This is a genomic window from Brevundimonas sp., assembly GCF_041911375.1.
Lineage (GTDB): Bacteria > Pseudomonadota > Alphaproteobacteria > Caulobacterales > Caulobacteraceae > Brevundimonas.
Genome location: NZ_JAYRPA010000088.1, coordinates 1 through 55361, shown reverse-complemented (window position 1 = coordinate 55361; position 55361 = coordinate 1). Strand labels below are relative to the sequence as shown.

The following is a 55361-nucleotide window of genomic DNA, read 5'->3' as shown; positions in this document are numbered from 1 at the left end:
CGAAGGCCTGCTGGTCGACGTCCACGTCCTTGCGCGCCTTGGGCGCCTTGACGGCGGCGACGCGCGGCTCTTCCGGGCGGACGGCGGCGCGGGCCGCGGGCGGAGGGGCGACGGGTTCGTCCTCCCAGGGCGGCAGGTCGTCATAGGCGGTCTGCGGGCCCTCGTCCGAGGGGGGCGCGTTCTCGACCGGCGCGGCGACCCGCGCCTCGGGCTTGGGCCGGGCGGGTTTCGCGCGGGGGGCCTTCGCCGGCGGCGGCGCGGCCGGCGCGCGCAGCGAACGACCCCAGTGCAGGGCGTCGATGAAATCCGCGGCCCTCAGGCCGATGGCGAACCCGGTCATCCACAGGCCGGCGACCAGAAAGACGACGCCGGCGATGATGCGGCCGCCCGGAATCCTCAGCGCGCCTAGCCCTTGGGCGGCAAGGCCGGTCACGGCGTCGCCCCACAGGCCGCCGAGGCCCGCGGCCAGGGGCCATGCGGCGGGCGCCGCCAGGGCGGCCAGGGCCGCCGACAACAGAAGCGTCCCCCCCGTCGCGGCCAGGGCCTTCATCGGCGTGGGCTTCAGCCGCTGCTGGATGGCGTCCCCGACCGCTCGCGCCAGGCCGAAGGCGATCAGCAGCAGGGCCGCAGGCCAGGCCGCCAGGCCCAACGACTGCATGAACAGGTCGGCGAACAGGGCGCCGTTCGCCCCCAGCCAGTTGGTCGTCGGCAGGCTGGAGGCTGAGTTCAGGCTGGCGTCGGCCGGGTTCCACGACATCAGGGCGACCAGCAGCAGCGTCGCCAGCAGGGCCTGCAGCACCCCCCTGAACCGCACCACGAAGGGCGCGTCCCACAGGATGCGGGCGCTGATCCAGGCCTGGCGGCCGACGGCGAGGGCGGTGGACATGAGAAGGGCGGACCCTGCGGCGAAGAACGTTCCCGTCCTTGTCGCATCGACAGGGTTAAGGGGCTGTTTACCAGCGGAGCCGTGGACTGGAGCCGCGCTTCATGCGAGGTTGCAGACCATGAAACCTACGGTGTCAATTCTCCTGCTCGCTGTTCTGGCCGGCTGCAATTCACAGACGAACCGCGCACCGCCCCGCCCGCTTTTCGATCTGGGCGGCGTTCCTCATGAATGGGCGCTGGCGCACGGAAAGGCCGGCGGACTTATTCTTTCTCGACTGGATGGCGCGGGACGGGGCGCGCCCGTCGTGGTCATGACCTGCGACGACACGACCCAAGGGCGCCTCCAGGTCCGTTTCCCTGACGCGACCCAAGGCCCCATGAGCGTTCGAGCCGGCGAAAAGATCTTTGGAGTCCAGGCCAGGCGAAGGGACGACTTCTGGGCCGTTGAAGGCGAGGGTCGCTTTCCTGCCGGATGGTTCGAGGCGTTGGCGGCCGCCGACACCCTGAGCTTTTCCTATGGAACGCAGACGCTGGCCGTGCCCGCGCCGGGCGCGCCATCCGTGGAGCACTACGCGCGCTATTGCGAACAATTGACCGCCGGCCAGCCCGCCTGAGTTGATCCGTCCTCTGGACGCGCGCGCTTCGCGGCGCGACAAGCCTCCCATGGCCGACACCGAACGCTACGACATTGTCATCGCCGGCGCGGGGCTGACCGGGGCGGCGTTCGCCCTGGCGGCGGCGCAGTCCGGCCTCAAGGTCGTGATGGTCGATCCCCAGCCGTTCGACGCCCAGCTGGCGCCGACCTTCGACGGCCGATCGACGGCCATCGCCTTCTCCACCTTTCGCATGCTGGACGCGCTGGGACTGGGCGAGGCCCTGCGCCCGCACGCCTGCCGCATGGACCACATCCTGGTCACCGACGGACGGCGGCCGGGGGCGGCCAGCCGGTCCGCCTCGCCCGCCTTCCTGCGCTTCGACGCCGAGGAGATCGGCGGCCGCACCGGCGGCGAGCCGCTGGGCTACATGGTCGAAAACCGGCGCATCCGCGTGGCCCTGGTGGAAGCCGTCGCGCGGGCGGGACTGGAGGTCAGGGCGCCCGCCTCGGTCGCGGCGGTCGAGACCGATCCGGGCAAGGCGACGGTGATCCTGGCGGACGGCGCGCGCCTGATCGCGCCGCTGGCGGTCGGTGCGGAAGGGCGCGGCTCGGCCGTGCGCAGGGCCGCCGGCATCGACACCGTCGGCTGGGGTTACGGCCAGAGCGGCGTGGTGGCCACGGTGCGGCTGGGTCGCGACCACGGGAATGTGGCCCATGAGTATTTCCTGCCCGGCGGCCCGTTCGCCATCCTGCCGCTGACGGAACAGCGCGCCAGCCTGGTCTGGACCGAGACCACCCGCCGGGCCGAGGCGCTGAAGACCGCCTCCGACCCCGCCTTCCACGCCCACCTGATGCGCCGGTTCGGCGAATTCCTGGATGGGGCGACGGTGGAGGGGCCGCGCTTCGTCTATCCGCTGTCGCTGAGCCTGGCCGAGAAGCTGGTCGCGCCGCGCATCGCCCTGATCGGCGACGCGGCGCACGGGGTGCATCCCGTGGCGGGCCAGGGGCTGAACATGGGGCTGAAGGACGCCGCCGCCCTGGCCGAGGTGCTGGCCGAGGCCGCGCGCCTGGGCGAGGACATCGGCGCCGAGACGGTGCTGGAGCGCTACGCCCGCTGGCGCCGCTTCGACAATGCGGCGCTGGCCGCCGGCTTCGACGGCTTCGTGCGGCTGTTCTCCAACGACATCGCGCCGGTGCGGCTTGCGCGCGACATCGGCCTGGCGGCGGTCAACCGCATCGGCCCGCTTCGCAGGGCCTTCATGCAGGAGGCCGGCGGCGCGACGGGCGACCTGCCCCGACTGCTGCGGGGCGAGGCGGTCTGATCAGGGCTGCAGCCGGTAGCCGCCCGCGTCGGTCAGCAGCAGCCGCGCCTGGCCCGGCTCGGGCTCGATCTTCTGGCGCAGGCGATAGATGTGGGTTTCCAGCGTGTGGGTGGTGACCCCGGCGTTATAGCCCCAGACCTCCGTCAGCAGCTCTTCGCGCGACACCGGCTTGGCGCCGGCGCGATAGAGGTACTTCAGGATGTTGGTCTCCTTCTCCGTCAGCCGGATCTTCTTGCCCTTGGCGTCCATCAGCACCTTGGCGGCGGGCCGGAACTCATAGGGGCCGATGGAGAAGACGGCGTCCTCGGACTGTTCGTGGCTGCGCAGGTGGGCGCGGATGCGGGCCAGCAGGACGGCGAAACGGAAGGGTTTGGTCACATAGTCGTTGGCCCCGGCGTCCAGGCCCAGGATGGCGTCGGCGTCGGCCGACTGGGCCGTCAGCATGATGACCGGCGTCGAGACGCCGTCCTTCCTCAGCAGGCGGCAGGCCTCGCGGCCGTCCATGTCGGGCAGGTCCACGTCCAGCAGGATCAGGTCGGCGCGGATCTCGCGGCCCATGCGCACCCCGTCGGTGGCGGTGGCGGCCTGCTGGGTCTTGAACTCCTCATGCAGGTTCAGCTGCTCGGCCAGCGCTTCGCGCAGGTCGTCGTCGTCGTCGATGATCAGAATGGTCTTGGGCGTGGGCATGGTGAGACAATGGCGAGGCTTGGCCCCCGCGCCAAGGCTTGGGGGCGTGAATTCACGTCAGGTTACGGCCTAGAGGCCTGTTCGGGGCGAATTCGTTCCCCGAACAGCGCAGTTCCGACCCGGACATGGGTCGCGCCATGCCGGATCGCGGTCTCGTAGTCGCCGCTCATTCCCATCGACAGGACCGAAAGGCCGTTGCGGTCCGCGATGTCTCTCAACAGGGCGAAATGCGGCCCGGTCGCCTCCTCGGCCGGCGGAATGCACATCAGGCCCTCCACCGTCAGGCCGTAGGTTTCGCGCGCGGCGCGGATCAGGGCGTGGGCCTCGCTCGGCAGGACGCCGGCCTTCTGTGGCTCCGCGCCGGTGTTGACCTGGACCAGCATCCGCGGCGCACGCCCCTGCTTCTGAGCCGCCTCGGCCAGGGCGCGGGCCAGCTTCTCGCGATCCAGGGTCTCGATCACGTCGAACAGGGTTACGGCGTCGGACGCCTTGTTCGTCTGCAGCGGGCCGATCAGCCGCAGTTCCAGGTCCGGCAGGCGCGGCCGCCGGTCGCGCCAGCGCCCCTGCGCCTCCTGCACCCGGTTCTCGCCGAACACGCGCTGGCCCGTCGCCAGGGCCGCGTCGATCGCCTCGGGCGGCTGGGTCTTGCACACGGCGGTCAGGGTCGCCGCGCCTGGGTCGCGCCCGGCCGCGCGACAGGCGGCGGCGATGCGTTCGCGCACGGCCGCGATCCGGTCGGCGATGGACGCGGGAGAAGAAGCGGGGGAAGAAGCGGTCATGACCCTGCCCGACGGCTACAGCGATGCGGCGCACGCGCTCTGGGACGCCGCCACGGCTCTAAACCGCCGCGCGGGCGCTGTCAGCCTGCCGCCGCTGCTCTTCTTCACCGATCCGGCGCGCACGCCCCGACCGTGGGAGACGGCCGCGCGCCTGCCGCCGGGGGCGGCCGTGGTGTTCCGCGCCTTCGGCCGGCCGGACGCCCTGGAGATCGGTCGTCGTCTGCGGGCGGCGACGCGGCGCGCCGGTGTTCGCCTGCTGGTCGGGCTGGACATGGATCTGGCCCAGGCCCTTGAGGCGGACGGCCTGCACCTGCCGGAGACGTCAGCGGACCGGGCGCCGGCCGTCCGCGTCGCCCGGCCGGGCTGGCTGCTGACGGCCGCCTGGCACGGCGCAACGCCCGCGCCCCAGCGTCTGGACGCCCTGGTGCTGTCGCCGGTGTTTCCGGCGGGCGGCGCCTCGGCGGCCCGGGCGGCGCTGGGACCGGACCGCTTTCGCGATCTGGCGGCCCGCACCGGCACGCCGGTCTATGCGCTGGGCGGGATCGATGGGGACAACGCCGAGGGGCTGATGAGGTCCGGCGCCTGCGGCCTGGCCGGAATAGCGGCGATCCAGTCGGCCTTCGCCGGCGACGCCTGAAGGCGCAGGATCAGAACTTGAAGATGGTTTCCAGACGCACGCGCGGCTGGGCGCGGCCATTGGTTTCCGGCGCGCGGGCCGGGTCCGCCTCGGGCGTCGCCACAGCGGCGGCGGCGCCGACGCGCAGGCGGTCGTTCAGGCGATAGTAGGCGCCGGCCTCGACGTCGCCCCAGTCCGTCTCGCGGCCCACAGGCTGGTTCAGGTTGAAGTCCAGGCCCCAGCGCCCGCTGTCGTTCAGGCGAAGACCGCGCCGCTGCTGGGCCGGCGCGTTGCGCTGGGCCTGCTGCGCCTCGCTCAGGGAAACCGACGGCTGGCGCGATTGCGCGGCAGCCGCACTGGCGCCGGCGACGACCGAGATCGCGGCAACGACAGCCATGGACACGCCCAAACGCATTTCCAACCCTTCAGGCCCGCCCACCGACGCACCGAGAAAATCCTGAACCGGCCTTATGCGACCGTGAACCTCGCGATTAGACATCGGAGGCCCGCCCGGTCAACGCAACGTCGGCGGCATAACCCGGTTCCCCGCCATTGTTGCGCTGCGATGTGTCTCAAGCGTCACGGGATTTAGGCGCGAGAGGGGCCGCCTGTCGCGGCTCTGTCACGCAACGACGGGGCCGCGCGCGCGGTTCGCCTTGTCATCGCCCCTTTTCACCGTGTTATAGAGCCCCGCTGCGGCGCTGATCCTGCGCAAAGCCGTGCGCGTGTGGGCGAAACCCTCACGGTCCTATGGTTACGGAGACTTCCTTGATGCGCCTCAACAAGGCCCTGGTTCGCGGCGTCGCCGTCGCCCTCCTGTCCGGCGTGGCCCTGTCCGCCTGCTCCAGCATTCCCTTCGTCGGCGGCGACGACCGCAAGACCCAGCGCGTCGACGTGCAGCAGGGGATCGGCGTCAACGGTTATCTGTGGCGCGCCTCGCTCGACACCCTGAGCTTCATGCCGCTGGCCACCGCCGATCCGTGGGGCGGGGTGATCAACTACGACTGGTACGTCAATCCCCAGACGCCGAACGAGCGGTTCAAGGCGACTGTCTTCATCCTGGACACCCGCCTGCGCGCCGACGCGCTGAACGTGACGGTGACCAAGGAGGTGAAGGGCGCCGACGGTCAGTGGACCACCGCGCCCGTCGCCGCCCAGACCGAGGCGGACCTGGAAAACGCCATCCTGACCAAGGCGCGCCAGCTCAACCTCGCCAACGCCGGCTAAAGCAATCCCGTCGGCGCAACCGCCCCTTGGGCGGCTTGAGCGCTTCGCGCCCGTCTCGACGTGACGCAAAATTTCTTGGGCGCTGTCGTCCTTCAGGCTAGTTGAGCCGGGGGGCGCCAGCGCCCTTCTGACTTCAGGACGCCCGTGGCCCGCTACGACCCCAAGACCGCCGAACCCCGCCAACAGGCCCGCTGGGCTGACGCCGACGCCTTCGTGACGAAGGACACCAGCCGGCCGAAATACTATGTGCTTGAAATGTTTCCCTATCCGTCGGGGAACATCCACATGGGCCACGCGCGCAACTACGTCATGGGCGACGTGGTGGCGCGGTCCAAGCGGGCCCAGGGCTTCGACGTGCTGCATCCGATGGGCTGGGACGCCTTCGGCATGCCGGCCGAGAACGCGGCCATGGAGCGCGGCATCCATCCCAAGGGCTGGACCTATTCCAACATCGCCAACATGCGCGAGCAGCTGAAGCTGCTGGGCCTGTCGCTGGACTGGTCGCGCGAGTTCGCCACCTGCGATCCCGAATACTACGGCAAGCAGCAGGCCTGGTTCCTGGCGCTGTACCGGCGTGGCCTGGTCTATCGCAAGGACGGCGTGGTCAACTGGGATCCGGTCGACAACACCGTCCTGGCCAATGAGCAGGTCATCGACGGGCGGGGCTGGCGCTCCGGCGCGGTGGTCGAGAAGCGCAAGCTGAACCAGTGGTTCCTGCGCATCACCGACTACGCCGACGACCTGATCGACGGCCTGAAAGAGCTGGAAGGCCGCTGGCCCGAAAAGGTTCGCCTGATGCAGGAAAACTGGATCGGCCGCTCCAAGGGCCTGCAGATGACGTGGCGCTTCGCCGGAACCGCGCCGGAAGGCTACGAGTCCGGCGTCGAAATCTATACGACCCGCCCGGACACCTTGTTCGGCGCCAGCTTCCTGGGCCTGGCGCCCGACCATCCGATCTCGAAACAATTGGCCGAGGCCGATCCCCGGGTCGCCGCCTTCGTCGCCGAATGCCGCAAGGGCGGCGCCTCCCAGGCCGAAATCGAACAGGCCGAGAAGATCGGCTGGAACACGGGCCTGAAAGTGATCCATCCCTTCACCGGCGCCGAGGTTCCCGTCTGGATCGCCAACTTCATCCTGTCGGAATACGGCACGGGCGCCATCTTCGCCTGCCCGGCCCATGACCAGCGCGACCTGGACTTCGCCCGCAAGTACGACCTGCCGGTCATCCCGGTCGTCCGTCCCGAAGGCGCCGACGACGAGTTCGCAGTGGCCGACGAGGCCTACACCGGCCCAGGTTCGATCTTCCATTCGGACTTTCTGGACGGCCTGGACATCGAGGCCGCCAAGGCCGAGGCCATTCGCCGGGTCGAGGCGGCCGGGGCCGGACAGGGCGCGACCATCTATCGCCTGCGTGACTGGGGCGTGTCACGCCAGCGCTACTGGGGCTGCCCCATCCCGATCATCCACTGCCCGTCCTGCGGCCCGGTCGAGGTTCCCGCCGACCAGCTGCCGGTCGAGCTGCCCGAGGACGTCACCTTCGACGTGCCCGGCAACCCGCTGGACCGGCATCCGACGTGGAAGCACGTCAAATGCCCGTCCTGCGGACAGGAGGCGACGCGCGAGACCGACACCCTGGACACCTTCGTGGACTCCAGCTGGTATTTCGCGCGCTTCACCGATCCCACCGCTACGGATCCGATCTCCAAGGCGGCCGCCGACCGCTGGCTGCCGGTGGACCAGTATATCGGCGGCGTGGAGCACGCGGTGCTGCATCTGCTCTACGCCCGCTTCATCACCCGCGCCCTGACCGACGCCGGGCTGATGAACGTGAAGGAGCCGTTCGCCGGCCTGTTCACCCAGGGGATGGTGGTTCACGAGACCTACCGTCGCGCCGACGGCGCCTGGGTCGAGCCCACCGACGTCGAGCTGGCCAACGACGGCGGCGTCCGCTCGGCCCGCCAGCTGTCGACCGGCGAGGCCCTGACGATCGGCGACATCGAAAAGATGTCCAAGTCCAAGAAGAACGTCGTCGCTCCGGCCGAGATTCTGGAATCGCATGGCGTCGACGCCGGCCGTCTGTTCGTCCTGAGCGACAGTCCGCCCGAACGCGACGTGCAATGGACCCCCGGCGGCGTCGAGGGCGCCAGCCGTTTCGTCCAGCGCGCGTGGACCCTGTTCGATGCGTTCAATCCCGCCGTCGCCGGCGAGGAGAAGGCCAACGCCGAACTGCTGCGCGAGACGCACAAGGCCATCAAGGCCGTGTCGGAGGGCGTGGAGGGCTTCCGCTTCAACTCGGCCATCGCCAAGCTCTACGCCTTCGTCGCCACGATCCGCGACCATGACAAGGCCGGCGGCGACGCCAAACGCCAGGCCCTGTCGGCCCTGGCTCGTCTGATCGCCCCCTTCACCCCGCACCTGGCCGAGGAGTGCTGGTCCCGGCTGGGAGAGGACGGGATGGTTCTGGACGCGCCGTGGCCCGTGTGGGACCCTGCTCTGGCGGCCGATGACGAGGTGGTCCTGCCCATCCAGATCAACGGCAAGCGCCGGGCGGAAATTCGCGTGCCGCGCGGCATGGAGCCGTCCGAGGTCGAGGCGGTCGTCCTGGCCGACGAGACGGTCAAGGCGCGTCTGGAGGGTCTGAGCGTGAAGAAGATCGTCGTGGTCAAGGACCGCATCGTCAATCTGGTGGCCGGCTGATGAAGCGCGCCCTGCTCGCGCTCATGCTGGCGACGCCGCTGGTCTCGGCCTGCGGCTTCACGCCGATCTACGCCGAGCCGGCCGTGGGCTCGTCGCTGCGCCGCATCGCCGTTTCGACCCAGGACGACCGGCTGGGCTATCGCCTGCGCGAACAGCTGGAGGACGCCCTGGCCTGGGATCGGTCGTCCGCGCCCCTCTACCGCCTGACGACGCAGGTCGAGCAGAACCGCCGCTCGCTGGGTCGACGCATCGACGACACCGCCACCCGCTATGAGCTGACGGTCAAGGCGGCCTGGACCCTGACCCCGACGTCGGGTGGAACGCCGCTGACCGGAACCGAGACGGTCACCACCACCTACGCCGCCGCCGACCAGCCCTACGCCGCCATCGCCGCGCAGCAGGACGGCGAGGAACGCGCCGCCTCCGAGCTGGCCCGCCTGATCCGTCTTGATCTGATGCAGGCGCTGGCCGGGCAGTGAGCCGCGCGCCATGATCCTCTCCAAACGGCCCGAGATCGATCGCTTCCTGAAGGCGCCCGATCCCGCGATCCGGGCGGCGGTGATCCACGGCAAGGACCGGTCCGGCGTGGCCGAGCGCGCCGAGGTCCTGTGCCGGACGGTCACGCCCGACCTGAACGACCCGTTCAACGTCACCGTCCTGACCGACAGCGACATCGACGGCGACGAGACGAAGCTCGAGGAAGCCCTGACGGCCATGTCCCTGATGGGCGGCCGTCGTCTGGTGCGGATCCGCCTGTCGACCTTCAAGGCCGGGGTGGACAAGGCCGTGGCCGCCGCCGTGAAGATCCACGCCGAGGGCGGCTACAATCCCGACGCCATGCTGGTGGTCGAGGCCGACCAGCTGGGTCGCGAATCCGCCCTGCGAAAGACCGCGGAGAAGGAGGCCGGCGCCGTCGGCATCGTCTGCTACGAGGACGAGACCGGGGACGTCGCCCGCATGACGCGCGAGGCCCTGGCCGCGGACAAGGTCGGGCTGACGTCAGACGCCCTGGACCGTTTCGTCGCCCGCCTGCCCCGCGAGCGCGGGCTCATGCGTCAGGAGATCGAGCGGCTGGCGCTGTTCATCGGCCCGGGCTCCGGTCGCACAATCGACATGGACGAGCTGGAGACCCATCTGGGCGTGGAGCCGGACGCCTCCCTGTCCGACGCTGCGCTGCAGGCCTTCGGGGCCCGGCCCGGCCCCGCCCAGTCCGGCCTGCGTCGCGCCTTCGCCGAGGGAGAATCCTCTGTGCTGGCCGTTCGATCCGCCGCGCTGCACCTCGGAAAGCTTCGTCGAATCAATATCTTGCAGGCCAATGGCGCGAACGCCAAGGAGGCCGCCAAGGCCGCCGGCGTCTTCTGGAAGCAGGAGGCCGAAATGCTGCGTCAGGCCCGCGCCTGGCGTCTGGAGATGTTGGACGAAGTGCTGGAAAGCATCAACACCGCCGATGTCGCCACCAAGACGACCGGAATGCCGGACCAGCTGATCGCCGAGCGCCTGCTGCTGGAAATCGCCGGCAAGGCGCGACGGCTGGGGCTCTAGCCCCGCTTCGACGCCCGGCGGAAGGCCGGCTTGGCCAGGGCCACGTTGCGCGCGGACACGCTCTTTTCCTCGGCCTTGGCGCCCGGCTGGGCGTTGAAGCCGTGCCCGCCCTTCCCGCTTCTTTGGGCTTTCTTGGCGGCGAGCGCCTGCTTCAGCTTGTCGACGGCGGTCGGCGTGTTCTCTTGGGTCATGCGCCCTTGTACCACGCCGACGGTCTCAGCCGCGCATCAAACGGCGGCAAAGTTCGTCCAGCTGCTCCAGCGAACCGTAGCGGATCGTCAGCTCGCCCTTTCCGCCCTTGTCGGCGAGTTGCACCTTCAGACCCAGCGCGTCCGCCAGATCCTGCTGCAGGGCGGCGACATCGGCCGCGCCCTCGCCGCTCGCGCCGGCCGACGACGTCCGCGCCTTGCCCGGCTTGGGCCCCTCGACCGCCTTGCGGGCCAGCGCCTCGGTCTCGCGCACGCTCAGGCCGTTGACGAAGGCGATGTCGGCCAGTTCGGCCGGATCGGGCGTATTGATAAGCGCCCGGGCGTGACCGGCCGACAGCTTGCCCTCACGGACGTAGAACAGCACCCGCTCGGGCAGTTGCAGCAGGCGCATGGTGTTGGCGACATGGCTGCGGCTCTTGCCGACCACGCCCGCGACGGTGTCCTGCGTCCGGCCGAACCGCTCCATCAGGACACGATACGCCTCGGCCTCTTCCAGCGGGTTCAGGTCGGCGCGCTGGACGTTCTCGACGATGGCGACCTCGAAGACCTCGACGTCGTCCATCTCGGTGACGATGACGGGCACCTCGGTCAGGCGCGCGGCCTGGGAGGCGCGCCAGCGTCGCTCGCCGGCGATGATCTGCCACACGCCCTCTTCGCCTGGCTGGCCGCGCACCAGGATCGGCTGCAGCACGCCCTTGTCGCGGATGGACGCGGTCAGCTCTTCCAAATCCTCCTGGCGGAAGGTCTTGCGCGGCTGGTCCGGGTTCGGCTTCAGGCTCTCGATCGGCACGCGCTGCACGCCGGCGGGGACCGGCGCGCCCGCCGCCACCGGCGTCTCTGCGTCCTGCCCCATCAGCGCCGACAGGCCGCGGCCCAGGCCTCTTTGTCGTTCAGCCAAGATACTGTTCCGTTTCTTCTTTTGAAAATCAGGCCGCCAGCTTTAGGCGCTGGCGCTCGCGCTTCACCACTTCCCGCGCCAGCCGCAGATAGGCCTGGCTGCCCGCGCATTTCAGATCATAGATCAGCGCCGGCTTGCCAAACGACGGCGCCTCGGCGACGCGGACATTTCGGGGGATGACGCTCTCATAGACCTTGTCGCCGAAATGGGCCCGAACGTCATTGGCCACCTGGCCCGACAAAGCGCTGCGTCGGTCGAACATGGTCAGGACCAGGCCCTGAATCTCCAGCGACGGGTTCAGGCTGTGCTTGACCATGTCCACGGTTCGCATCAGCTGGCTCAGGCCTTCCAGCGCAAAGAACTCGCACTGCAGCGGCACCAGCACCGCGTCCGCGGCGGCCATGGCGTTCAGCGTCAGCAGGTTCAGCGACGGCGGGCAGTCGATCAGGACATAGTCATACCCAGTAGGGCCCTCATCGTGGGCACGCAGGGCGTCGCGCAGTCGATAGGATCGTCGATCGGCCTGGCTCAGCTCGATCTCGACGCCGGACATGTCCGCGTCGGCCGGCACGATCCACAGCCCAGGCACGGTGGTTTGGACCGCCGCATCGTCGATCGACCGCTGGTCGACCACCACGTCGTAGATGGTCACCCGGCGTGTTTCACGTGGAACACCCAGGCCCGTCGAGGCATTACCCTGCGGGTCCATGTCAACGATCAGCACCCGCTCGCCGATGGCGGCCAGGGCGGTGCCCAGATTGATCGCCGTGGTCGTCTTGCCCACCCCGCCCTTCTGATTGGACACGGCAAGGACGCGGGCAGGCTGTTTTTTACGACCTTGAGCGGACACGTCGAACACTCCGGATTGTCACGATGCGGCCGCGCGGGTCGCTCTGCGACGGGGCCAGTTCAGCTTCGAGTTGCCAGGATTTGCGCGCCTCAATCAACTCGGATTCGGCCTTTTCCCCTTTCAGGAATAGGCCTTGTGCACCCCTTTGGAAGTAGGGCTGTGCATAACCGAGCAGCTTGTCCATGGGCGCCACGGCGCGCGCGGTGACGATGTCGCAAGTCACCGTCTGCTCTTCGGCGCGTCCGTTTATGACGGTGGCCGGCAGGTTCAGCGCATCGACGGCCTCTTGCAGGAAGCGACACCGTTTGCCCAGGCTGTCGATCAGCCAGACGTGCGCGCCCTCCCTCCCCTTCAGAAGGATGGTCAAGATAATGCCGGGGAAGCCTGCGCCGGCACCGAGATCGGCCCAGGTTCGCGCGCCTTGCGCGTGATCCAGCAGCTGAGCGCTGTCCCAGGCGTGGCGATTCCAGAAGTCGGGTAGGCTGTCGGGTCCCACCAAGTTCATGACCGCATTGGCCTCGACCAGGCGATTCCGGAAGCGCTCCAGATCCGCCATCTGTTCAGGCGTGGCGCGGGTCTTCGCCTGGAAGGCGGTCTGCTCGGCTTCGAACATCAGGCGGCGACCGACGTCCGGGGCGCCCGCTTCACATGGGCCAGCAATGCGGTCAGGGCGCCGGGAGTCATACCCTCAATGCGCCCGGCCTGTCCCAGAGTCCGCGGCTGGATGCGGGCGAGCTTCTCCTTCACCTCATTCGACAGGCCGCCGATGGCGGCATAGTCGAGCCCAGGCGGGAGAAGCAGATCCTCCTCCGTCCGCAGCGCCTCGGCGTCGATCGCCTGCCGATCCAGATAGGCGGCGTAGCCTGCGTCGACCTCGATCTGCTCCCTCACCTCAGGACCCCATGCGGCGATGGCGGGGCAGACCCCGATGAAATGGTCCAGCGTCACGCCTGGGAAGGCCAGCAGCTCTCGCATGGACCGGCGACGACCGTCCGCGTTTACGCTCATCCCCAGCGCGCTTGCCTCGGTGGGCGTGAACAGCGTTTCACGTGAAACAGCCGTCGCGCTCGCGAGCGCCTGCGCTTTCGCATTAAAGCGGATCTGCCGGGCAGGACTGACGATCCCCAGCGAAATGGCCAACGGGGTCAGCCGCTGATCGGCGTTGTCGGCGCGCAGGGCCAGTCGGTACTCCGCGCGGCTGGTGAACATCCGATAGGGCTCGGTCACGCCCCGCGTCACCAAGTCGTCGATCATCACACCGATATAGGCCTGATCCCGGCCCAGTATGACCGGATCCTGCCCCGCCGCTGCGCGGGCGGCGTTCAATCCAGCCATCAGCCCTTGGGCGGCCGCTTCTTCATAGCCGGTCGTGCCGTTGATCTGGCCGGCCAGATACAGGCCGGGCCGCTTCTTCACTTCCAGCGCCGGGCTCAGCTCGCGGGGATCGACATAGTCGTATTCGATCGCATAGCCGTAGCGGAACACCTCCACCGCCTCGAGGCCAGGAATGGTGCGCAGGAAGGCCAGCTGCGTCGGCTCCGACACCGAGGTCGAGATGCCATTCGGATAGACGGTGGGATCGTCCAGGCCTTCCGGCTCCAGGAAAATCTGATGGCTGGTCTTGTCCGCAAAGCGAACGACCTTGTCCTCGATCGACGGGCAGTAGCGCGGGCCCCGCCCGGAAAGACGACCGCCATACACGGCGCTCTCTCCCAGGTTCTCGGCGATGATGCGGTGGGTTTCTTCCGACGTGTGGGTCACGCCGCAGGCGATCTGGGGCACGGTGATCTGATCCGTCAGGAAGGAGAACGCCGACGGATTCGCGTCCGCCTGCTGCATTTCCAGGCGGTCCCAGGCGATGGTGCGCCCATCCAGGCGCGCGGGCGTGCCCGTCTTCAGCCGGCCCATCAGGAGTTCGGCCGCGTGCAGGTCCTCGGCCAGGCCTGTCGACGGGGCCTCCCCGTGGCGCCCGGCAGGGATCCGCTCGTCGCCCCGATGGATCACGCCGTTCAGAAAGGTGCCGGTCGTCAGCACGACAGCGCCGGCGCGGATTGTTTCGCCAGCCTCGGTCACGACCCCGACAACCCGTTCGCCATCCAGGATCAGGCGCTCGGCCGTGCCCGCCAGGAGGGCCAGGTTCGGAGTCGCAGCCAGCTCGGCCTGCATGGCTTCGCGGTACAGGCGACGGTCGATCTGGCTGCGGGGCCCGCGCACGGCGGCGCCCTTCGACCGATTCAGCAGGCGGAACTGGATGCCCGAGGCGTCGGCCAAACGCCCCATGACGCCGTCCATCGCGTCAATCTCGCGCACCAGGTGGCCTTTGCCCAGGCCGCCGATGGCCGGGTTGCAGGACATCTCGCCGATGGTTTCCAGCTTCTGGGTCAAAAGGACCGTGCGGGCGCCCGCGCGCGCGGAGGCGGCTGCGGCCTCACAGCCGGCGTGGCCGCCGCCGATGACGACGACGTCGAAGGTCAGGTCAGGGGAGGAGATCATCCGCTGCACATAATGGAAAACACGCTCATCCGCCAGAAGCCGTCGGCTCCACAGCGGGCCGCAGCCCATGTTTCACGTGAAACGTCGGGGCTATTTTCCGATGCAGAAGGTGGCGAAGACCTGACCGAGGATGTCCTCGACACCGATGGCCCCGGTCACGCGGGACAGGGCGTCCGCGGCGCGTCTCAGATCGTCCCCGGCCATCTCTGGGGCGACATCCAAGGCCTGTCGGGCAGCCTCGACGGCGGCGAGCGCCTCTGTCAGTCGAAGGCGATGGCGCTCGCGTGTGATCGCAGGAAAGTCCGACCCGGACAGGTCACGCGCCAACCGGGTCTCGATCCAGTTGTGAAGCGCAGACAAGCCCTCTGCCCGAGTGGTGCTGACGCTCAGCAGTTCCAGATCCCCTACGGGTTCCACGCTGCCCAGGTCCGACTTGTTGGCGACGACCAGATCGCCGGGTCGCGCGTACTCCGCAGCGGCGCCGGCCGGGTCGCCTGGCGCGCGGACCCACAGTCGCAGGTCCGCCTGCTGAGCCCTCATCCGCGCCCGCCGAACCCCCTCCGCCTCCACGGGATCGTCGCTGTCCCGTAGCCCGGCGGTGTCGGACAGGGTGACGGTGTAGCCGCCGATAACAAGCTCCGCGTCGAGCACGTCGCGCGTCGTGCCGGCGATGGGCGTGACGATGGCCGCCTCTCGGGAGACGAGCGCGTTGAACAGCGAGGATTTGCCGGCGTTGGTCTCGCCAATCAGCACGATGCGATAGCCGTCCCTGACGCGCTCGCCCCGTCGGCCGGTCTCCACCGCGCGGCGCAGGTCGTCCGCCAGACGGTCCAGGGCCGGACCGGCGGTGCGCGCCAGATTGTCCGGCACCTCTTCGTCGGGAAAGTCGATCTCGGCCTCGACCAGCGCAAGGGCGTGAAGCAGCTCGCGACGGAAGCCGGCGTAGGTTTCACTCAGCCGGCCGTCCAGCTGACCGAGGGCCTGTTTCGCCTGGGCTGTCGTTTCGGCGTCGATCAGATCAGCGACGGCCTCGGCTTGCGCCAGGTCCATGCGCCCGTTCTGAAAAGCGCGTCGGGTGAACTCGCCAGGCTCCGCCGGCCGAACGCCGAGCGCGATCAAGGCTCGACTGGCGGCCTCGACCACGGCACGGCCGCCGTGAAGGTGCAGCTCTGCAGAGTCTTCGCCGGTATAGGAGTTGGGCGCGACGAACCGCAGGACCAGGGCCTGGTCGATGTGTTCGCCCCCATGAGACAGATCGCGGACGGACGCCATCCGGGGCTTGAGGCGCGTCGCCCCCAAGTCGGCCAACGTGGATTCGACGGCGGGGCCGGACAGGCGAACGACCGCGATGGCGCCGCGGCCCGGCGGCGTCGCCAAGGCGAAGATGGTGTCGTCAGCCATCGGCCCCTACCCCGCGAGCGTGGCGGCAGCGGGAGGATCGCTGATCATTTCACCGCGGCTTCCATCAGGCGACGGAACTGGTCCTGAGCCTGAAGACCGAAGCTGGTCCAGGTCTTCATCAGCTCTTCCGGCTGCATGGCGGCGACATTGGCCTTCATCCGCTCCTGCATCTCCGCGACCATGGCGTCGTTCAACGGCGTGACGTCGGGCAGGCCGAGAAAGGCCCTCGCTTCGGCTGGGGTGCAGTCGATGTCCACCGTGACCTTCATGGGACCCTCCGCTGTTTCACGTGAAACGCTTCGCTCTTGCTTCCTGCCGTCATGCGCACGGGGCCGTGGAAGATCAGGTGTTCATCGACTGGAAGAAGTCCGAGTTGTTCTTCGACTGACGCAGCTTGTCGAGCAGGAATTCGATCGCGTCCTGCGGACCCATCGGGTTGAGGATGCGGCGCAGAACGTAGGTCTTGGCCAGCTGATCCTTCGGCGTGATGAGGTCTTCCTTGCGGGTGCCCGACTTGAGCACGTCGATGGCCGGGAAGATGCGCTTGTCGGCGACCTTGCGATCCAAGACGATTTCCGAGTTGCCGGTGCCCTTGAACTCTTCGAAGATCACCTCGTCCATGCGGCTGCCGGTGTCGATTAGGGCGGTGGCGATGATGGTCAGCGAGCCGCCCTGCTCCACGTTGCGCGCGGCGCCGAAGAAGCGCTTGGGCCGCTGCAGCGCGTTGGCGTCCACGCCGCCGGTCAGGACCTTGCCCGACGATGGGACGGTGGCGTTGTAGGCCCGGCCCAGGCGGGTGATGGAGTCCAGCAGGATCACCACGTCCTTCTTGTGCTCGACCAGGCGCTTGGCCTTTTCGATCACCATTTCGGCGACGGCGACGTGGCGCGTGGCCGGTTCGTCAAAGGTGGAGGCGACGACCTCGCCCTTCACCGTGCGCTGCATGTCGGTGACTTCTTCCGGGCGTTCGTCGATCAGCAGGACGATCAGGATCACCTCGGGGTGGTTCTTCTCGATCGACTTGGCAATGTTCTGCAGCATCACCGTCTTGCCGACCCGAGGCGGGGCCACGATCAGGCAGCGCTGCCCCTTGCCGAGCGGGGCCACGATGTCGATCACGCGGCCCGAACGGTCCTTCAGGGTCGGATCCTGGATCTCCATATGGATCCGCTCTTCGGGATAGAGCGGCGTCAGGTTGTCGAACAGAACCTTGGTCTTGACCAGTTCAGGGTCTTCCAGATTGATCGTGTCGACCTTGAGCAGGGCGAAGTAGCGCTCGCCTTCGCGCGGGGCGCGCACGGCGCCGTGCACCGTGTCGCCGGAGCGCAGGCCGAAGCGGCGGATCTGCGACGGCGACACATAGATATCATCAGGGCCCGGAAGATAATTGGCGTCCGGGCTACGCAGGAAGCCGAAGCCGTCTGGCAGGATTTCCAGCACGCCGTCGGCGATGATCTCGACCTCTTCCTCGGCCAGGGCCTTGAGGATGGCGAACAGCAGGTCCTGTTTGCGCAGGTTGGAGGCGTTCTCGACCTCCAGCTGTTCGGCGAAGGCGACCAGGTCGGCCGGCGTCTTCTCGTTCAGTTCCGCCAGGGTGATGCGGCCCGACGGCACGACAGCCTCGCCCTCGTCCTCGTCCTCGACCGTGGTGTCGACGCCCGAGTCGGCCCCGGCCGCCTCGCCCGCCTCGTGTTCGGCCCCGTGGTGCACGGGGGCGCCGGAGTCGATCTCGGACCCGGATTCGGGCGTGTCGGGATTGGTGTCGCGGACGTCGGTCATGATGCAGGCTCGCGGTCGCGCGCACGAAGCCGTGCGGCGGCGGTTATCCAGGAATGTCTGGCCGGAGGGCCGGAGGGGATTGCGACGGGCTCCCGCCGGTCAGGCCGGCAGGCGTCGCGAAAGAGAGGGACCGGCGGCCCAGCGTGCGCTGAGGCCCGACGGTTCGCCGCCAGCGGAACCACAGGCGGCCTGGAAGGTCAAGCGGAGGCGTTCGCCGTTATCCGCGCAACGCCCATTCGGTCGTGACGGACAAGACCATCACGATCGCCAGCAGGAAGGGGATTTCGTTGGTCATCCGCCAGAAGCGGCCGGATTTGGTCGAGGTCCCGGCGGCGATGCGCCGTCGTTCGGCGGCGAGAAAGCCATGCCAGCCGCTGAGCAGAAAGACGCCGGCCAATTTGGCGATCATCCAGGGTTCCGCAAGGAAGGCCCAGCCGCGCGCCGAGACATCGATGTGGATCAGCCAAAGCCCGAAGCCCCAGGCCAGGATCATGGCTGGATTGACGATGATGCGCAGCAGTCGGGTCTGCCAGGCGCGCAGCAGCGCCTGCATCTCGCTCTTCAACGGCTCGGATTTGCCGCCCTGTTCGGCGTCGTAGGCGTAGAGGCGAGGCAGGAAGAGCAGGCCCGCCATCCAGGCGATTACGGCCAGGATGTGCAGGCCTCGCGCGAGATCGTAGGCGGTCATGCGGCCCTCGAACAACGATGGGGACAGGCTTTCCAGTCGGCCTTGCAGCCCGGGCCGAAGGGCGCGACGCCGGTGCGGCCCAGGGCGTCCACGCAGGCGTCGGCCAGGGCGTCGATGAACAGGGTCCGATCGCCCACCGCGGGCGCGCGCAGATAGGGGCTGACGCCCTTCTCGTGGGCCAGTTCGCCGTATTCGATATCCAGCTCCACCAGGGTCTCGACATGTTCGGAGACGAAGGCGATGGGAGCCACCACCACGCCGACGCCGTCCCGACCGGCCTGGTCGATGGCGTCCGGGGTCGAGGGGCCCAGCCATTTCATCGGACCCACCCGGCTCTGGTAGCAGATCGCATGGTCGATGGGGCCGCGTTCGTCCTCCAGGCGGGTGACCACGGCGGCGACGGTCGTCTCGACCTGCTCCTGATAGGGATCGCCCTTGCCGGTCACCAGCTTCTCGGGGATGCCGTGCGCCGAGAACAGGACGCGGACGGGCTGGTCGCCAGCCTCTTCCAGCTTGTCGGCGATGACCCGCGCCTGCGCCTCGATCCACCCGCCCGCGTGAGGATAGCAACAGACGGCGCGGCTGATCCCCGACCCCGCATAGGCCTCGTTCCAGGCCTTCAGAGAGGACTGGGTCGTGGTCGTCGAATACTGCGGGTACAGCGGCAGAAGCACCACCTCGTCCGGCCCGAAGACGGCCACGTCGGCGGCCGTCTCCTGGGTCAGCGGGTTCCAGTAGCGCATGGCGATGAAGACCTTGACCTCGTCTTCCGCAAGACGCGCGTTCAGCGCGGCCTCCAGCGCCGCCGCCTGGCGCCGGGTCTCGGGCAGCAGGGGCGAACCGCCGCCCATCAGGGCGTAGTTGGCCTGTGCGCTCTTCTCGCGTCGACTGGAGATCAGCCGGGCCAGCGGCGTGCGCACCACGCCAGGCAGGCCGATGATCGCCGGGTCGTTGAACAGGTTGAACAGGAAGGGCTTGACCGACGCTTGGTCGTCCGGCCCGCCGAGATTGAACAGGACCACGGCGATGCGGCGGCCCTTGAGCGAGGGGTTCATTGGGCGCCGATCCGTTTCAGCACACGCTCGACGTGGTCGATCGGCACGTCCGGCAGGATGCCGTGACCCAGGTTGAAGATCCATGGCCCCTGCCCCCAGGCTTCCATCAACTGGTCCACGCGACGGTCCAGCAGTTCGCCGCCGGCGCGCAGCAGCAGCGGATCCAGCGCCCCCTGGATCGGCTTGATCTGCTGGACGCGTCGACCGACGTCCAGCGGACAGGCGGTGTCCAGGGCGACGGCGTCGACCTCGACCTCCTGCGCATATCGCTCGGCAAGGGCCGCAGAGCCCCTCGGAAAGCCGATCAGGGGCACGGTGACCCCCAGCGCCCGCGTGCGCTTCACAAGCGCCTGGTGCGGCTTCAGGACCAGCCTTTCGAACAGGTCGTCGGGCAGGCCCTCGGCCCAGCTCTCGAAGATCTTCAGCACCTGGGCGCCGGCGTCGGCCTGCATCTTCAGATAGCGCGCCGTCGCCTCGACCAGCACCTCCAGCGTCTCGTCCACGCGCTTGGGGTCGGCATAGGCGTAGGTGCGGGCCTGGGCGCGATCGCCCTTGCCGATGGTCCGGTGCTCGCCGTCCAGCATGTAGGTGGCGACGGTCCAGGGCGCGCCGGCGAAACCGATCACGGCGCGTTCGGGCTCGAGCGCCTTGCGCACCAGCGACAGGGTCTGACCCACGGCCGCCAGATGCTCGCCCGCTCCGGGCGCCAACTCCGCCATCCGGCCGGGAACGGGCATTTCGCCCAGGCGCGGCCCCTCGCCCGCCTCGAACCAGACCTCCTGGCCCAGGGCGCGCGGGATCAAGAGGATGTCCGCGAAGACGATGGCCGCATCAAAGCCGAACCGGCGCATCGGCTGCAGCGTGGCCTCGGCCGCCATCTCGGGGTTCAGACAGAAGGCGATGAAGTCCGGCGCCTCGGCCCGCAGTCGGCGATACTCGGGCAGATACCGCCCTGCCTGGCGCATGAACCAGACCGGCGGACGGTCCAGCGTCTCTCCCCGGAGAGCCCTGAGCATCACGGGTGTTTGGGCGGGCGTGGTCATGCCGGACGATTAAGGTCACAGCCCCCCGCTCTCAATCCCTAATCAGATTAAGAATTAAAAGATTCGTAGAGGCAGGTAGGGCGGTGGAAAGGCGGGGATGACTCCCGGCGCGTCCGAAGAACAAAAGCGGATATCCACGCCGGCCGACGCGACATGACGGGTCGCTGGACACCCTGTCGATGCGGTGGACAATCCCTAACGAAGCCTTAACGGGCAAGGCTTCGCGGGGCGCGGGGCTGTGAACGGGGTTAAGCGGCGTTAACCTTCCGTTAGGATTTTCCACAAGCCGGGATGGATCGATTTCCCGCCTCTGCATCAATCCGGATTGAACGCGGCGCCTCGCCCACCGTCATCCCCGCTCGCCCGCGCTTTCGTCAGAGGCTATGGAAAGGCGTCCCGTCCCGCCCACCGCCTGTCCACAGGGAGTGAACCCATCGCATGAGCCCTTCGCGCGCCCATCGCCTGGCCACCTATTTCCACGTCCACCTGGTGTCGGACTCGACCGGCGAGACGCTGAACGCCATGGCCAAGGCTGTCACCGCGCGGTTCGACGGCGTAATTCCCATCGAGCACATCTACGCCCTGGTCCGGTCCTCCAAGCAGATGGCCCGGGTGCTGGAGGAGATCGAGGCCGCGCCGGGCGTGGTGCTGCACACCCTGGTCGATCGGGAACTGCGCGAACAGCTCGAGGAAGGGTGCCGCCGGCTGGACATGCCGCAGATCGGGGCGCTGGATCCGCTGGTCGGGGCCCTGTCGCGCTATCTGGGGGCGGCGCTGTCGACGCGGGTCGGGGCGCAGCACGCGCTGGACCACGAATACTTCAACCGCATCGCAGCGCTGGACTTCGCCATGGCCTATGACGACGGCCAGGGAACGCTGGACCAGCTGGAGGGCGCCGACGTGGTGCTGTGCGGGGTCAGCCGCACGTCCAAGACCCCGACCTGCATCTATCTGGCCCACCGCGGCATCCGCGCGGCGAACGTGCCGCTGGTGCCGGGACAGGAGGACGGGGAGCGGCTGACGAAGCTGACCAATCCCCTGGTCATCGGCCTGACGGTGTCGCCGGACCGGCTGGTGCAGATCCGCCGGAACCGCATCGACAACCTGAACGCCAACCAGTCGTCCAACTACACCGACCAGGACGCCGTGCGCGACGAGACGATCAAGGCGCGCCGGGCGTTCGAGCGGCGAGGCTGGCCCACCATCGACGTGACGCGCCGTTCGGTCGAGGAGACCGCCGCGGCCATCGTCAATCTGTTGAGCGAGCGTCGCACGCACAAGGTGGGGGCGACATGGTGAGCAACGGTCCCGGTGCGCCAGCGTCCGATGGGCTGCATGAGCGCGAGCGGCTGGTGCTGGCGTCCAAGAGCGCGGCGCGGCGGGCCATGCTGGAGAACGCCGGCGTGATCTTCGAGGTCCGCACGGCCGATGTCGACGAGGACGCGATCAAGGCCGTCTCGCAAGACCTGGACGCCGCGGCTCTGGCCGTCCGGCTGGCCGAGGCCAAGGCGCTCGCGGTGTCGCGGCGGGATCCCGCGGCCTGGGTTCTGGGATCGGACCAGACCCTGGCGTTCGACGGAGGGCTGGTGTCCAAGGCGGCGTCGCTCGAAGAGGCGCGGGCGCGGCTGAAGACCATGCGCGGGCGCGCCCACCAGCTGCATTCCGGCGCCGCGCTGGCGGTGAAGGGCGAAGTGGTCTGGTCGGGCGTCGATACGGTCGACATGCGGATGCGCGATTTCTCCGACGCCTTCCTCGACGCCTATCTGGCGGCGGAGGGCGAGGCGCTGCTGTCGTGCGTGGGCTCGTATCGCCTGGAGGGGCCGGGGTCGCAGCTGTTTGAGGCGGTTGAGGGCGACTATTTCACAGTCCTGGGTCTGCCGCTGTGGCCGGTGCTGGCGGAACTGCGGCGCGCCGGGGTGATCGCGTCATGAGCCAGGGGCGCATCACCGGCGCGGCCAGGGTGGCGGGCATCGCCGGAAACCCCGTCGCCCATTCGCTGAGCCCGGTCATCCACAACGCCTGGCTGGAGGCGGGCGGCGTCGACGGCGCCTATGTCCCCTTCGCCCCCGCCGACGCCGCGGGGTTCGAGGCGCTGGTCGCGGCGGGCCGAGCCGGGCTGATCCTTGGCCTGAACGTGACGGCGCCGTTCAAGGAACAGGCTTTCGCCCTGGCGGATGAGGCCACGGCGGCGGCGCGGCTGACCGGGTCGGCCAACATCCTGCAGTTCGCGAAGGGTCGCGTCCTGGCCGACAGCTCGGACGGGGTGGGTCTGATGCGCGGCCTGGCGGAACAGGCGCCGGACCTGGATGTCAGCGGCCGCGCTGTGGTCGTGCTGGGCGCCGGCGGCGCCGCCCGCGCCGGGTCGGGCGCCCTGATCGAGGCGGGTGCGAAGGTGCGGATCGTCAATCGCTCCCGTGCGCGGGCCGAGACGCTGGCCGCCGATCTGGGGCGGTCCGTGCGGGTCATGGAGGCGGGGCAGGCGCTGGAGGGGGCTGCGCTGATCGTCAATGCGCTGAGCGTCCCGCCCCAGCTGGATTTCGACCTCGTCGCGCCGGGCACGGTGGTGATGGACATGACCTATAAGCCGCTGGAGACGGCCTTTCTGAAGGCGGCGCGGGACCGGGGCCTGCCGACCGTGGACGGGCTGTCGATGCTGATCGGCCAGGCGGCGCCCTCGTTCGAGGCGCTGTTCCGCCTGCCGCCGCCCCGGCTGGACCTGCGCGCCTTGCTGACGGCGCATCTGGAGCAGACCACGTGATCGTGCTGGGCCTGACCGGCTCCATCGGCATGGGCAAGTCGACGACGACGGCGATGTTCGCCGATCTGGGCGCGGTCGTCTGGAACGCCGATGACGCGGTGCATCGGCTCTATGCCCGGGGCGGAGCGGCGGTCGGGCCGGTCGGCGAGGCCTTTCCGGGCGTCGTCGTGGACGGCGCCGTGGACCGGACCCGTTTGGCCGAGGCGCTGGGCCGCGACGAAACCGCGTTCCGGCGCCTGGAGGCGATCATCCACCCCCTGGTGGCCCAGGGTCGGCTGGCGGATCTGGATGCAGCGCGCGACGCGGGCGTGGCGCTGGCGGTCCTGGACATCCCCCTGCTGTTCGAAACGGGCGGGGACCGGGCGGTGGACGCGGTGGTCGTCGTCACCGCCGATCCGGAGATCCAGGCCGAGCGCGTGCTGGCCCGGCCCGGCATGACGCGCGAACGGTTCGAGGCGATCCTGGCGCGCCAGACGCCCGACGCCGAGAAGCGCGCGCGGGCCGACTTCGTCATCGACACCGGCCGGGGTCTGGAGGCGGCGCGGGCCGAGGTGGAGGCCATCGTCGCCACCGTTCTGGATCCGGCGTGGATATCTGCCCGGGCCGGCCGGCCGGGACTTTCGCGGGACGGCGAACGGCCCCATTAAGGGCGAATGGCCCGCGAGATCGTTCTTGATACGGAAACCACCGGCTTCGACCCGAGAACGGGCGACCGGCTGATCGAGGTGGGCTGCATCGAGCTGGTCGACCTGCTGCCGACCGGCCGGACCTTCCACCGGTTCGTCAATCCCGAGCGCCTGATCCCGCCGGACGCCATTCGCGTCCACGGCATCACGGACGAGAAGGTGAAGGACGCGCCGAAGTTTCACGAGATCGTCGACGATCTGATGGCGTTCGTCGGCGACGCGCAGATGATCGCCCACAACGCGGCCTTCGACCGGAACTTCATCGATTTCGAATACAATCGCTGCGGCCGCCCGATCACGGGCGAAGCGCGCTGGATCGACACGCTGCAGTTGGCGCAGAAGCGGTTTCCGGGCATGCCCAATTCGCTGGACGCCCTGTGCAAGCGGTTCAAGATTTCGCTGGTCGAACGCACCCTGCACGGGGCGCTGATCGACGCCCGCCTGCTGGCCGAGGTCTATCTGGAGCTGAAGGGCGGCAAGGAACGGGTGCTGGACCTGTCGGCCGCACGCGGCGCGGCTGCGGCGGCGGTGACGGCCGCGACCTATGCGCCGCGTCCGCGCGCCCTGGCGCCGCGCTCCACGCCTGAGGAGCAGACTGCCCACCTGGCCTTCCTGAAGGCGAACCTGAAGGACCATTCGCTGTGGGCCGGCTATGGCGTGGTGGTTCCGACCGAAGAGGCGGCTTGAGGCGCCTCGCGCGCCGAAGCGTCGGGCCGGCCGGCGCATCGCCTCAGGGCGAAAGAAAAGAGCGGCCCGTCACCGAGCCGCTCCCTTCCGTCATCGTGCGACCCGTCTTGGTCAGGCCTGACCGGTTTCCACCGGTTGCTGGGCGATCTGCTGCTGACGCGCGACATAGATGGCGGCGAAGTCGATCGGGTCCAGCATGAAGGGCGGGTAGAAGCCGCCGTCGGCCGTGGCGCGGGAGATGATCTCGCGGGCATAGGGGAAGAGGTAGCGCGGGCACTCGATCAGCAGCAGCGGCTCGATGTCGCGCTCCTGGACGTTGGTCAGCTGGAACAGGCCGCCGTAGACCAGTTCGACGTGGAACACCGGCTGGCCCTCGTGCGCGGCCTTGACCGACAGCTTCAGCTCCAGCTCGAACAGGCCGTCCGGGCGGCCCTGGGCGGCCATCTCGACGCCCAGGTCGATGCCCGGCTTGCCGTCGATGCGCAGCGATTCCGGCGCGCGCGGGTTCTCGAACGACAGGTCCTTGACGTACTGGGCCAGGATGCGGAAGCCCGGGCCGACGGGCTGGCCCTGTTGAGGCTGGCCGTCCTGAGGGGCGGCGCCGTTGGGGGTTTCGGCGGGCGGAGCGGCGTCGGTCATGAAGCGAAATCTTGGTGGGTGCGCCCGATTGGGCCGGGAATGAGGCGCGGCGGATACCACGCCGGGACGCTTCGCCGCAACGTCGGTCGCCGCTCGGGGGGCGCGCTTCGCCTTGCCTCGCCCTATATCAGCCCCTAATCGTCAGGGGCGCGCCCGCCGCCCGCCTACAGGAATCCCGCCTTGAACTTTCCGGTCCAGTTCCAGATCGTGGTCTTCGCCGTCATTGCGGCTATCGTTCTGTTCCAGCTCTACAACGTGTTGGGCAAGCGGGTCGGCCGTCAGCCTCAGGAGGACGCGCGGGCCAATCCTGCGGCGGGGCCGGCGCCCGAGCCGGTCAAGCTGTCGCCGGTGGACGCCGCGGTCATGGCCTCGATCGCCGGGCTGAAGGCGCGCGATCCCGCCTTCGACCCCGGCCGCTTCATCGAGGGCGCGCGTCAGGCGTACGAAACCATCGTCCAGGGCTACGCCTCGGGCGACCGTGCGGCGCTGAAGCCGCTGCTGACGCCGACGGTGATGAAATCGTTCGAGGCGGGGATCGCGGCGCGCGAGCAGCGCGGCGAGACCGAGTCCGTCGAATTCCTGTTCCCCCCGCGGGCCGACCTGGAAGGCGCCACGGCCGAGGGCGACAAGGCCGTGGCCAAGGTGCGCTTCCTGGGCGAGCTGCGCAGCCGAGTGACCAAGGCCGACGGCGCGAGCGCCGAATCCGTGACCGGAGAGCCCCTGATCGAGGAACGCCGGACGGCCGAGCACTGGACCTTCGAGCGCAGCCTGGGGGCCTCGGACCCGAACTGGGTTCTGGCGAAGGTCGAGCCGGCGAACGCCTGAGCCGATGACGGCGCCGATTTCTGTGGCCCAGACTCTCGCGAGCCAGCCGGGGTCGGGCCTGTCCCGAAAGACGCTCGCGGCGGCGGCCGTGGCGTGCATGTCGCTGGCCGCCTGCGTGACGCGTCCGGCGCCCCTTCCGACGCCCTTCCCCGCTCCGGGCCCCGCCCAGCCGCCCCGGTCCGGACCGTCGCCGTTCCCCGACGCCCCGCCGACGCCGGTCGGCGCCAGTCCGGCGGCCCTGCCTGGCTGGAGCGAGGAAGATCATCTGGCGGCGTTTCAGGCCTATGTCGCCGGATGCGGCGCCGCGCGCGACCCGGCGGCGCGCTCGACCTGCGGTCAGGCCCGCACGATGGCCGGGCGCCGGATCAGTCCGTCGGACGCACGGCGCTTCTTCGAGGAGCGGTTCTTCGTCTCGCCCGCAGAGACCAACGACGGTCGACCCGGCCTGCTGACCTCCTATTTCGCGCCGGAGTACGCCGCGCGGCGGCGCCCCGACGCCGAGTTCGACGCGCCGGTGCTGGCTGCGCCGGCCAGTCCCCGCTCCGCCGGGGACCGCAGCGTGATCGAGTCCGCCGCCCGCCCGGGAGAGGCCTTGGCGTGGATGCGGGCCGAGGACCTGTTCTTCCTGCAGATCCAGGGCTCGGGCTATCTGACGTTCGAGGATGGCGGCAAGGCGCGGGCCGCCTACGCCGCCGACAATGGCAAGCCCTTCGTGGGCATCGCCCGGCCGATGGCGGAGCGGGGCCTGCTGCCCGCGAACGGCACCTCGGGCGACGCCATCCGTGGCTGGCTGGCCCAGCATCGCGGGGCCGAGGCGCGCGCGGTGATGGCGCTGAACCCCCGCTACATCTTCTTCAGACTGGACCCGGACAACGGCGGGAACCCGGCGGGCGCGGCGGGGGTCCCCCTGACGGCCCGGCGCGCGATCGCGGTCGATCCGGCGCACTGGAGCTATGGCGACCTGGTTTGGGTGAACGCCGACGGCGGGAACCTGCGTGGGGCCAGCGCCAGCTATCGCGGCCTGGTCGTGGCCCTGGACACCGGCTCGGCCATCAAGGGCCCGGTGCGCGCCGACCTCTACATGGGGCGTGGCGCCGCCGCGGGCGCGGAGGCCGGAACGGTGCGCCACCCGTTGCGGATGTGGCGGCTGGTCCCCCGGGGCTGACCAGGGGACCGTCGCCGGTTCAGACGACCGTCAGGGTGGTGTTGATGTTTCCGCGCGTGGCGTGGGCGTAGGGGCAGACGGTGTCGGCCTCGGCGACCAGGGCTTCGGCCTCGGCGCGGTCCACGCCGGGGAGACGGATTTCCAGCGCCACGTCCAGACCGAAACCCTTGTCGCTGCGCGGGCCGATGCCGACGGTGGCGCTGACCGTCGCATCAGCGGGCACCTTGGCGTGGCCGCCCTGGCTGGCGACGAACTTCATCGCGCCCAGGAAACAGGCTGCGTAGCCGGCGGCGAACAGCTGCTCCGGATTGTTGCCGATGCCGGCGCCGCCCAGTTCCTTGGGCGTGCCCAGCGCGACATCGAGCGCGCCGTCGGTGGTGGCGGCGCGGCCGTCGCGGCCTCCGGTGGCCGTGGCGGTGGTGCGGTAGAGGACGTTGACGGCCATGAGCGGGCTCCTTGGTTCAGGTTCGGTAAGACACATCGTGTACGATATAGTCGCGGACGTTGATCTAGTCGCCGATTGGTTTCACGTCAAGGCTTGCGATTAGATCGCGTGCGATTATTTTCGTCTCATGACCCGCATCGCCTCCCCTGCCCCGCTCGGCGTCGACGACATGCTGTGCTTCGCCGCCTACTCGGCCAGCCTGGCCTTCAACCGGCTGTACAAGCCGATGCTGGAGCGCATGGGCCTGACCTATCCGCAACTGTTGGCGATGAGCCTCTTGTGGGAACAGGACGATCGCACGGTCGGCCAGATCGGCGAGCGCCTGTTCCTGGAGACCAATACGGTCACGCCGCTGATCAAGCGGCTGGAGGCGGCCGGCCTGGTCACGCGCACACGGGCAAGGGACGACGAACGGGTCGTGCGGGTCCGCCTGACCGACGCGGGGCGCGCGCTGGCTTCAGAGGCGGGCTGCCTGCCCGAGGCCGTGCTGGACGCCAGCGGCATGACCCCCGAGGCTCTGGGAGAGATGACCCGGGCCCTGGGCGGCCTGCGCGACCGGCTGCGCGCCGCCGCCTGACAGCAGGACGACAGGCCGGCCTGCGCGGGCGCCCTTACGCTAGGTCTTCGATCTCGGTCTCCGACAGTTCGCCGGGAACGATGGTGACGGGCAGCTTTCGCCCGCCCAACTGGGCGCCCTGCTTGATGATCGCCTGCACCAGCGGCCCGGGACCGCGCGACCCCGACCCGGCGGCCAGCACCAGAATCTTGATCTCCGGATCGTCGGCGACGACCTTCTTGATCGCGGCCTGGGCGTCGCCGAACTCGATCAGGAAGACGGGCGCGGCGCCGGAGCGCGCGGCCGCCTCCTCCGCGACGCGGTTCAGCAGGGCCTCGGCCTCCTCGCGCTGCTGACGCTCGATCTCCTCGCGGGCGCCGGACCAATGGGCGTCGGTGTTCGATGGGATGACGCGCAGCAGCACCACGCGGCCGCCGGTCGAGCGGGCGCGGCGGCTGGCGAAGCGCAGGGCCGCGTCGAACTCGGGACTGTCGTCGACGACGACCAGGAATTTTCTTGGCATCGGGGCCTCCCCTGCCCGTTTCAGACCGCAAAGAGGCGACCGGACGCCGGCGCGGTCAAGCCGCCCGCGCCCGCATCGGCCTTCAGCCCGCCGTGCCCGCCAGGTCGCGGATGGTGGCGTTGGCGATGGTCAGCTTGGCGAAGGTCCAGCCGGAGCCGGACTGTTCGATCTCGTCGACCGAGGCGCGCACGCCCTCCACCGTCGAAAGGCGCGGTCCGATCCAGGCGTCCACGGCGGCCTCGGCGGTCTGCTCGCTGGAGCCGACCGAGGCGTCGGAGGCCCGGGCGACCGCGCGGGTCAGGACCGCCTGCTCCTGCATCAGATCCTCGATCAGCCGACGTACGGCCAGACGGTCGAAGTGGTCGGCCGACGGGATGGAGCCCGCAGCGGCCCGCAGCCGGTCGAAATCGAAGGCGGCCCCGACCTGGTGATAGAGGCGCGCCATCGCCGCGACCGGCCAGCCGCTCTCGGACGCCAGGTCGCCGATGTCGGCGGCGGCGACCAACGGGCGCATGATCGAGATCGAACGGGTCAGGTCCTCGGGCGCGCCCAGTTCGGCGAAGCGGCGGACACGACCCTCCAGCCGGCCCTGTTCGAAGCGGGACAGCACGCCGGCGCCCTCGGTCTGAAGCGCGTCGGCGACCGGGCGGTACAGGTCGATCAGCGCCTGGACCGAGACGCCGCCCTTGGCGCGGCGGGCCAGCCAGAAGGTCTGGCGACGCAGCACCACGGCGATCTCCTGGTACAGCGCCGTCTGCGCCTCGGCCGAGATCTTCAGGTCCAGGGCCGACACGGCGTCCCAGGCCTGATCCAGACGGAACACCCGGCGGGCGGCCTCGAAGGCGATGATCAGGGCGGTGGTGTCGCATTCCGCCGAGCCGCGCAGGCGGTCGGGGAAGGTGGGGCCGCACATGTTGACGACCTCGTTGGCCATGACGGTGGCGATGATCTCGCGCCGCAGCCGATGGCTCTTCATCTCCGGCCCGAACTTGGCCAGGGCCTCCGGGAAGTAGCGGACCAGGACCTGTTCGAAGAAGGGGTCCTCTGGGGCCCGCGAGGCGACGATGTCGTCCGACAGCTCCAGCTTGGCGTAGGCGGTCAGGACCGCCAATTCGGGCCGGGCCAGCGGAACGCCGGCGGCCATCAGCTCCTTGACGCGGGCGTCGTTCGGCAGGCCCTCGACCTTGCGGTCCAGTTTCCCGCGCGCCGACAGGGCCTGCATGAAGCGCTGCTGGGCGTCCAGCGCCTTGACGCCCTCCGCCTGCTGCAGGGTCAGGGCCAGGGTCTGATCGTAGTTGTGCGCCAGCACCTTCAGCCCGACCTCGTCCGTCATGGAGGCCAGCAGCGGCGTGCGCTGCTCCGCCGGCAGGACGCCGTTGGTCACGGCCGAGCCGACCAGGATCTTGATGTTGACCTCGTGGTCCGAGGTGTCGACGCCGGCGGAATTGTCGATGGCGTCGGTGTTGATGCGGCCGCCCTGCTGGCCGAAGGCGATGCGCCCGGCCTGGGTGAAGCCCAGATTGGCGCCCTCGCCCACCACCTGCACCCGCAGCTCGTCGGCGTTGATGCGCAGCGCGTCGGTGCCCTTGTCGCCGACCTGGGCGTCGGTCTCGGCCGCCGATTTCACATAGGTGCCGATGCCGCCGAGGTAGAGCAGTTCGGCCGGCGCCTTGAGGATGGCGCGCATCAGGCTGACCGGGTCCAGCACGTCTTCGGACACGTCCAGCAGGGCCTTGATCTGCGGCGTCAGCTGGATCGACTTAACCCCGCGCGAAAAGACGCCGCCGCCTTCGGAGATCAGGCTCTTGTCATAGTCCTGCCAGGACGAGCGCGGCAGATCGAACAGCCGCTTGCGCTCGGCCCAGCTGATCGCCGGATCCGGATTGGGGTCGATGAAGATGTCGCGGTGGTCGAAGGCGGCGACCAGCTTGGTCGATTGGGACAACAGGGCCCCGTTGCCGAAGACGTCGCCGGACATGTCGCCGACGCCGACCATGGTGAAGGGCTGGGTCTGGATGTCCTTGCCCATCTCGCGGAAGTGGCGCTTGACCGCTTCCCAGGCGCCGCGCGCGGTGATGCCCATGGCCTTGTGGTCGTAGCCGATCGAGCCGCCGCTGGCGAAGGCGTCGCCCAGCCAGAAGCCGTAGGAGGCCGAAACCCCGTTGGCGATGTCGGAGAAGGTCGCTGTGCCCTTGTCGGCGGCGACGACCAGATAGGGATCGTCCCCTTCCCAGGCGACAACATGGGCCGGGCGGGCCACCGAACCGTCGGCGACGATGTTGTCGGTCAGATCCAGCAGGCCCGACAGGAAGGTGCGGTAGGCGCGGATCGCCTCGGCCTGGACGGCCTCGCGGTCCGCCGTGCGGGGCAGTTGCTTGGGATAGAAGCCGCCCTTGGATCCGACCGGCACGATGACCGCGTTCTTGACCTGCTGCGCCTTGACCAGGCCCAGCACCTCGGTGCGGAAGTCGTCGCGACGGTCCGACCAGCGCAGGCCGCCGCGCGCTACGGGGCCGAAGCGCAGGTGCACGCCTTCGACGTGCGGCGCCCAGACGAAGATCTCGCGATAGGGCTTGGGCAGCGGCAGGTCCTCGAGCTCGCGCGAGGCGATCTTGATCGAGATATAGGGCTTGGGCTCGCCGTCGGCGTCGATCTGGAAGTAGTTGGTGCGCTTGACGGCGTTGATCAGGCGGGCCAGGCGGCGCAGGGCCCGGTCATGGTCCAGGCTTTGCACGTCCTGCAGCAGACCCGTGATCTTCTCGTCCAATTCGGCGACCAGCGGTTCACGCGCTTGGACCGTCGCTTCGCCCTCGAACTTGGCCTTGAACAGCGAAACGAGCGCGCGCGAGATGTCGGGATATTCGCGCAGCGCCTCTTCCTGGACCGCCTGCGACGGATCGAGGCCCGTCTGCTGACGATAGCGGGCCAGGGTGCGGATCAGGGCGGCCTCGCGCCAGGTGACGCCCAGTTCGACCACCAGGCGGTTGAAGCCGTCGCTCTCGGTCCGGCCGGTCCAGACGGCGGCGAAGGCGGCTTCGAACGGTGCCTTGACGTCGTCGAACACCAGGGTCTCGCCGCGCGGATCCTCCATCAGGAATTCGTGGACGTGGATCTCCTCCTCGCCCAGCGGACGGATCGGATAGCCGTATTCCTCGAGCGTCTTCAGGCCCATGTCGGCCAGGATCGGCAGCACGTCCGACAGCGGAACGGTCGGGCCGCGGCGATACAGTTTGAAGCGGAATTGCAGCGAACTGTCCTCGCCCGTGCGGAAGGCGCGCACGGCGACGACCTCGCCCTTGCCGGGCAGACCGTCCGTGTTCAGACGATCGATCGCCTGCAGGTCCCGCACCGCCTCGTCGGCGTCATAGCGGTCGCGATAGGCGGCGCCGAAGGCGCGGGCCCAGCGCGCGCTGAGCGGCCCGACCTCCACCTCGTCGACATCGGCGCGGCGCAGGGCGCTTTCGAAGCGTTCCATCCAGCCGCGACCGGCCTCGGCCACGTCGGCCTCCAGCTGGGCCAGGTCGGGGATCGGGTGTTCGCCCGGCTCGACGCCGATGATGAAGTGGACGCGGGTCAGGGGCGCATCGGACAGTTGCGGATACCAGGCCGAGATGCGGCCGCCCCAGGCGCGGGCCAGGATCTGGCCGATCCGTTCACGCACCGACACGTCATAGCGCTCGCGCGGCACGAACAGCAGCACCGACACGAACCGGTCAAAGGGGTCCTTGCGCGTGAAGATGCGGATACGCGGCCGGTCGTAGAGGTGCAGGATGCCGAGCGCGATCGACAGCAGCTCGTCTTCGGTGATCTGGAAGAGCTCGTCCCGGGGATAGTTCTCCAGGATGTTCTTCAGGCGCTTTTCGTTGTGGCTGCCGGGGGCCTTGTCGGCTCGGGCCAGGGCGTTGGCGACCTTGCGCCGGACCAGCGGCACGTCGGAGGCGACCCGGTCATAGGCCTCGGCCGTGAACAGGCCGACGAAGCGGGTCTCGCCGGTGGCGCGACCGTCGGCGCCGTACCGCTTGACCCCGATGTAGTCCATGTAGGCCCGACGGTGGACGCGCGAGCGAAGGTTGGCCTTGGCCACGGTGACCGGCTCGGACAAATCCAGCTGGCGGCGCATCTGCCGGGTCAGGACCGCCGGTTCGGAGGCGCGGCGCAGGACCCGCTGCTCGGGGTCGCGCAGCACGCCCAGACCTTCTCCCGACTGGCTGAGCGGGGCCTCGGCCTCGTAGTCGCCGTCGGGCGTGCGGGGATAGGCGTAGTCGCGCGCGCCCAGGAAGACGAAATGGTCGCTCTTGAGCCAGCGCAGGAAGGCCAGGGTTTCGTCCTGAACCTCGGCCGACACGCCGACGGGCGGGGCCGTTTCCAGCTGCTCCACCGACCGGCGCATCAGGGCCAGCATCGCATTATGGTCGGCGACGGCGGCGTGGACGTCGGCCAGGGTCGCGGCCAGGCCCTCGCCCAGCGCGTCGCGACGCTCCTGCGGCACGCCGTCGACGACCAGCAGGATGACCGACAGGCGCCGCTCGCCGCACTCGACCACGGGGTGGAACAGCGCGCGGACCGAGACGCCCGCCTCGGCCAGGGCGCCCATGACGCTGTCGACCAGGAAGGGGGCGTCCGGCTGGATGATGCGGACCAGGTCGTAGCCCAGAGGATGGCCGTCCGCCGCGTGCAGCGGGCCGACGGTCACTTGAGGAGGGGACTTCTCGGGATAGGCCTTCGTCGCCTGCCATGAGGCGGCCAGCAGGGCGGCGAGATCCTCGCCCTCCAGTTCCGGCGTCTCGTCGGCGGCGTAGTCCTCGTGGGCCTGGGTCAGGAAGGACCGCTCGGCCGCGCCGGGCCCGGTTCCTGAAATCCGCGCGAAGGCCGCCTCCAGCGCGGCCGGGGTGATCGGCTGAACCGGAACGGGGCGCGGATCGGGGGCGGTCATGGAGATTCAGTCTCGGACGACGCGGCGCGTTCGGGGCCGCACTCGATTGACTAGGCCAGGTCCGGTCGCGCGGGAAGCCCCTCTTGATCGATCGTTGTCGTGATCGGCCGTCCGACGGCAAGGATTGTGCGGCGCCGCAAACGAGAAGGCCGCCGGGTGGGGGAACCCGGCGGCCTGCGCGGGCCGACGCTTTGGGGAGGGGAGGGCGCGCCGGACTCGCATCCGCCGCGGTTCGGAGGGGGGAGTGTCCCGCGGCGCTGATGTGAAGATGGGAAGCGCCTGCCCCCTTTCAAGAGCGGCTGAACGGCGAATTCGCGGCCCGGACGCGTGGCAAGGCGCCGCAGCGGATTCAGGCGTCGGCCTCATCCTTCGCGGGCGCCTTTCCGCGGCGCTTGGGCGGCTCTTCCTGGGCATAAGGTTCGCCGTCGCCGGACAGCAAAACGGCCATCCAGCGCGAGCCCTTGAACTCGGCCAGGATGGCCATGGCCACGACCGCCAGCGGGGTGGACAGGAACATGCCCACCACGCCCCACAGCTTGCCCCAGAAGGCCAGGGCCAGCAGGACCACGACCGGGTCGATGTTCTGGTTGTCGCCCTGCATGCGCGGCTGGATCAGGTTGCCGACGACGAACAGGATGGCCTGAAGCCCGACCAGCAGGATCAGGGCGGGCCAGTAGCTGTCGAACTGCACCAGGGCGAACAGGGGCGGCGCCAGGCCCGCGACGGCTCCGCCCAGCACGGGGATGAAGCCGACGATGAAGATGACGAAGGTCCAGAACTCGGCGTTCTGAAGTCCCACGGCGCGCATCAGGATCCAGGCGACGACGCAGATCATCGCCCCGGTCACGGCCTGGACCCAGATATAGCCCTCGACCCCGCCGCGCACCCGCTTGAAGACCGCCACCGCCTCGTCGCGCTGGGCCTTCAGGGGGAACATGGCGACGATCTTGCGCTGGAACCCGATCTGCGAGGCCAGCAGGAAGCCCAGATAGACCAGGACGAAGAAGGAGCCGGAGGCGACGCCCTGAACCTGGAAGGCCATGCTGGTCAGATAGCCGCGGATGTCGACCTGATTGATCAGATCCTGGGCCGTCGGCGGATTGGACAGGTCGACCAGGCCATAGACGTCGCGGATGATCTGGTCGATGCGCGGGCCGATGTTCTGGGACACGCCGGACGCCTCGCCGAAGAAGCCCGCCGCGCCGTTCACGATGATGGCGATGGAGGCGAAGAAGGCCACGACAACCAGGGTCAGTGCGGCGACGCCGGCCCAGCGGTCGTTCAGGGGGGTGCGTGTCTCCACCGACCGCTTCACCCCGTCGATCATGATCAGCAGGAAGATCGCCATGGCCAGCGGCGTCAGTATGTCCCGCAGCCAGTAGATCGCCGCTCCCGCCGCGACGGTCGCGATCAGGGCCAGGGCGTTGCGGGAGACGGCGGAGGCCGACATGGAGACGGGGTTCTTCATGCGATCCTTGTCGGCGGGGCTGGGGACGGCGTCAACTCGCCGTAACGGCGACGGTTCCGGGCGGCCGAGGACTGCGCTAGACCTTGGACCGACGCATCCGGAGCCCCGTCCATGTCCGACGCCCCATCCGACCGCCCCGGCCTGTTCCTCGGCCAGTCCGACCAGGGCGCGCCGGAGGCCCTGCTGTTGCACCGCGCCAACCGCCACGGCGTCGTCGCCGGCGCGACCGGCACGGGCAAGACGGTGACGCTGCAGATCATGGCGCAGGGGTTCTCCGACGCCGGGGTTCCGGTCTTCTGCGCCGATGTGAAGGGCGACCTGTCGGGCGTGTCCCAGGCCGGATCGCCGAACGAGAAGCTGACCGCGCGGGCCGCCGACATGGGCCTGACCCTGACGCCGCGCGCCGCGCCGACGGTGTTCTGGGACCTGTACGGTCAGAAGGGCCATCCGATCCGCACCACCATCTCGGAGATCGGTCCGGTGCTGATGGCGCGGATGCTGGACCTGAACGATGTGCAGGAAGGCGTGCTGATGGTCGCCTTCCATGTCGCCGACAAGGAGGGCCTGCTGCTTCTGGACCTCGACGACCTGAGAAGCCTGCTGGCCTATGTGGGTGAGAACGCCGACCGGATCGGGCGCGAGGTCGGCAATGTCGCTCCCGCCTCGATCGCCGCCATCCAGCGCTCGCTTCTGCAGCTGGAGCAGCAGGGCGGCGCCGCCTTCTTCGGCGAGCCGGCGCTGAGGCTGGAGGACATGATGCGCACGGGCCTGGACGGACGCGGCCAGGTCAATGTGCTGGACGCCACGCGGCTGATGAACAGCCCGCGCCTGTACGCGGCCTTCCTGCTGTGGCTGCTGTCGGAACTGTTCGAGCAGCTGCCGGAGGTGGGCGATCCGGACAAGCCGCGCCTGGTCTTCTTCTTCGACGAGGCGCACCTGCTGTTCGACGATGCGCCCAAGGCCCTGCTGGAGAAGGTCGAGCAGGTGGTGCGGCTGATCCGCTCCAAGGGCGTCGGCGTCTATTTCGTCACTCAGAACCCCGCCGACATCCCCGACAGCGTGCTGGCGCAGCTGGGCAACCGCATCCAGCACGCGCTCAGGGCCTACACCCCCTCCGAACAGCGCGGCCTCAAGGCGGCGTCCGAAAGCTTCCGGCCCAATCCCGGTTTCGACACGGCCGAGGCCATCCAGGGGCTGGGCGTCGGCGAGGCGCTGGTGTCGGTGCTGGACGAGAGGGGCGCCCCCACGGTGGTGGCGCGCACCAGGATACGCCCGCCGGATTCGCGCCTGGGTCCCGCGACCGACGCCGAGCGGGCCGCCGTGATGGCCGCGAGCCCGGTGCGCGGCCTTTACGACCAGGCGGTCAACCGCGAGTCGGCCGACGAGATCCTGGCCGCCCGCCACGCCGCCGCCAATCAGGCCCAGGAGGCGCGGTCGAAGGCGGAAGAGAAGGCCGCGCGGGCGACCCGGGCGCCAGCGCGCCGGCCCTCCAACCGCCAGACGCCCATGGAGGCCCTGACCAAGTCGGTGCTGCGCACGGCGGGTTCGACCCTGACCCGCGAACTGGTTCGAGGGCTGCTGGGCGGGCTGAAACGGCGCTAGACGGGTCTTGAAAGGCGCCGTCGCCGGGCGCATCTCCCGCTCATGTTCATCCAGACCGAACCCACGCCCAATCCCAATGTGCTGAAGTTCCTGCCCGGGCGCGACGTGTCGCCGGGGAAGGCGCTGGAGTACCGCACCGTCGACGCGGCCACGGCTTCGCCGTTGGCCGAGGGCCTGTTCGAACTGGAAGGCGTGGACGGGGTCTTCTTCGGCGCCGACTATGTTTCCGTCACCCGCCAGGCCCACGGCCCGGACTGGACGGAGATGAAGCCGTCGATCCTGGCCGCGATCATGGATCATTTCGTTTCCGGCCAGCCGCTCACGCGCGACGGCGCCGAGGCCGAGGGTCACGCGGAAGACGACAGTGAGATCGTGGCCGAGATCAAGGCCCTGCTGGACAGTCGCATTCGCCCCGCCGTCGCCCAGGACGGCGGCGACATCCTGTTCGACTCCTTCGACGAGGGCACCGGCGTCCTGTCGCTGAGGATGCGCGGCGCCTGTTCGGGCTGTCCGTCGTCCTCGGCCACGCTGAAGGCCGGCGTCGAGCAGATGATGCGCCACTACGTTCCCGAGGTGACGCGGGTCGAGCAGACGGTCTGACGGCCGCCTGAAACGATTCCGTCTCGCCAGGGGCGGCGCGCACGGCCATTATCCGCCTCATGTCGCGCTTCGTTCCCGATCCCGACGCCCTTCGTCTGGGCGAGGCTCTCGCCGCCCTGCGCCGTGAGCGCGGCCTGTCGCAGGCCGAGGCCGGCGCGCGCGTGGACATGACCAGCCAGGGATGGGGCCTCTATGAATCCGGCCGGCGCCCCGGCCTGTTCCGACCCGACGTCCAGCGGCGCTTGACCACGGCGCTGGACGCCACGCCCGAGGATCTGGCCCTGGTCCTGGCGCGGGCCGGCGAAACGACGCCCCCCGAAGGGGCCCTTGCGACCGGCGTATCGGCGCGGACGCGGGCCTGGGCCGGTCCCGAGGCCGCGCCGCGCCGTCACGCCCTGTCGACGGACGAGTTGTCGCCCTGGGCCGAGTCTGGCGTGGTGCTGGAATATCGCCCCGGGCAATGGCCGCGTCGGGGCCAGGGCTGCGTGGTGGAGATGGCGGACGGCTCGGTCCGGGTGCGTATCTATGAGGGGGGCGATGCGGAGGCCCTTCGACTAGCGGGAGCCGGGGGCCTGGATCGCGTGGAGGTCCTCGCCCGATCCGAGGTCGCGCGCGTCTCAGCGGTCACGGCCCGGCTGGAATCCTGATGAAACGAAACAGTTGTGTTTCATCGCCAGATATGAAACCTTCCTGTCAAGGACAGGAGATCGCCGATGCCACGTTCGCCCGCCGGGCGCTCCCCGAGAACCGCCGAGCCGCTGGACGCCCTCGTGGGCCGGCGGATCGCCGCGCGTCGTCAGGCGCTGGGCCTGTCGCAGACCGCTCTGGGCGAGAAGATCGGCGTCTCGTGTCAGCAGGTGCAGAAGTACGAGGGCGGGCACAATCGCATCTCGGCCTCGCGGCTGCATGGCCTGGCCGCGGCGCTGGGCCTGCCGGTCGAGGCCTTCTTTCCTCAGCGGGCGGGCGAGGCCGAGACCGTCGAACTGCAGACCTTGCGCGCCCTGACCGCGACGGCGGAGGGGCGGGCGCTGGCCGCCGGGTTCGCTCGGATCGAGGACCGCGCGGTGCGTCAGGCCCTGACGCGCCTGGTGGAGGTTCTTGCTCCGGCGGCCTAGAAGGGCGCCCATGAGAATTCTGGTGATCGATACGGCGCTGGGGGCCTGCACGGCCGCAGTGTTCGAGGACGAGCGGCCGCTGGCCATGCGGTTCGAGCCGATGACGAAGGGTCATCAGGAACGGCTGGGCGGACTGGTGCGCGACGTCGTCGCCGAGGCGGGGATGGCTTTCGACGCCCTGGATCAGATCGGCGTTACGGTCGGGCCGGGGTCGTTCACGGGCTTGCGGGTCGGGCTGGCGTTCGCCCAGGGGCTGGGCGCCGCGCTGGATCGGCCTGTCGTCGGTCTGTCGACGCTGGACGCCCTGGCCGAAAGCCTGCCGCAGGATCCGGCGCCCACTGTCGCCCTGATCGACGCCCGCCGCGGCCAGGTCTATGCGCGATCGTTCGATCAGGGCGCGCCCCATGGCCCCGCCGCAGCCCTGACCCTGGCGGAAGCCGCGCAGGAGATCGTCGCCCTGGATCGACGCGCGCGACTGGTCGGGACCGGCGTCGGCGTGCTGCTGGAGGCCTTTCCCGATCTGGCGCCGACCCTGGCCGACGCCCGGGCCGCGCCGTCGCCGGAGGCCCTGGCGCGGCTGACGCGAGCGACCGATCCGGTGTCCAGCCCGCCGCGGCCGCTGTATCTGCGCGCGCCCGACGCCACGCCGCCCAGCCGTCTGCCCGGCCAGCCGCGTCAGATCGTCCCGTGACCGACCCGGCGACCGACGCCGCCGAAGGCCTGGCCGCGCTGCATGCGACGGCGTTCGCCGCGCCGTGGTCCGCGCGCGAGTTCGCCGATCTTCTGGTACAGGCCGGCGTCTTCGCCGTGGTGGAGCCGGACGGCTTCATCCTGATCCGCCAGGTTCTGGACGAGGCGGAAATCCTGACGCTGGCGGTGCGGCCGCAAGCCCGGCGCGCCGGATTGGGCGGCCGGCTGGTGGGGCAGGGGGCCCTCGCCGCGGCGCGAGCCGGCGCTGCGCGCCTGTTCCTGGAAGTGGCCGAGGACAACGCCGCCGCTCGCGCCCTGTACGACCGGGCCGGCTTCCGCCTGATCGGCCGGCGCAAGGGCTATTACGCGGGCGGGAAGACCGACGCCCTGGTGCTGGCGTTCGACCTCGCGGCTGATCCGGACAAGGCGACGCTTCCCTGACGCGACGACAGCCCTTATTCTAGTCTGATGGACCGGATCGAAAAACTCTGCGCCGACCGCGGCATGCGTATGACCGAACAGCGTCGGGTGATCGCCCGGGTGCTGTCCTCGGCGGAAGACCACCCGGATGTCGAGGAGCTGTACCGGCGCGCCTCGGCCATCGATCCGCACATCTCCATCGCCACCGTCTATCGCACGGTGCGCCTGTTCGAAGAGGCCGGGGTCGTCGAGAAACACGACTTCGGGGACGGCCGCAGCCGGTACGAAGAAGCGGGCGACGACCACCACGACCACCTGATCGACACCCGTTCGGGCGAGGTGATCGAATTCTTCGACGCCGAGATCGAGCGGCTGAAGACCGAGATCGCCGAACGGCTGGGCTTCCAGCTGATCGGGCACAAGCTGGAGCTCTACGGCGTCGCCATCGAGGGCGCCGAGCCGTCCAAGCGCGAAGGGCTGATCTTCAAGCGCCACGCGGCCCGGGTCAACCCCGCCGATGTGGACGCCGGCTGAGCCTTAGCCTTGTCGTCGCCCGTTTCGGCGATCATAAGCCTGCCATGACCGAAACCCTGGTTCCGCAAGCGGCCGAGGCGGGACCCGCGCCCGCCAAGCGCCTGTTCATCAAGACCTACGGCTGTCAGATGAACGTCTATGACTCCGAGCGCATGGCCGACGTCCTGCGCCCGCTGGGCTATGCGACCACCGAGGCGGTCGAGGACGCCGACTTCGTCATCCTGAACACCTGCCACATCCGCGAAAAGGCGGCCGAGAAGGTCTATTCCGAGCTCGGCAAGATGCGCGAGCTCAAGGACGCCAAGGACGGCGCCATGACCATCGCCGTCGCCGGCTGTGTGGCTCAGGCCGAGGGCGAGGAGATCATGCGTCGCCAGCCGGCCGTGGATCTGGTCGTCGGACCCCAGGCCTATCACCAGCTGCCGGAGCTGCTGACCCGCACCGCCCGGGCGCGCGGCGAGCGGATCGGCGCCGACTTCGCGCCGGTCGACAAGTTCGACGCCCTGCCGGCGACGCGCGGGACCACCGGCCCCACAGCCTTCCTGACCGTGCAGGAGGGTTGCGACAAGTTCTGCACCTTCTGCGTGGTGCCCTATACGCGCGGGGCCGAATGGTCGCGCCCGCTGGCGGCTGTTCTGGACGAGGCCCGCGCCCTGGCCGATCGCGGCGTGCGCGAGGTCACCCTGCTGGGGCAGAACGTCAACGCCTATGACGGCGAGCGGGCGGACGGGAAGAAGGCGACCCTGGCCGAACTGGCCTACGCCCTAGCCGAAATCCCCGGCCTGGACCGCATCCGTTATACGACCAGCCATCCCAACGACATGTCCGACGACCTGATCGCGGCGCATGGCGATCTGGACGCGCTGATGCCCTATCTGCACCTGCCGGTTCAGTCGGGCTCGGACCGCATCCTGCGGCTGATGAACCGAAAGCATGGCCGCCAGAAGTATTTCGACCTGATCGAGCGCATCCGCGCCGCGCGGCCGGACATGGCGATGTCGGGCGACTTCATCGTCGGCTTCCCCGGCGAGACCGAACGGGATTTCGAGGACACGCTGGATCTGGTGCGGCAGGTGAATTACGCCAGCGCCTTCTCCTTCATGTACTCGCCCCGGCCCGGCACGCCGGCCGCCGGCATGGGGGCGCAGGTGGCGCCCGAGGTGTCCAAGGACCGGCTGCATCGGCTGCAGGCCCTGCTGCTGGAACAGCAGGTCGCCTTCAACGCCGCCCAGGCGGGCCGCACGCTGAACGTGCTGTTCGAGAAGAAGGGACGTCACGGCCGCCAGGCCATCGGCCGCTCGCCCTATCTGCAGTCGGTCCACGTCGACGACGCGGATCATCTGATCGGGAAGATCGTTCCGGTTCATATCGTCAGTGGTCAGCAGAACAGCCTGACCGGAAAACTGATCGCCCCCGTCCCGTCTCCGCGGGACCTTGGAGTCTCCGTGCTTGGCGCGTGAAAGCGAATTCATACCCCTGAACGACGCCGAGCTGCGCGCGGTGGTCGGACCCAACAGCCGGCATGTCGCCCTGATCGAGGACGCCTTCAAGGTGTTGGTCGAGGCGCCGGGCGGCGGGGTCTCGGTCAACGGCGGCGTGCGCGACCGAGGCGACGCCCGCCGGGTGATCGAGGATCTGGCCAAGCGCGCGGCCCTGGGGGCCGAGGTCACCGAGGCCGACGTGCGCGCCGCCCTGGGCCAGGCGCGGGGCGGCAAGGGGACGCCCGGCATGGCGGCGGCCGGCGTGTCCCTGCCCGGCGGCAAGCGCGGATCGATCGTGCCCAAGACCAAGGCCCAGGCCGCCTATCTGGACATGCTGGGCCGGTGCGAACTGAGTTTCGGGGTCGGGCCGGCGGGGACGGGCAAGACCTTCCTGGCGGCGGCTTACGGGGCTTCATTGCTTCGTCGCGGCCAGGTGGACCGGCTGGTCATCACGCGGCCGGCGGTCGAGGCGGGCGAGAAGCTGGGTTTCCTGCCGGGCGATCTGAACGAAAAGGTCGATCCCTATCTGGCCCCGATCTGGGAGGCGCTGAACGACATCCTGGGCGCCGAGGACGTGCAGCGTCGCCGCGACAAGGGCGAGATCGAGGCCGCCCCCATCGCCTTCATGCGGGGCCGCACCCTCAGCCACGCCTTCGTCATCGTCGACGAGGCGCAGAACACCAGCCGTCTGCAGATGAAGATGGTTCTGACCCGTCTGGGCGAGGGCGCGCGCATGGTGGTGACCGGCGACCCGTCGCAGATCGATCTTCTGAACCCGCGCGATTCCGGTCTGGCCCATGCGCTGCGCATCCTGGAGGGGATCGAAGGCGTGGGCGTTCTGAAGTTCGCCGCCGAGGACGTGGTGCGCCACGCCATGGTTGAGCGGATCGTGCGCGCCTATGACGCCGACGCGGCGCGGCGCCTGCCCGCGCCCGATCTCGAAGACGCGGAATGATCGAGGTCGAGGTCGAGGCGGACGCCTGGTCCGCTCTGCCCGAGGTCGAGGCGACCGTCTCGCGCGCGGCCGCGGCGGCGCTGGGGACCGTCGAAGGCGACGTGGTCGTGCTGCTGACCGACGATGAGGCCGTGCGTGACCTGAACGCCCGCTTTCGCGACAAGGACAGGCCGACGAACGTCCTGTCCTTTCCCGCGCCGGAGAACGCCTTTCCGCACCTGGGCGACATCGTCCTGGCCCACGGCGTCTGCGCCGAGGAGGCGCGGGCGCAGGGCAAGACCCTGGCCGACCATCTGAGCCATCTGGTGGTCCACGGCGTGCTGCACCTGCTGGGCCGCGACCACGAGGACGACGCCGAGGCCGAAGAGATGGAGGCCGAGGAGCGCGAGATTCTGGCCGGGCTGGGCGTCGCCGATCCCTACGCCGCCGACGACGAGGCCTGAGCCATGACGCCCGACGCCCTGCTTGATCGCCTCGCCGGGCCGATCCGCGCCCTGCCGCCGCGCCGGCGCGCCGTGAGCTGGCGACTGATCCGCATCGCCCTGGCCCTGCTTGCGGGCGCGGGGACGGCGCTGGCGCATCCGCCTTTCGGGCTCCTGATCGGCCTTGTGGGCTATCCACTGCTGATGATCCTGGCCGAGCGTTCGGACCGGCCACGTGGCGCCTTCTGGATGGGATGGCTGGCGGGGTTCGCCTATTTCTTCATCGGTTGCTGGTGGGTCGCCGAGGCCTTCTTCGTCAACCCGGAACAGGCGTGGATGGCGCCCTTCGCGGCCAGCCTGCTGCCGGCGGGGCTGGGACTGTTCTGGGGCGCGGTCTGCGCCCTCTATCGCCGGACCACGCCGATCGGCGTGGTCCGGGTGCTGCTGTTCGCGGCCCTGTTCTGCGGTTTCGAATGGCTGAGAGGCCATGTGCTGACCGGTTTTCCGTGGAATCCGGCGGGCGCCAGCTGGCGCGCAGGCGGGGCCATGTCGCAGTTCGCCTCGGTGGTCGGCGTCTATGGCTTGAGCTTTCTGACGGTGGCGGGGGTCTCGGCGCTGGGCGTCCTGGTCGGGCCGGGCCTGTGGCGCGGACGGTGGATCGCGGCGGGACTGGGTCTCGGCGCCCTGGTCGCGGTCGGCGTGGGGGGCGCGGTCCGGCTGGGCGGCGCGGACCTGCGGTTCACCGACACGGTGGTCCGGATCGTCCAGGCGGACGTCGACCAGGAATCCAAGTGGACGCCCGAGGCCTATCGTTCGATCGTCGATCGCTATCTGCGCCTGACGGCCCAGCCGGCCGCGCGGACCCCCGACGTGGTGGTTTGGCCCGAAGGGTCTCTGCCGGCCGCCGACTATCAGGTGTTCGCGCCGGGCGCGGCGGAGGGCGAGGGGATCGCGGCGGCGCTCAAGCCCGGCCAGACCCTGCTGATGGGACTGGCGCGCGGCCAGGCCGATCCGACGGCGCCGGACGGCGCGCGCTACTACAACAGCCTGTTCGCCCTGCATGACGAGGGCGGCGTCGGTCTGCGGGTCGCGGCCGTCTACGACAAGCATCGGCTGGTGCCGTTCGGAGAGTATCTGCCGCTGGGCTCGGTGATGACCGCCGTGGGCCTGCGCAGCCTGGTGCACATGCCCAGCGACTTCTCCGCCGGCCCGACGCCGGCGCCGATCACCCTGCCCAACGCGCCGCCGGTCCAACCGCTGATCTGCTACGAAAGCCTCTATCCCGGCTTCACGCCCGGCGCCGCAGGCCGCCCGGCATGGATCGTGAATGCGTCCAACGACGCCTGGTTCGGCAAGACCTCGGGCCCGCGCCAGCATCTGAACCTGGCCAGCTATCGGGCGATCGAGACAGGCCTGCCGATCGCACGGGCCACGCCCACAGGCATATCGGCGATGATCGATCCCTGGGGGCGGATCGTAGACGGCGATCGGCTGGACCCCGGCGTCATGGGGGTGATCGACGCCCGGTTGCCGCAGCCCGCCGGCGTGACCCCGTACGGTCGGACGGGTGACTGGCCGTTCGGTCTCGCGCTTCTTCTAAGCGTGGCCTTAAGCTTGTGGCCCTTGCGGACGCGCTCTAAGGTCTGACCTGGTCGTTTACTATAAAGCAGGATGTGAGATGGCGCGCGGCGAGGATACTCAGGATCCGCACCCGGTCGATCGTCACGTCGGACGTCGCGTTCAGGAAAAACGCCTGGGACTGGGGCTCAGCCAGACGGCGCTGGGCAAGGCGGTCGGCGTCAGCTTCCAGCAGATGCAGAAGTACGAAAAGGGTCAGAACCGCATCTCGGCGTCCAAGCTGTTCGAGATCGCGGACTTCCTGAACGTCGGCATCCCCTACTTCTTCGACGGCTACAGCAGCCGGCCCGGCCTGGCCGAGGAATCCGCGCCGGCCTTCGATCACGACCATCCGGCCACGCGCCAGTCCCTTGAGATCGCCCGCCTGGCTCCGCAACTGCCGCTACGCAAGCAGAAGCTGATCCTGGAAATGATGCGGGAGATGCTGGAGGACGGCGCCGGCGATTGAGACCGGACAGACCTGCGGCGGCCTGTCGGTGGATGCCGGACGCGGCGCGGTCTAGGATGACGGCTTCCTTTTCCCCCACGGACCTCGTCTCTTGCGCCTGACTTCCCTGTTCGTCGGCCTGATGCTGTTGCTGGCGCCCCTGGCGGCCCACGCGCAGCCGGCGGTAGGGACGGCGGCCCTGGTCGGCCTGGGCCCCCAGCGCACCGAGCGGATCGAGGCCGAACTGGTTCCGATGTCGCAATGGGCGACGCCGGGATCGACCGTGATCGTGGCCGTGCGCCAGGCGATCCAGCCGGGGTGGCACACCTATTGGCGCAATCCGGGCGACTCGGGCGGGCCGACCACCCTGGACTGGACCCTGCCGACCGGCGTCCGGGCGGGCGAGATCGTCTGGCCGCTGCCTGAGCGTCAGCGTCTGCAGAGCCTGGTCAACTACGGCTATTCGGGCGCCGTGCTGCTGCCCGTGCCGATCGAGGTTCCGGCCTCGGCGCGACCTGGACAGGTGCTGTCGCTGCGGGCCCAGGCGCTGTTCATGGTGTGCAGCGACCAGATGTGCGTGCCCGACGAGCTGCCGCTGGCGCTGGATATCGAGGTGCGCGAGGGCGCCGCGCCGCTGGACCCGGCCTATGGCGCGGCGATCCAGGCGGTGCTGACCGACGCGCCGCGCCCGGCGCCCATCGAGGCGCGTATCGCCCTGACGGACGGCCGGCTGACGTTGAGCGCGGCGGGCGGGCCGCTGGCGGGGGCCGACATCGGCCGGGCGCACTTCTTCCCCTTCCAGGGCGGGGTCATCGACCACGCGGCGGACCAGACGGCGACGCGGGGCGATCAGGGCCTGACCCTGACGCTGGCGCCCGGACGCGGTGCGCGCGGCGGCCTGAGCGGGCCGGTCGCGGGGGTGCTCGCCACCGACGCGGGGGCGTGGGAGATCACGGCTGAACCAGGCGCGGCGCTGGCCGGAACGACGGGGCGCGCGATCTCCGGCGAGGCGGGCGAGCGGGAGGACCCGGCGGGCGGCGCAGGGGCGACGGGCCTGCTGCGGGCGGCCGGGCTGGCCTTGCTCGGCGGGCTGATCCTGAACCTGATGCCCTGCGTCTTTCCCATACTGGCGATGAAGGCGGCGGCGCTGTCGGCCTCGGCGCATGAGACGCGGGTTGCGCGTCGCGACGGCCTGCTGTTCCTGGCGGGGGTTCTGGCGACCTTCCTGGTTCTGGCCGGGGCCTTGCTGGCGCTGCGGGCTGGAGGGCAGGCCATCGGCTGGGGCTTCCAGCTGCAGTCTCCGGCGGTGATCGCCGTGCTGGGCCTGCTGATGCTGGCCGTGGCGCTGAACCTGTCAGGCGTGTTTGACATCGGTGGGTCATTGCAGGGCGCGGGAAGATTGTCGCATGTCTCTGGCGGCGCGGGGGCCTTCCTGACCGGCGTGCTGGCGGTGGTGGTGGCGGCGCCCTGCACGGCGCCCTTCATGGCCGTGGCTCTTGGCGCAGCCCTGGTCATGCCTTGGCCAGCCGCGCTGCTGGTCTTTCTGATGCTGGGGCTTGGTCTGGCCCTGCCCTATGTGGTCGTCAGTTTGTCGCCGGGCCTGTTGCGGCGCTTCCCCCGGCCGGGGCCGTGGATGGAGCGGCTGCGGCGGCTGCTCGCCTTCCCGATGTACGGCGCGGCCCTGTGGCTGGCCTGGGTGTTCGCGCGCCAGACCGGCGGCGCGGCCCTGGCCCTGCTGTTCGGCGCCGGCCTTATGCTGGCCTTGGCGCTGTGGCTGTTCGGCCTGATGCAGGGCGAGCGGACGGCTGGTCGGCGCAGCTGGCTCAGCGGAGCGTCGGCTCTGATCGCCCTGGCGCTGGCCACGGTGGCGGGCGTGGCGGCGGCGCGGGCGCCGGTGGTGGAGCCCGGCGAGGCGTCCGGCGAGACGGTGCTGGCGTCCCAGCCCTGGTCGCCCGAGGCCGTGCAGGCGGCGCAGGTCGAGGGCCGTCCGGTGCTGGTCAACTTCACCGCCGACTGGTGCGTGACCTGCAAGATCAACGAGGGCGCGGCCCTGTCCTCGGCCCGCGTGGGCCAGGTGATCACGGCGACGAACGCCGTCTATCTGGTCGGCGACTGGACCCGGCGCGACGACGCCATCGCCCGCGAGCTGGAACGCCACGGCCGGTCGGGCGTGCCGCTGTATCTGCTGTATCCGGCCGGCGGGGGCGAACCGCGCATTCTGCCGCAGCTGCTGACCGAGGGGCTCGTGATAGACTCCCTACAGGAGGCCGCGCGCTGACTGCGGCCCGCATCAGGGAAACGCCGTCATGATCCGCCTGACCCTCGCCGCCGTCGCCGCCCTGGCCGTCGCCGCCTGCCAGCAGCAGGAGGCCGCCGCGCCTGTTGAGGCCGCATCGAACGAACCGGCGTCCGCAGCCGCGGCGCAGGAGGGTATGGCCCCGCCCTTCACCCTGGTCGACGCCGAGGGGACGCAGCGGTCGCTGGCCGACTTCCGGGGCCGGACGGTGGTCCTGGAGTGGACCAACGAGGGCTGTCCCTATGTCCAGAAACACTATGGCGCGGGGGCCATGCAGGCGCTGCAGCGCGAAGCGACCGCCGACGGCGTGGTCTGGCTGACCATCGTGTCCTCGGCGCCCGGCACGCAAGGCTTCGTCGAGGGCGAAACGGCGCGCGCCTTCAAGGCCAAGCATGACGGCGCCTGGACCCACCTGCTGCTGGATCCGACCGGCGAGGTCGGCAAGCTGTACGACGCCAAGACGACGCCCGACATGCGGGTGATCGATCCGCAAGGCCGCATCGTCTTCGAGGGCGGCATCGACGACCGGCCGACCAACAAGCCCGAGGACCTGGAGGGCGCCACCAACTTCGTCCGCGCGGCCCTGACCGACATGGAGGCCGGCCGGCCGGTCCAGACCCGCTTCGCCCAGCCCTATGGCTGTTCGATCAAATATCCGGAGACGGTGGAGGGGTAGCGAGGTCCATAACTTCCGTCATCCTCCGGCAAGCCGCGTCTTCGCGGCGCAGACCGGGGGACCCAGCGGCGCGCGAGAGCGCGAAGCTGTCGCGGATTCCAACGATCGGGCGCGACTGAGCCTTCGCCTTCGGCGCCGCTGGGTCCCCCGGTCTCGCTATGCCCGCCGGAGGATGACGAAGAACCTACACCGCCGGCTGCGGCGGGGCGGTGATGACCTCGACGTTGTCGTTCAGCAGGTAGGACAGTTCCGACAGGGCGACGGCGCGTTCGGCCGGGGTCGGGGCGGTCTGGACGGCGGCGACCTTCTTGGGGATGTCCTCGGAAATGCCGCGCAGGATGCACTTCAGGTCGCCGTCCGTGCCGCGTTCCTTCAGGATCAGGTGACCCTGCATGTCCAGCTGGGACAGGGCCTCGGCGCGGGTCTTGAAGCCGGTGAAGACCGGGCCGGCGAAGAAGCCCTCGGCGTCGGCGGCCTTGGAGGCGGCCCAGCCGTCCACCAGGGCCTTCAGCTCGGTCGACCGGGCGATGATGTCGGCGAACAGCGGCTCGCCAGCCACGGACACGGGCGCGCCGGCCGCGGCGGGCGGCTGGGATGCGGCCTCGGCCACCGCCGGGTTGGAGACCATCAGGGCGATCGAAAGGGCGATGCCGCAGGACATGGAGAACCTCGGGGGCTGACTTCCTGTTTCAACGTCCGCTAGGACGTTGAACCGGGATACGCCCGACCCGTAAACGAGTGTTTACCCTATCGCCTCCCCCGACCGCCTCCGAGGACTGATCATGAGCCGCGACGCCGCCTGGACCGCCTTCGACCGCACCGCCGCCGAGGCCGGAAAGACCCGCATCGTCGATCAGTTCTCCGCTGATCCCGACCGTCTGGCGCGGATGTCGGTCGAGGCGGCGGGGCTTTACCTGGATCTGTCGAAGCAGAGCTGGACCAAGGCCGCCTTCGAGGCCTGCCTGGACCTGGCGCGCGCCTGCGACGTGGAGGGCCGCCGCGCCGCCCTGTTCGCCGGCGAGGCGGTGAACCTGACAGAGGGCCGTGCGGTGCTGCACTCGGCGCTGCGAGCGGCGGCGGGCGCGGACTTCCATGCGCTGGGCGAGCCGGTCTCGGCCGAGGTGGACGCCGTGCGCGCCGACATGAAGGCCTATGCCGAGGCCGTGCGTTCGGGCGCCGAGGCCGGCGCGACGGGCCAGCCGTTCAAGGCGATCGTCCATGTCGGCATCGGCGGATCGGACCTGGGGCCGCGCGTGGTGTGGGACGCCCTGCGCCCGCTGGACCCGTCGATCGACCTGCGCTTCGTCGCCAATATCGACCCGCGCGACATGGCCGAGGCGCTGACCGGGCTGGATCCCGAGACCACCCTGGTCGTGGTGGTGTCCAAGACCTTCACCACCCAGGAAACCCTGGCCAACGCCGAGGCGGCCAAGGCCTGGCTGGCGGCGGCCCTTCCGGCCGAGGGGATGACGAAACACTTCATCGGCGTGACGGCCGCGCCGGACAAGGCGGCCGCCTTCGGCTGCGGACGGACCTTCGCCTTCCGCGACTGGGTCGGCGGGCGGTATTCCCTGTGGTCGGCGGTCAGCCTGTCGTGCGCCATTGCGCTCAGCTGGGACGTGTTCGAGGCCATGCTGGCCGGGGCGGCGGAGATGGACGACCATTTCGTCGCGGCGCCGCTGGAGCAGAACGCGCCGGTGCTGCTGGCCCTGGCCCAGGTGTTCAACGTCGACGGCCTGAGCCGCCCGGCACGGACGGTGGCGCCCTACGCCCATGCGCTGCGCGGCCTGCCGTCCTTCCTGCAGCAGCTGGAGATGGAATCGAACGGCAAGCGGGTGCATCGCGACGGGACGCCGGTGGACCGCCAGACCTGCCCTGTGGTGTTCGGAGAGCCCGGCACCAACGGACAGCACGCCTTCTTCCAGCAGATCCACCAGGGGCCGCAGGTGGTTCCGGCCGAGTTCGTGATCGTGGCCCGCACGCATGAGGACGCGCCCGAGTCGCCTCTCTGGTCCAACGCCCTGGCCCAGGGCCAGGCCCTGATGCTGGGCAAGACGACCGAGGCGGCCAAGGCCGAGGGTCTGGCGCAGGGATTGTCGGAGGAGGAGGCGACGCGTCTGGCGCCCCACCGCACCTTCACCGGCGACCGGCCCTCGACCGCCATCGTCATGGATCGGCTGACGCCCCGGACCCTGGGCGCCCTGATCGCCCTCTATGAGCACAAGACCTTCGTGGAAGGGGTGGTCTGGGACATCAACAGCTTCGACCAGTGGGGCGTGGAGCTGGGCAAGGTGCTGGCCAAGGCGATCCTGAAGGATGTCGGGGCCGGCGGCCCCAGCGCGGACCTGGACCCCTCCACCGCCGCGCTGATGACGCGACTGATGGGCTGAGGCCGCGAAAAAGGGCGCTCCGTGGGGAGCGCCCTTCCTCATTCTCGATAATCTAGGCCTTACCAGCGACGGTCGTAGCGGTAGTCCCGGTCGCGGCGATAGTCGTGGCGCGAGTTGTAGCGACGGTCTTCATACCGGTAGTCATAGCCGGAGCGGCTGCGGTCGATGCCGTGCTCGCGCTCCCAGTGGCCCTGGTTCCGGTAGCAGCGGCCGCCGCGATAATATTCGCAGCCCGAGCCGCGGTTGGTGGCCACCGCGCCCAGGGCCGCGCCGGCCAAGGCGCCGCCCGCGATATAGGTGCCGTCGCCATTGCCCAGCAGGGCGCCGGCCAGGCCGCCGACGGCCGCGCCGATCAGGGCGTTCTGGGCGCTGTTGTCGTCGCGGTCGCGGTCCCGATACGACTGGGCCGAGGCAGGCGCCGCCATCATGGTCAGGGCGACGACCGGCGCGGCGGCGACCGCGGTGATCTTCAGCATCTTCGACATGGTCCGTCTCCTTTTGCTCTGTGCCCGGCCAGCGTTCCGGAAGGGGAATGCCGTGAGCGTTGGGTTGGTTCTAACGGGCGGCGCTTGAACGACCCCGGAGCCTGTCATTCATTTTCGGTTCATTCGTTGCGGAAGTTTCGCGCGGAAATCGGTCCGTCCCGCTTGACCCCGCCGGCCCGCCTGCCTAACTCCCGGCCGCGTTAGCACTCTCGTCGGTCGGCTGCCAAAACGGCGATCGCGGGAGGGCCGACCGACTGTTCACAATCGCCCCATCCGGGGGATCAAGGGAGACAACCGATGGCGTTTCGTCCGCTCGGCGACCGCGTGCTGGTCAAGCGCGTTGAAGAAGAATCCAAGACCAAGGGCGGGATCATCATCCCCGACACCGCCAAGGAAAAGCCGCAGGAAGGCGAAGTCGTCTCCGTCGGCCCCGGCGCCCGTGACGACAAGGGCGTGGTCAACGCCCTGGAGCTGAAGGCTGGCGACCGCATCCTGTTCGGCAAGTGGTCGGGCACGGAAGTGAAGATCGACGGCGAAGACCTGATCATCATGAAGGAGTCCGACGTCCTGGGCGTGCTGTCCTAAGCACCCGACGTCCGACGTTCCTCAATCAATCCATATAGATAGGAGCAGCCCGCATGGCCGCTAAGATCGTACAGTTCAACACCGACGCGCGCGACAAGATGCTGCGAGGCGTCAACGTCCTCGCCAACGCCGTCAAGGTGACCCTGGGCCCCAAGGGCCGCAACGTCGTGATCCAGAAGTCCTTCGGCGCCCCGCGCTCGACCAAGGACGGCGTCTCGGTCGCCAAGGAAATCGAGCTGGAAGACGCCTTCGAGAACATGGGCGCCCAGATGATCCGCGAAGTCGCTTCGAAGACGAACGACAAGGCGGGTGACGGCACCACCACCGCGACCGTCCTGGCTCAAGCCATCGTGCAAGAAGGCCTGAAGGCCGTCGCCGCCGGCATGAACCCGATGGACCTGAAGCGCGGCATCGACAAGGCCGTGGGCCTGGTGCTGGAAGAGATCAAGACCAACTCCAAGCCGGTCTCCAACAACTCGGAAATCGCCCAGGTCGGCACCATCTCGGCCAACGGCGACTCCGAAATCGGCGAGCTGATCGCCCAGGCCATGGCCAAGGTCGGCAACGAAGGCGTCATCACGGTTGAAGAAGCCAAGACCGCCGACACCACCGTCGACGTCGTCGAAGGCATGCAGTTCGACCGCGGCTACCTGTCGCCCTACTTCATCACCAACGCCGACAAGATGGAGGCCGTTCTCGAAGAGCCGCTGATCCTGCTGTTCGAGAAGAAGCTGACCTCGCTGCAAGCCATGCTGCCGATCCTGGAAGCCGTGGTGCAGTCGGGCCGTCCGCTGCTGATCATCGCCGAGGACATCGAAGGCGAGGCCCTGGCCACCCTGGTGGTCAACAAGCTGCGCGGCGGCCTGCGCGTCGCCGCCGTCAAGGCCCCCGGCTTCGGCGACCGCCGCAAGGCCATGCTGGAAGACATCGCCATCCTGACGGGCGGCCAGGTCATCTCGGAAGACCTGGGCATCAAGCTGGAGAGCGTCACGCTCGACATGCTCGGCAAGGCCAAGAAGGTTTCGATCACCAAGGACGACACCACCATCGTCGAAGGCGTCGGCGGCAAGGATGAGATCGAAGCCCGCGTGGCCCAGATCAAGCGCCAGATCGAGGACACCACCTCGGACTACGACAAGGAAAAGCTGCAGGAACGTCTGGCCAAGCTGGCCGGCGGCGTCGCGGTTCTCCGCGTCGGCGGTTCGACCGAAGTCGAAGTGAAGGAAAAGAAGGACCGCGTCGACGACGCCCTGAACGCCACGCGCGCCGCGGCTGACGAAGGCATCGTTCCGGGCGGCGGCATCGCCCTGCTGAAGGCCTCCAAGATCCTGGCCGACGTCAAGGGCGACAACGCCGACCAGAACGCCGGCATCGCCATCATCCGTCGCGCCCTGCAGGCTCCGATCCGTCAGATCTCGGAAAACGCGGGCGTCGAAGGCTCGATCGTGGTCGGCAAGGTGCTGGAAAACGACCAGGCCTCGTTCGGCTTCAACGCCCAGACCGAAGAGTATGGCGATCTGGTGCAGATGGGCGTCATCGACCCCGCCAAGGTCGTTCGCACGGCCCTGCAAGACGCCGCTTCGGTGGCCGGCATCCTGATCACCACGGAAGCCGCCGTCGCCGATGCGCCGAAGAAGGCCTCGGCCGGCGCCGGCGCCCCCGACATGGGCGGCATGGGCGGCATGGGCGGCATGGACTTCTAAGTCCAAGTCATCCCAGGCTGAAATGCGGAAGGGCGGGCCAGCGATGGCCCGCCCTTTTTCTTATGCCGCTGGCTGTCCGCCGAGGGGCCAGATCTGGGCTCCGCGGCCGGTCAAAAAGCTGAAGTCGAAGAGGCCAGCTTGCCCCGCGGGCGGTTCAACGCCTAGTCATGCGCGGTGAACAGACAGTCCCTCATCATCGATTGCGATCCGGGCGTGGACGACGCCGTGGCCCTGATGCTGGCCTTTGCGGCGCCGGCGCTGGAGCTGCTGGCGGTGACGACCGTGGCCGGCAACGTTCCCGGCCGCCTGACCCAGCGCAATGCGCGGATGATGCGCCAGATCGCCGGCCGCGAGGACGTGCCCGTCTTCGGCGGCGCCGAGCGGCCGATGAAGCGGCCTCCGGCGGGGGCGGGCGAATTCCATGGGCCGGAGGGGCTGGGCGACCTGGAGCCGTTCGAGCCGGCCGCCATCGTCGGCGACGGACCGGCGGCCAACGCCATCGTCGACCTGGTCATGCGCCGGCCCGAAGGGTCGGTGGCCGTGGCCGTGCTTGGACCCATGACCAATCTAGCGCTGGCCATGCGGCGCGAACCGCGCCTGGCCGAGCGGCTGGGGCCGGTGGTCGTCATGGGCGGAGCGCGGTCGGAGGGGGGCAACATCACCGCCTCCGCCGAGTTCAACATCTGGGCCGATCCCGACGCGGCGGCGGTGGTGTTCGGATCGGGCTGCTCGGTCGTGGCCTTCGGCCTGGACGTCACCCATCAGGTCCGCGCCACCGAACCGCGCATCGAGGCGATCGAGGCGGTGGAGTCCGAACCGGCGCGGACGGCCACGGCGATGCTGCGCTTCTCGCAGCGGGTCGAGCGGACGGTGGTGGGGTGGCAGGCCGCGCCGCTGCACGACGCCTGTCCCATCGCCTGGCTGATGGCGCCGGAGCTGTTTGAGCTGAAACCCTGCCGCATCGAGGTGGAGACGCAGTCGGACCTGACGCGCGGCCATACGGCGGTGGAGTTTCGGGTCGATGCAGCCGCGGCCCGCCACCACTGGGCGGTCAAGGCCGACGGCCAGGGGGTGTTCGACCTGATCGCCGCGACCCTGGGGGCTGCGGCATGAGGATCACCGTCGTCGGCTCGATCAACCTGGATTTCGTCGCGCGCGCGCCGCATCTGCCGGCGCCCGGCGAGACGGTCACCGGCGCCGTCCTGTCGCGGCATCCGGGCGGCAAGGGGGCGAACCAGGCGCTGGCGGCCGAGAAGCTGGGCGCCGAGGTCTGCCTGATCGGACGGGTGGGGAACGACGCCCAGGCCGGTGAGGCCCTTGGCCTGATGGAGCAGTACGGCGTCGACCTGTCGGGGGTGGAGGTGGACATCGCCGCCCCGACCGGCGTCGCCCTGATCTCGGTCGACCCGTCGGGCGAGAACCAGATCGTCGTCGCGGCCGGGGCCAATCACCTGGTCACGCCCGAACAGCTGCCGCAGCGGATCGAGGGGGCGCTGATCGTGCAGCTGGAGCTGCCGATCGAGACTGTGGAGGCGGCGGTGGGCCGCGCGACCGGCTTCGTCTGCGCAAACCTGGCGCCGGCCGCGCCAGTGTCGGAGCGGTTGCTGCGCCGCGCCGACCTGATCGTGGTCAACGAGACCGAGGCCGCCTTCTACGGCGACGGCCTGCACCGGGGCGGGGGCCGGGTTGTGGTGACCAAGGGGGCTAGGGGCGCCGCCATGTACCAGCGCGGCGTCGAAATGGCCTGGGCGACGCCGCCGGTCGTCGAGGCGATCGACGCCACCGGCGCCGGCGACGCCTTCGTCGGCGCCATAACCGTGGCCCTGCTGGAGGGCATGGCGCCGGACGCCGCCCTGCGGTTCGCCTGCGCCGCCGGGGCGGCCGCCGCGCC

Annotated in this window: 56 protein-coding genes (1 of these 56 running past the window's edge); 34 read left to right on the top strand and 22 right to left on the bottom strand. The window is 69.6% G+C overall.

Features of this window, described 5'->3' with window-relative positions; genetic code table 11:
• Positions 1-886 carry the 5' end (the start) of a DNA translocase FtsK 4TM domain-containing protein gene (locus ACE3PU_RS14865; RefSeq protein WP_374390919.1) on the bottom strand. The gene continues 1520 nt to the left of window position 1, outside the view, so the window shows 886 of its 2406 coding nt (coding positions 1-886); it begins with the start codon at positions 884-886; its stop codon lies off the left edge, out of view.
• A 118-nt stretch (positions 887-1004) separates the two neighbouring features.
• Between ACE3PU_RS14865 and ACE3PU_RS14860 the strand changes: the two genes are divergently transcribed.
• Together ACE3PU_RS14860 and ACE3PU_RS14855 are read left to right on the top strand one after the other, a co-directional pair.
• A complete protein-coding gene (locus ACE3PU_RS14860) occupies positions 1005-1499 on the top strand; it encodes a hypothetical protein (RefSeq protein WP_374390917.1) in 495 nt (164 codons plus the stop codon).
• 49 nt (positions 1500-1548) lie between these two features.
• Entirely contained in the window at positions 1549-2802 is a 1254-nt protein-coding gene (locus tag ACE3PU_RS14855) for a UbiH/UbiF/VisC/COQ6 family ubiquinone biosynthesis hydroxylase (RefSeq protein ID WP_374390915.1), read from the top strand.
• Here the strand turns inward: ACE3PU_RS14855 and ACE3PU_RS14850 are convergent, their stop codons facing one another.
• Both ACE3PU_RS14850 and ACE3PU_RS14845 read right to left on the bottom strand, forming a co-directional pair.
• Entirely contained in the window at positions 2803-3489 is a 687-nt protein-coding gene (locus tag ACE3PU_RS14850; protein ID WP_374390913.1) for a response regulator transcription factor, read from the bottom strand.
• A 62-nt stretch (positions 3490-3551) separates the two neighbouring features.
• The gene (locus tag ACE3PU_RS14845) at positions 3552-4268 is read right to left on the bottom strand and encodes a YggS family pyridoxal phosphate-dependent enzyme (protein WP_374390912.1); all 717 of its coding nucleotides are present in this window, start codon (positions 4266-4268) and stop codon (positions 3552-3554) included.
• Between ACE3PU_RS14845 and ACE3PU_RS14840 the strand changes: the two genes are divergently transcribed.
• Positions 4267-4905: a thiamine phosphate synthase gene (locus tag ACE3PU_RS14840; protein ID WP_374390910.1), complete on the top strand. Its 639-nt coding sequence runs from the start codon at positions 4267-4269 to the stop codon at positions 4903-4905. The two genes, ACE3PU_RS14845 and ACE3PU_RS14840, sit on opposite strands and share 2 nt — an antisense overlap.
• Before the next feature lie 10 nt (positions 4906-4915).
• On the opposite strand, the gene ACE3PU_RS14835 is transcribed toward ACE3PU_RS14840, so the two are convergent.
• Positions 4916-5281, bottom strand: a complete 366-nt coding sequence (locus tag ACE3PU_RS14835) for an NtrZ family periplasmic regulatory protein (protein ID WP_374390908.1) — start codon at positions 5279-5281, stop codon at positions 4916-4918.
• A gap of 374 nt (positions 5282-5655) precedes the next feature.
• Here ACE3PU_RS14835 and ACE3PU_RS14830 point away from each other — a divergent pair, with 374 nt between their 5' ends.
• From ACE3PU_RS14830 to holA, 4 genes are all read left to right on the top strand, one after another.
• Positions 5656-6111 carry a DUF3576 domain-containing protein gene (locus ACE3PU_RS14830; protein WP_374390906.1) on the top strand — a complete coding sequence of 152 codons (456 nt, stop codon included), beginning with the start codon at positions 5656-5658 and terminating at the stop codon, positions 6109-6111.
• Positions 6112-6255: 144 nt separating this feature from the next.
• Complete coding sequence (gene leuS, locus ACE3PU_RS14825; RefSeq protein ID WP_374390904.1) at positions 6256-8808, top strand: leucine--tRNA ligase; 2553 nt, start codon at positions 6256-6258, stop codon at positions 8806-8808.
• Entirely contained in the window at positions 8808-9287 is a 480-nt protein-coding gene (gene lptE, locus ACE3PU_RS14820; RefSeq protein ID WP_374390902.1) for an LPS assembly lipoprotein LptE, read from the top strand. The genes leuS and lptE overlap by 1 nt, the downstream gene beginning before the upstream one ends.
• Before the next feature lie 10 nt (positions 9288-9297).
• Complete coding sequence (holA, locus tag ACE3PU_RS14815) at positions 9298-10350, top strand: DNA polymerase III subunit delta (protein ID WP_374390900.1); 1053 nt, start codon at positions 9298-9300, stop codon at positions 10348-10350.
• Here holA and ACE3PU_RS14810 read toward each other — a convergent pair.
• The 11 genes from ACE3PU_RS14810 to hemE all read right to left on the bottom strand — a co-directional run bounded on the left by ACE3PU_RS14810 (position 10347) and on the right by hemE (position 20766).
• Positions 10347-10541, bottom strand: a complete 195-nt coding sequence (locus ACE3PU_RS14810) for a hypothetical protein (protein ID WP_374390898.1) — start codon at positions 10539-10541, stop codon at positions 10347-10349. The genes holA and ACE3PU_RS14810 overlap by 4 nt on opposite strands.
• A 25-nt stretch (positions 10542-10566) precedes the next feature.
• The gene (locus tag ACE3PU_RS14805) at positions 10567-11457 is read right to left on the bottom strand and encodes a ParB/RepB/Spo0J family partition protein (RefSeq protein WP_374390896.1); all 891 of its coding nucleotides are present in this window, start codon (positions 11455-11457) and stop codon (positions 10567-10569) included.
• 28 nt (positions 11458-11485) lie between these two features.
• The gene (locus tag ACE3PU_RS14800; RefSeq protein WP_374390894.1) at positions 11486-12307 is read right to left on the bottom strand and encodes a ParA family protein; all 822 of its coding nucleotides are present in this window, start codon (positions 12305-12307) and stop codon (positions 11486-11488) included.
• Positions 12288-12920, bottom strand: a complete 633-nt coding sequence (gene rsmG / locus ACE3PU_RS14795) for a 16S rRNA (guanine(527)-N(7))-methyltransferase RsmG (RefSeq protein WP_374390892.1) — start codon at positions 12918-12920, stop codon at positions 12288-12290. Before rsmG ends, ACE3PU_RS14800 begins: the two co-directional genes overlap by 20 nt.
• Positions 12920-14800 carry a tRNA uridine-5-carboxymethylaminomethyl(34) synthesis enzyme MnmG gene (mnmG, locus tag ACE3PU_RS14790; RefSeq protein WP_374390890.1) on the bottom strand — a complete coding sequence of 627 codons (1881 nt, stop codon included), beginning with the start codon at positions 14798-14800 and terminating at the stop codon, positions 12920-12922. Before mnmG ends, rsmG begins: the two co-directional genes overlap by 1 nt.
• Before the next feature lie 90 nt (positions 14801-14890).
• Positions 14891-16201, bottom strand: a complete 1311-nt coding sequence (gene mnmE / locus ACE3PU_RS14785) for a tRNA uridine-5-carboxymethylaminomethyl(34) synthesis GTPase MnmE (RefSeq protein ID WP_374390888.1) — start codon at positions 16199-16201, stop codon at positions 14891-14893.
• Between the two features lie 44 nt (positions 16202-16245).
• On the bottom strand, positions 16246-16470 hold the full coding sequence (locus ACE3PU_RS14780) for a DUF6489 family protein (protein WP_374390886.1): 225 nt from the start codon (positions 16468-16470) through the stop codon (positions 16246-16248).
• A gap of 73 nt (positions 16471-16543) precedes the next feature.
• Positions 16544-17980 carry a transcription termination factor Rho gene (gene rho, locus ACE3PU_RS14775; protein WP_374390884.1) on the bottom strand — a complete coding sequence of 479 codons (1437 nt, stop codon included), beginning with the start codon at positions 17978-17980 and terminating at the stop codon, positions 16544-16546.
• Between the two features lie 217 nt (positions 17981-18197).
• The gene (locus ACE3PU_RS14770) at positions 18198-18668 is read right to left on the bottom strand and encodes a CopD family protein (RefSeq protein ID WP_374390882.1); all 471 of its coding nucleotides are present in this window, start codon (positions 18666-18668) and stop codon (positions 18198-18200) included.
• A complete protein-coding gene (gene hemH, locus ACE3PU_RS14765) occupies positions 18665-19723 on the bottom strand; it encodes a ferrochelatase (protein ID WP_374390880.1) in 1059 nt (352 codons plus the stop codon). Before hemH ends, ACE3PU_RS14770 begins: the two co-directional genes overlap by 4 nt.
• Positions 19720-20766: a uroporphyrinogen decarboxylase gene (gene hemE / locus ACE3PU_RS14760; RefSeq protein WP_374390878.1), complete on the bottom strand. Its 1047-nt coding sequence runs from the start codon at positions 20764-20766 to the stop codon at positions 19720-19722. The genes hemH and hemE overlap by 4 nt, the downstream gene beginning before the upstream one ends.
• 438 nt (positions 20767-21204) lie before the next feature.
• Here hemE and ACE3PU_RS14755 point away from each other — a divergent pair, with 438 nt between their 5' ends.
• The 5 genes from ACE3PU_RS14755 to dnaQ are packed head-to-tail and all read left to right on the top strand — an operon-like array spanning position 21205 to position 24897.
• Complete coding sequence (locus tag ACE3PU_RS14755; protein ID WP_374390876.1) at positions 21205-22065, top strand: pyruvate, water dikinase regulatory protein; 861 nt, start codon at positions 21205-21207, stop codon at positions 22063-22065.
• Positions 22059-22697 (top strand): nucleoside triphosphate pyrophosphatase, encoded by a 639-nt coding sequence (locus ACE3PU_RS14750; protein WP_374390874.1) that lies wholly within the window; start codon positions 22059-22061, stop codon positions 22695-22697. The genes ACE3PU_RS14755 and ACE3PU_RS14750 overlap by 7 nt, the downstream gene beginning before the upstream one ends.
• The gene (locus tag ACE3PU_RS14745) at positions 22694-23524 is read left to right on the top strand and encodes a shikimate dehydrogenase (protein WP_374390872.1); all 831 of its coding nucleotides are present in this window, start codon (positions 22694-22696) and stop codon (positions 23522-23524) included. Before ACE3PU_RS14750 ends, ACE3PU_RS14745 begins: the two co-directional genes overlap by 4 nt.
• Complete coding sequence (gene coaE / locus ACE3PU_RS14740) at positions 23521-24171, top strand: dephospho-CoA kinase (protein ID WP_374390870.1); 651 nt, start codon at positions 23521-23523, stop codon at positions 24169-24171. Before ACE3PU_RS14745 ends, coaE begins: the two co-directional genes overlap by 4 nt.
• Positions 24172-24177: 6 nt before the next feature.
• Positions 24178-24897: a DNA polymerase III subunit epsilon gene (dnaQ, locus tag ACE3PU_RS14735; protein ID WP_374390868.1), complete on the top strand. Its 720-nt coding sequence runs from the start codon at positions 24178-24180 to the stop codon at positions 24895-24897.
• Between the two features lie 111 nt (positions 24898-25008).
• On the opposite strand, the gene secB is transcribed toward dnaQ, so the two are convergent.
• On the bottom strand, positions 25009-25536 hold the full coding sequence (secB, locus tag ACE3PU_RS14730) for a protein-export chaperone SecB (RefSeq protein ID WP_374390866.1): 528 nt from the start codon (positions 25534-25536) through the stop codon (positions 25009-25011).
• 180 nt (positions 25537-25716) lie between these two features.
• On the opposite strand from secB, the gene timA reads away from it, so the two are divergent.
• Together timA and ACE3PU_RS14720 are read left to right on the top strand one after the other, a co-directional pair.
• A complete protein-coding gene (timA, locus tag ACE3PU_RS14725; protein ID WP_374390864.1) occupies positions 25717-26361 on the top strand; it encodes a TIM44-related membrane protein TimA in 645 nt (214 codons plus the stop codon).
• 4 nt (positions 26362-26365) lie between these two features.
• Positions 26366-27526 carry an MltA domain-containing protein gene (locus tag ACE3PU_RS14720; RefSeq protein ID WP_374390862.1) on the top strand — a complete coding sequence of 387 codons (1161 nt, stop codon included), beginning with the start codon at positions 26366-26368 and terminating at the stop codon, positions 27524-27526.
• Positions 27527-27545: 19 nt separating this feature from the next.
• On the opposite strand, the gene ACE3PU_RS14715 is transcribed toward ACE3PU_RS14720, so the two are convergent.
• A complete protein-coding gene (locus ACE3PU_RS14715) occupies positions 27546-27971 on the bottom strand; it encodes an organic hydroperoxide resistance protein (protein ID WP_374390860.1) in 426 nt (141 codons plus the stop codon).
• Positions 27972-28098: 127 nt separating this feature from the next.
• Between ACE3PU_RS14715 and ACE3PU_RS14710 the strand changes: the two genes are divergently transcribed.
• Positions 28099-28548 (top strand): MarR family winged helix-turn-helix transcriptional regulator, encoded by a 450-nt coding sequence (locus ACE3PU_RS14710; protein ID WP_374390858.1) that lies wholly within the window; start codon positions 28099-28101, stop codon positions 28546-28548.
• Positions 28549-28582: 34 nt separating this feature from the next.
• Here the strand turns inward: ACE3PU_RS14710 and ACE3PU_RS14705 are convergent, their stop codons facing one another.
• The 3 genes from ACE3PU_RS14705 to ACE3PU_RS14695 all read right to left on the bottom strand — a co-directional run bounded on the left by ACE3PU_RS14705 (position 28583) and on the right by ACE3PU_RS14695 (position 35451).
• Positions 28583-29050: a universal stress protein gene (locus ACE3PU_RS14705; RefSeq protein WP_374390856.1), complete on the bottom strand. Its 468-nt coding sequence runs from the start codon at positions 29048-29050 to the stop codon at positions 28583-28585.
• Between the two features lie 82 nt (positions 29051-29132).
• Positions 29133-33983 (bottom strand): NAD-glutamate dehydrogenase, encoded by a 4851-nt coding sequence (locus ACE3PU_RS14700; RefSeq protein WP_374390854.1) that lies wholly within the window; start codon positions 33981-33983, stop codon positions 29133-29135.
• Positions 33984-34332: 349 nt separating this feature from the next.
• Positions 34333-35451, bottom strand: coding sequence for an AI-2E family transporter (locus ACE3PU_RS14695; protein WP_374390852.1), 1119 nt, complete (start codon positions 35449-35451; stop codon positions 34333-34335).
• Positions 35452-35562: 111 nt separating this feature from the next.
• Here ACE3PU_RS14695 and ACE3PU_RS14690 point away from each other — a divergent pair, with 111 nt between their 5' ends.
• The 14 genes from ACE3PU_RS14690 to ACE3PU_RS14625 all read left to right on the top strand — a co-directional run bounded on the left by ACE3PU_RS14690 (position 35563) and on the right by ACE3PU_RS14625 (position 48307).
• Positions 35563-37053, top strand: coding sequence for a helicase HerA-like domain-containing protein (locus tag ACE3PU_RS14690; RefSeq protein ID WP_374390850.1), 1491 nt, complete (start codon positions 35563-35565; stop codon positions 37051-37053).
• Positions 37054-37095: 42 nt separating this feature from the next.
• Positions 37096-37653, top strand: a complete 558-nt coding sequence (locus ACE3PU_RS14685) for a NifU family protein (protein ID WP_374390848.1) — start codon at positions 37096-37098, stop codon at positions 37651-37653.
• A gap of 59 nt (positions 37654-37712) precedes the next feature.
• Positions 37713-38300, top strand: a complete 588-nt coding sequence (locus ACE3PU_RS14680) for a helix-turn-helix transcriptional regulator (RefSeq protein ID WP_374390846.1) — start codon at positions 37713-37715, stop codon at positions 38298-38300.
• A 66-nt stretch (positions 38301-38366) separates the two neighbouring features.
• Positions 38367-38768 carry a helix-turn-helix domain-containing protein gene (locus ACE3PU_RS14675; protein WP_374390844.1) on the top strand — a complete coding sequence of 134 codons (402 nt, stop codon included), beginning with the start codon at positions 38367-38369 and terminating at the stop codon, positions 38766-38768.
• A 10-nt stretch (positions 38769-38778) separates the two neighbouring features.
• The gene (tsaB, locus tag ACE3PU_RS14670; protein WP_374390842.1) at positions 38779-39459 is read left to right on the top strand and encodes a tRNA (adenosine(37)-N6)-threonylcarbamoyltransferase complex dimerization subunit type 1 TsaB; all 681 of its coding nucleotides are present in this window, start codon (positions 38779-38781) and stop codon (positions 39457-39459) included.
• Entirely contained in the window at positions 39456-39899 is a 444-nt protein-coding gene (locus ACE3PU_RS14665) for a GNAT family N-acetyltransferase (RefSeq protein ID WP_374390840.1), read from the top strand. Before tsaB ends, ACE3PU_RS14665 begins: the two co-directional genes overlap by 4 nt.
• A 27-nt stretch (positions 39900-39926) precedes the next feature.
• The gene (locus tag ACE3PU_RS14660; RefSeq protein WP_374390838.1) at positions 39927-40412 is read left to right on the top strand and encodes a Fur family transcriptional regulator; all 486 of its coding nucleotides are present in this window, start codon (positions 39927-39929) and stop codon (positions 40410-40412) included.
• Positions 40413-40456: 44 nt separating this feature from the next.
• On the top strand, positions 40457-41872 hold the full coding sequence (gene miaB / locus ACE3PU_RS14655) for a tRNA (N6-isopentenyl adenosine(37)-C2)-methylthiotransferase MiaB (RefSeq protein ID WP_374390837.1): 1416 nt from the start codon (positions 40457-40459) through the stop codon (positions 41870-41872).
• A complete protein-coding gene (locus tag ACE3PU_RS14650; RefSeq protein ID WP_374390836.1) occupies positions 41862-42848 on the top strand; it encodes a PhoH family protein in 987 nt (328 codons plus the stop codon). The genes miaB and ACE3PU_RS14650 overlap by 11 nt, the downstream gene beginning before the upstream one ends.
• Complete coding sequence (ybeY, locus tag ACE3PU_RS14645) at positions 42845-43291, top strand: rRNA maturation RNase YbeY (protein ID WP_374390835.1); 447 nt, start codon at positions 42845-42847, stop codon at positions 43289-43291. The genes ACE3PU_RS14650 and ybeY overlap by 4 nt, the downstream gene beginning before the upstream one ends.
• Positions 43292-43294: 3 nt before the next feature.
• Positions 43295-44917, top strand: coding sequence for an apolipoprotein N-acyltransferase (lnt, locus tag ACE3PU_RS14640; RefSeq protein ID WP_374390834.1), 1623 nt, complete (start codon positions 43295-43297; stop codon positions 44915-44917).
• Positions 44918-44948: 31 nt separating this feature from the next.
• Positions 44949-45356: a helix-turn-helix domain-containing protein gene (locus ACE3PU_RS14635; RefSeq protein WP_374390833.1), complete on the top strand. Its 408-nt coding sequence runs from the start codon at positions 44949-44951 to the stop codon at positions 45354-45356.
• A 121-nt stretch (positions 45357-45477) separates the two neighbouring features.
• Positions 45478-47613 (top strand): protein-disulfide reductase DsbD family protein, encoded by a 2136-nt coding sequence (locus tag ACE3PU_RS14630; RefSeq protein WP_374390935.1) that lies wholly within the window; start codon positions 45478-45480, stop codon positions 47611-47613.
• Positions 47614-47641: 28 nt separating this feature from the next.
• Entirely contained in the window at positions 47642-48307 is a 666-nt protein-coding gene (locus tag ACE3PU_RS14625) for a redoxin domain-containing protein (protein WP_374390832.1), read from the top strand.
• A 184-nt stretch (positions 48308-48491) separates the two neighbouring features.
• On the opposite strand, the gene ACE3PU_RS14620 is transcribed toward ACE3PU_RS14625, so the two are convergent.
• A complete protein-coding gene (locus ACE3PU_RS14620; protein ID WP_374390831.1) occupies positions 48492-48968 on the bottom strand; it encodes a hypothetical protein in 477 nt (158 codons plus the stop codon).
• A gap of 121 nt (positions 48969-49089) precedes the next feature.
• Between ACE3PU_RS14620 and pgi the strand changes: the two genes are divergently transcribed.
• A complete protein-coding gene (gene pgi / locus ACE3PU_RS14615) occupies positions 49090-50697 on the top strand; it encodes a glucose-6-phosphate isomerase (RefSeq protein ID WP_374390830.1) in 1608 nt (535 codons plus the stop codon).
• Between the two features lie 59 nt (positions 50698-50756).
• Here pgi and ACE3PU_RS14610 read toward each other — a convergent pair whose 3' ends face one another.
• Positions 50757-51182: a hypothetical protein gene (locus ACE3PU_RS14610; RefSeq protein WP_374390829.1), complete on the bottom strand. Its 426-nt coding sequence runs from the start codon at positions 51180-51182 to the stop codon at positions 50757-50759.
• Positions 51183-51479: 297 nt separating this feature from the next.
• Here ACE3PU_RS14610 and ACE3PU_RS14605 point away from each other — a divergent pair, with 297 nt between their 5' ends.
• From ACE3PU_RS14605 to ACE3PU_RS14590, 4 genes are all read left to right on the top strand, one after another.
• On the top strand, positions 51480-51767 hold the full coding sequence (locus ACE3PU_RS14605; RefSeq protein WP_122466564.1) for a co-chaperone GroES: 288 nt from the start codon (positions 51480-51482) through the stop codon (positions 51765-51767).
• 53 nt (positions 51768-51820) lie between these two features.
• Positions 51821-53470, top strand: a complete 1650-nt coding sequence (gene groL, locus ACE3PU_RS14600) for a chaperonin GroEL (protein WP_374390828.1) — start codon at positions 51821-51823, stop codon at positions 53468-53470.
• A gap of 174 nt (positions 53471-53644) precedes the next feature.
• Positions 53645-54583 (top strand): nucleoside hydrolase, encoded by a 939-nt coding sequence (locus ACE3PU_RS14595; RefSeq protein WP_374390827.1) that lies wholly within the window; start codon positions 53645-53647, stop codon positions 54581-54583.
• The coding region (locus ACE3PU_RS14590) for a ribokinase (protein ID WP_374390826.1) at positions 54580-55361 on the top strand (782 nt) is incomplete at its 3' end. The genes ACE3PU_RS14595 and ACE3PU_RS14590, both read left to right, overlap by 4 nt.

Excerpts from the sequence above, each read along its gene's own strand:
- ACE3PU_RS14860 (WP_374390917.1), top strand. The coding sequence starts at position 1,005 with ATGAAACCTACGGTGTCAATTCTCCTGCTCGCTGTTCTGGCCGGCTGC.
- ACE3PU_RS14855 (WP_374390915.1), top strand. The coding sequence starts at position 1,549 with ATGGCCGACACCGAACGCTACGACATTGTCATCGCCGGCGCGGGGCTG.
- ACE3PU_RS14850 (WP_374390913.1), bottom strand. The coding sequence starts at position 3,489 with ATGCCCACGCCCAAGACCATTCTGATCATCGACGACGACGACGACCTG.
- ACE3PU_RS14840 (WP_374390910.1), top strand. The coding sequence starts at position 4,267 with ATGACCCTGCCCGACGGCTACAGCGATGCGGCGCACGCGCTCTGGGAC.
- ACE3PU_RS14845 (WP_374390912.1), bottom strand. The coding sequence starts at position 4,268 with ATGACCGCTTCTTCCCCCGCTTCTTCTCCCGCGTCCATCGCCGACCGG.
- ACE3PU_RS14835 (WP_374390908.1), bottom strand. The coding sequence starts at position 5,281 with ATGGCTGTCGTTGCCGCGATCTCGGTCGTCGCCGGCGCCAGTGCGGCT.
- ACE3PU_RS14830 (WP_374390906.1), top strand. The coding sequence starts at position 5,656 with ATGCGCCTCAACAAGGCCCTGGTTCGCGGCGTCGCCGTCGCCCTCCTG.
- lptE (WP_374390902.1), top strand. The coding sequence starts at position 8,808 with ATGAAGCGCGCCCTGCTCGCGCTCATGCTGGCGACGCCGCTGGTCTCG.
- holA (WP_374390900.1), top strand. The coding sequence starts at position 9,298 with ATGATCCTCTCCAAACGGCCCGAGATCGATCGCTTCCTGAAGGCGCCC.
- ACE3PU_RS14810 (WP_374390898.1), bottom strand. The coding sequence starts at position 10,541 with ATGACCCAAGAGAACACGCCGACCGCCGTCGACAAGCTGAAGCAGGCG.
- rsmG (WP_374390892.1), bottom strand. The coding sequence starts at position 12,920 with ATGTTCGAAGCCGAGCAGACCGCCTTCCAGGCGAAGACCCGCGCCACG.
- mnmG (WP_374390890.1), bottom strand. The coding sequence starts at position 14,800 with ATGATCTCCTCCCCTGACCTGACCTTCGACGTCGTCGTCATCGGCGGC.
- mnmE (WP_374390888.1), bottom strand. The coding sequence starts at position 16,201 with ATGGCTGACGACACCATCTTCGCCTTGGCGACGCCGCCGGGCCGCGGC.
- ACE3PU_RS14780 (WP_374390886.1), bottom strand. The coding sequence starts at position 16,470 with ATGAAGGTCACGGTGGACATCGACTGCACCCCAGCCGAAGCGAGGGCC.
- rho (WP_374390884.1), bottom strand. The coding sequence starts at position 17,980 with ATGACCGACGTCCGCGACACCAATCCCGACACGCCCGAATCCGGGTCC.
- ACE3PU_RS14770 (WP_374390882.1), bottom strand. The coding sequence starts at position 18,668 with ATGACCGCCTACGATCTCGCGCGAGGCCTGCACATCCTGGCCGTAATC.
- hemH (WP_374390880.1), bottom strand. The coding sequence starts at position 19,723 with ATGAACCCCTCGCTCAAGGGCCGCCGCATCGCCGTGGTCCTGTTCAAT.
- hemE (WP_374390878.1), bottom strand. The coding sequence starts at position 20,766 with ATGACCACGCCCGCCCAAACACCCGTGATGCTCAGGGCTCTCCGGGGA.
- ACE3PU_RS14755 (WP_374390876.1), top strand. The coding sequence starts at position 21,205 with ATGAGCCCTTCGCGCGCCCATCGCCTGGCCACCTATTTCCACGTCCAC.
- ACE3PU_RS14750 (WP_374390874.1), top strand. The coding sequence starts at position 22,059 with ATGGTGAGCAACGGTCCCGGTGCGCCAGCGTCCGATGGGCTGCATGAG.
- ACE3PU_RS14745 (WP_374390872.1), top strand. The coding sequence starts at position 22,694 with ATGAGCCAGGGGCGCATCACCGGCGCGGCCAGGGTGGCGGGCATCGCC.
- dnaQ (WP_374390868.1), top strand. The coding sequence starts at position 24,178 with ATGGCCCGCGAGATCGTTCTTGATACGGAAACCACCGGCTTCGACCCG.
- secB (WP_374390866.1), bottom strand. The coding sequence starts at position 25,536 with ATGACCGACGCCGCTCCGCCCGCCGAAACCCCCAACGGCGCCGCCCCT.
- ACE3PU_RS14720 (WP_374390862.1), top strand. The coding sequence starts at position 26,366 with ATGACGGCGCCGATTTCTGTGGCCCAGACTCTCGCGAGCCAGCCGGGG.
- ACE3PU_RS14715 (WP_374390860.1), bottom strand. The coding sequence starts at position 27,971 with ATGGCCGTCAACGTCCTCTACCGCACCACCGCCACGGCCACCGGAGGC.
- ACE3PU_RS14710 (WP_374390858.1), top strand. The coding sequence starts at position 28,099 with ATGACCCGCATCGCCTCCCCTGCCCCGCTCGGCGTCGACGACATGCTG.
- ACE3PU_RS14705 (WP_374390856.1), bottom strand. The coding sequence starts at position 29,050 with ATGCCAAGAAAATTCCTGGTCGTCGTCGACGACAGTCCCGAGTTCGAC.
- ACE3PU_RS14700 (WP_374390854.1), bottom strand. The coding sequence starts at position 33,983 with ATGACCGCCCCCGATCCGCGCCCCGTTCCGGTTCAGCCGATCACCCCG.
- ACE3PU_RS14695 (WP_374390852.1), bottom strand. The coding sequence starts at position 35,451 with ATGAAGAACCCCGTCTCCATGTCGGCCTCCGCCGTCTCCCGCAACGCC.
- ACE3PU_RS14690 (WP_374390850.1), top strand. The coding sequence starts at position 35,563 with ATGTCCGACGCCCCATCCGACCGCCCCGGCCTGTTCCTCGGCCAGTCC.
- ACE3PU_RS14685 (WP_374390848.1), top strand. The coding sequence starts at position 37,096 with ATGTTCATCCAGACCGAACCCACGCCCAATCCCAATGTGCTGAAGTTC.
- ACE3PU_RS14680 (WP_374390846.1), top strand. The coding sequence starts at position 37,713 with ATGTCGCGCTTCGTTCCCGATCCCGACGCCCTTCGTCTGGGCGAGGCT.
- ACE3PU_RS14675 (WP_374390844.1), top strand. The coding sequence starts at position 38,367 with ATGCCACGTTCGCCCGCCGGGCGCTCCCCGAGAACCGCCGAGCCGCTG.
- tsaB (WP_374390842.1), top strand. The coding sequence starts at position 38,779 with ATGAGAATTCTGGTGATCGATACGGCGCTGGGGGCCTGCACGGCCGCA.
- ACE3PU_RS14660 (WP_374390838.1), top strand. The coding sequence starts at position 39,927 with ATGGACCGGATCGAAAAACTCTGCGCCGACCGCGGCATGCGTATGACC.
- miaB (WP_374390837.1), top strand. The coding sequence starts at position 40,457 with ATGACCGAAACCCTGGTTCCGCAAGCGGCCGAGGCGGGACCCGCGCCC.
- ybeY (WP_374390835.1), top strand. The coding sequence starts at position 42,845 with ATGATCGAGGTCGAGGTCGAGGCGGACGCCTGGTCCGCTCTGCCCGAG.
- lnt (WP_374390834.1), top strand. The coding sequence starts at position 43,295 with ATGACGCCCGACGCCCTGCTTGATCGCCTCGCCGGGCCGATCCGCGCC.
- ACE3PU_RS14635 (WP_374390833.1), top strand. The coding sequence starts at position 44,949 with ATGGCGCGCGGCGAGGATACTCAGGATCCGCACCCGGTCGATCGTCAC.
- ACE3PU_RS14630 (WP_374390935.1), top strand. The coding sequence starts at position 45,478 with ATGCTGTTGCTGGCGCCCCTGGCGGCCCACGCGCAGCCGGCGGTAGGG.
- ACE3PU_RS14625 (WP_374390832.1), top strand. The coding sequence starts at position 47,642 with ATGATCCGCCTGACCCTCGCCGCCGTCGCCGCCCTGGCCGTCGCCGCC.
- ACE3PU_RS14620 (WP_374390831.1), bottom strand. The coding sequence starts at position 48,968 with ATGTCCTGCGGCATCGCCCTTTCGATCGCCCTGATGGTCTCCAACCCG.
- pgi (WP_374390830.1), top strand. The coding sequence starts at position 49,090 with ATGAGCCGCGACGCCGCCTGGACCGCCTTCGACCGCACCGCCGCCGAG.
- ACE3PU_RS14610 (WP_374390829.1), bottom strand. The coding sequence starts at position 51,182 with ATGTCGAAGATGCTGAAGATCACCGCGGTCGCCGCCGCGCCGGTCGTC.
- ACE3PU_RS14605 (WP_122466564.1), top strand. The coding sequence starts at position 51,480 with ATGGCGTTTCGTCCGCTCGGCGACCGCGTGCTGGTCAAGCGCGTTGAA.
- groL (WP_374390828.1), top strand. The coding sequence starts at position 51,821 with ATGGCCGCTAAGATCGTACAGTTCAACACCGACGCGCGCGACAAGATG.